The sequence below is a fragment of the Arthrobacter silviterrae genome (genome assembly GCF_011045165.1).
Lineage (GTDB): Bacteria > Actinomycetota > Actinomycetes > Actinomycetales > Micrococcaceae > Specibacter > Specibacter silviterrae.
Map to the genome: position 1 here is coordinate 1 of NZ_JAAKZI010000008.1, position 57,671 is coordinate 57,671.

Here is a 57,671-nt window from a genome sequence, read left to right on the forward strand (position 1 = left end):
CCGCCCACAGGATCCGCCGCGCACCCGCCGGGAGCACGGCGGATCCTTTGCGCACCCACCACGCCCAACACCCGCTAGAATTGAATCACTATGGCCAAAACCCCTGACTCCGCACACACCGCCGCTGACAAACCGAAGCGCTCCCTCTTCAGCCGCACGCCCAAGGACGGCGCCAAGAAGAAGGCCAAGAAGCCCGGCCGGATCAAGCAAATGGTGGACATCTACAAGATGACCCGCCGCCACGACCCCATGGTCACGTGGCTCATGCTTGGCTCCTTCCTGGGCCTCATTCTGCTCTCGCTGGTGGTCTCGCTGCTGATTCCCCCGCATTCGTGGATCAACGGCCTGCTGGTCGGACTGCCGCTGGGCCTGCTGGCTGCCCTGCTGATCATGTCCCGGCGTGCGGAACGGGCGGCCTATGCACAAATTGAAGGCAAGCCCGGCGCCGCCGGTGCCGCCTTGAGCTCGCTGAAAAAGGGCTGGATCTTTGATGAGCAGCCCGCCGCCGTCAACCCGCGCACCCAGGACGTGGTGTTCCGTGCCATCGGCAAGGCAGGGATTGTGCTGATCACCGAGGGTCCCTCCAGCCGGGTCAAGGGCCTGGTTGACGCCGAACGACGCCGCCTGGGTCGGATCCTCCCCAATGTCACGGTGACCATCATCGAAACGGGCAAGGGTGAAGGCCAGGTCCCGATCGCCAAGGTGACAAAGAAGATGAACAAGCTCAAGGGAGAGCTGACCAAGGTCGAGGTCAGCGCCGTCAACAAGCGCATTTCCTCCATGGGCAACAAGCTGCCGATCCCCAAGGGCATCGATCCCTACAAGGCGCGGCCCGACCGCAAGGCGTCACGAGGCCGCTAGTCTCCTGCGGCAGGAACGCTTCGTGCAGGCCCCGCTCCCACATCCATCCGGACGTTGGAGCGGGGCCTTCCTGCTTTTAGCGGCGGACCAGCATGGTTTTCATGGCGCGGTCGTGGAGGCCGCGGTGGTCGGCATCGGCAATCACGGCCGGGATGACCAGGCACACCAGGACGGCGCGGACCACGCCTGCGAGGAGGCCGGCAGGGCCGCCGTCGAGCCTTGTCACCTGAATGCCCATGACCCGGTGGCCGATGCTGTAGCCCAGCGTGCCCACCAGCACCATCTGTTCCACCGCGAAAACGGCCAGAATGGCGAGGGAGTCGGAGTGGAAAAAGGCGGCTGCGATGAGGTAGCTCAGGGCCCAGTCAATGCAGATGGCCAGGATCCGCCGGCCTGCGCGCGCCATGGAACCGTGGCCGGTTTCGGGCAGTCCCAGCCGTTCGCCAGGGTATTTGGATATATTGGAGGTGTCCGGCCCGCTGAGCCAGGACCCGATGTCTTTACGATCTACCACGCCCCCAGCTTACCGGCGGAGGGCGGAAGTTCAGCCATGCTGGTATTTGGCAGCGGCTGTAACGTGCCGGAAACATTTCTGACATTGTTGAGTAATGGCACCGCCATAGTCTGTATTCAGTTGCAGATGCACGAATGGCCGGAACCGAGCCGGCCGGAACCCCAATGCGCCAAGGAGCCTAGATGTTCAAGAACGCGGACGAAGTCCTCAAGTTCATCAAAGACGAAGATGTGAAATTCGTCGATATCCGATTCACCGACCTGCCAGGCGTGCAGCAGCACTTCAATGTCCCGGCCAAGACGGTTGACGCCGAGTTCTTCGTCAACGGCCAGCTCTTTGACGGCTCCTCCATCCGGGGCTTCCAGGGCATCGCTGAATCGGACATGCAGCTGATCCCGGACCCCACCACCGCCTTCATTGACACGTTCCGCCTGGAAAAGACCCTCGCGCTGAACTTTTCCATCGTGAACCCCCGCACCGGCGACCCCTACCACCGCGACCCGCGCGGCGTGGCCGAAAAGGCCGAGGCCTACCTGGCGTCGACGGGCATTGCCGACACGGCGTTCTTTGGCGCCGAAGCCGAATTCTTCGTTTTTGACAACGTGCAGTTTGAATCCTCCCCCAAGGGATCCTTCTACAAGGTGGACTCCGAAGAGGCCAACTGGAACACGGGCCGCAAGGAAGAGGGCGGCAACCTCGGCTACAAGACCCCCGTCAAGGGCGGCTACTTCCCCGTGGCCCCGGTTGACCACCAGGCCGACCTGCGCGACGCCATGTGCATCGAGCTGGACAGCGCCGGCCTCGCGGTCGAACGATCGCACCATGAGGTGGGCGCAGCCGGCCAGGCTGAAATCAACTACACCTTCAACACGCTGGTGCACGCGGCAGACGACCTGCAAAAATTCAAGTACGTCATCAAGAACACCGCCTGGGCCTGGGGCAAGTCCGTCACGTTCATGCCCAAGCCTGTCTTTGGCGACAACGGCTCGGGCATGCACTGCCACCAGTCCCTGTGGAGCAACGGCGCGCCGCTGTTCTACGACGAAAAGGGATACGCCGGCCTGTCCGACGTGGCCCGCTGGTACATTGGCGGCCTGCTCAAGCACGCCGACGCCGTGCTGGCGTTCACCAACCCGACAGTGAATTCCTACCGCCGCCTGGTCAAGGGCTTCGAGGCGCCCGTGAACATGGTGTACTCGCAGGGCAACCGTTCCGCGGGCATCCGCATCCCGATCACCGGCTCCAACCCGAAGGCCAAGCGGCTCGAGTTCCGCGCACCGGACCCCTCCTCCAACCCCTACCTGGCGTTCTCCGCCCAGCTGATGGCGGGCCTGGACGGAATCAAGAACCGGATCGAACCCCCCACCCCGATCGACAAGGACCTCTACGAGCTCCCCCCGGAAGAGGCCAAGGACATCCCCAAGGCCCCCGAGTCGCTCGAGGCCGCCCTGACCGCCCTGGAGAACGACAACGAGTTCCTGCAGGCCGGCGGCGTTTTCACCCAGGACCTCATCGACACCTGGATCGACTACAAGCGTGAAAACGAGATCAAGCCCCTGCAGCTCCGCCCGAACCCCTATGAGTTTGAGCTTTACTACGGCTGCTAAGCCGGTTTGACCAACGACGCCGGCGCCTGGGCGGGTTTTTCGACCCGCCCAGGTGCCGGCGTCGTCGTTCCTGCCAAAGGATGGCAATGGCAGCTGTCCGAGGGGTAACCTGAGCCTCATGACTCCCCTGGCGGCCGGCGGGCCCATCAACAAGGTCCGGGCGCAAGGCTGATGGCCATCAAAATCGACAACGTCGGCATCGCCGTCCGTGACATCGAAGCTGCCATCGCCTTCTTCACGGATCTCGGCCTCACGGTGCTCGGCCGCGACACCATCAGCGGCGGGTGGGCCGACACCGCCGTCGGCCTGGACGGGAACCACGCCAAAATCGCGGTGCTCCAAACACCCGACGGCCTGGGCCGCCTGGAATTCTTTGAGTACATCCACCCGGACGCGATCGAGACGGACCCAACACTGCCGAACGAAATTGGCATGCACCGGGTGGCTTTCTCCGTCGACGACATCGACGACGCCCTGGAGATCGCCGCGAAACACGGGTACCACCCGCTCCGCGGGGTGGCCACCTACCAGGACATCTACAAGCTCACCTACCTGCACGGCCCCAGTGGAATCCTGTTGATGTTCGCCCAGGAACTCAAGCCCGCCGCGCCTTGAGCCGGGGCGGCCCTGGTCGGCTAGAAGATGGACCAGCCGGTACGTGTGGTGAACGCGTCCAAGGCAGCGATGCCCGCCACGGAGTTGCCGTTGGGTCCCAGGGACGGCCCCCAGACGGCCACGGAGCAACGGCCCGGCACGATGGCCACGATGCCCCCGCCCACCCCGCTTTTGCCGGGCAGGCCCACACGGTAGGCAAACTCCCCGGCGGCGTCATAGGTTCCGCAGGTCAGCATCACGGCGTTGACCCTCTTGGCCTGGTTGGGCGTCAGGAACGGAGTGCCCCCGGCAGAGACGCCGTGGCGGGCCAAAAACCTCGAAGCCAGCGCGAGGTCCTCGCACGACATCCTCAGGGCGCACTGCTTGAAATAGTTTTCCAAGACCAGGTCCACGGGGTTCTCCAGGTTCCCATAGCTGGCCAGGAGATGGGCCATGGCTGAGTTCCTGTGCCCGTGCTCCGCTTCCGAGGCAGCAACGGCGGCGTCGAAGTCAAGTTCCTGGTTGCCGGACTCCGAGCGCAACAGCCCGCGGACCGCACCGGCGGCGTCGCCGGTCAGGGTCAGGAGCCTGTCCGTGACCACCAGGGCACCGGCGTTGATGAACGGGTTTCGCGGGATGCCGTTGTCGGCTTCCAGCTGCACCATGGAATTGAACGGCGTGCCCGAGGGTTCCCGGAACACGCGCTTCCAAATGGAGTCGTAGTCGTAGGACATGACCAGGGCGAGCGAATACACCTTGGAGATGCTCTGGATGGAAAACGGCTGCTGCCACTGGCCTGCTCCGTAGACCGGCCCGTCTGACATGGCCACGCACACGCCGAAATTCTCCGCCGGAACGTCCCCCAGGCTCGGAATGTACGACGCGACGGCGCCCAGTCCCAGCAGCGGCTGGACCTCGCTGACGATGTCCTCCACGATCCCCTGCACGTCCATGCCAAGCCCTTCAATGGTGGGTGCCGCCGTCGGTTCTTGAACCACGGCGCAACATAAAGAAACGGAACGGGTGGCCGTGGCGGCCGGCCACCCGTTCGGGGTCAAAGGACCTTGGCCAGAAAGTCCTGCAGGCGCGGCTGCTGGGCGTTGCCGAAGATGGCCTCCGGGGTGCCTTCCTCGCAGATCACGCCGGCGTCCATGAAGATGACCCTGTCGGCAACCTCGCGGGCAAAGCCCATCTCGTGCGTGACAACCACCATGGTCATGCCCTCGGCCGCGAGGTCGCGGATCACCTGGAGCACTTCACCCACCATTTCGGGGTCAAGGGCGCTGGTTGCCTCATCGAAGAGCATGATGCCGGGATTCATTGCCAGCGCCCGGGCAATGGCCACGCGCTGCTTCTGGCCGCCGGAGAGCGACGCCGGGCGGGCATCGGCCTTCTCAGACAGGCCTACACGCTTCAACAGTTCCATGCCCTTGGCACGGGCGCCGGCCCTGTCGAGCTTCTTCAGTTCGACAGGGGCCAGCATGATGTTTTGGATGACGCTCATGTGCGGGAAAAGATTGAAGTGCTGGAAGACCATGCCGATGTGCTGGCGGACGGCGTTGAGGTCCACCTTGGGGTCCGTGAGGTCGTAGCCGTCCACCGTGACCGTGCCGCCCGTGATGTCCTCAAGCTTGTTCAGGCAACGCAGGAACGTGGACTTGCCGGAGCCCGAGGGGCCAATGACACAGACCACCTCGCCCTCGGCAATGTCAACCTCAAGGCCCTTGAGGACCTCATTGGAGCCAAAGGACTTCTTCAAGTTCCGGACGCTGATCTTGGCGCCCGCTGCTGCTGGGGTGGCTGTCATTTGTTGAACTTCCTGTCCAGGGCGTTGGAAAGCTGGGTCAAGATGAAGATGACGATGAAATACAGGGCCGCCACGATCAGCAGCGTCTCACCGGTGCGGAAGTTGGATGCGTAAATCTGCTGGCCCTGGTAGGTCAGTTCCGCGAAGCCGATGACGGCGAGCAGGGACGTGTCCTTCAACGTGATCACGAACTGGTTGATGAACGACGGCGTCATGATCTTGACAGCCTGCGGCACCACCACGCGGCGCATGGAGGTGACGTAGCCCAGCCCCAGGCTGCGGCTGGCCTCCAGCTGGCCAGGGTCCACGGACTGGATGCCGCCGCGGACGATCTCGGTCATGTAGGCACCGGCGTTCAGGCTCAGTGTGATGACACCGGCCGTGAGCACGTCCAGCGGCCGGCCCGTGAGCTGGGGCAGGCCGAAGTAGAAGAAGAACGCCTGAACCAGCAGTGGGGTGCCGCGGAAGATTTCAACATAGATGCTGGCAATGATGCGAAGCACGCGGCTTTCGGAGACCTTCAGGAAGCCAAACACAATGCCAAGCACCAGGGCAATGATCAGCGAAAGTGCCGTGGCCAGCAGCGTCATGCCGAGGCCCTTCATCAACGCCGGGAAGCTGTTCGCGAGCAGTTCGAAGAAGCTTGTCTGCTTGGCGGTCTCGGGTGCAGCCAGGTACTTGTCGAGAATTTTTTGGTACTGGCCGCTGGCTTTAAGGTTCGCCAGGCCGGCGTCGAAGGCCGCGAGGAGATCGGCATTCTGGCCCTTGTTCACGGCAAAGCCGTAGGAGCTGCCCTGTTCCTTGGGCGTGACAATCTTCAGGCCGTTGTTTTGGCTGACGCCGTAGGCCAGCACGGGGTAGTCGTCAAAAACCGCCACGGAGTTCCCGGCCTTGACGTCGTCGTACATGGTCGCGGAATCAGCCAGTGCCTTGACAGTGAAGCCGTATTTGTCCTTGATGGAGTTGGCAAACGTTTCGCCTTCACTGCCGCGCTTGACGGCAACCGTTTTGCCTTTCAGGTCCGCATAGGTCTTGATGGCATCGTTGCTCTTGGCCACGGCCATCTGCACGCCGGAATCGAAGTACGGGTTGGAGAAATCAAAGATGAGCTTGCGCTTGTCCGTGATGGACATGCCGGCAATGACGCCCTGGACCTGGTTCGACTGCAGGGCCTGCAGGGCGGCGTCGAAGCCAAGGGACTTGATGTCGACCTTGAAGCCCTGATTGTCGGCGATGGCGCGCAACAGGTCCATGTCGATGCCGACCAGGTCGCCGCTGCCGTTGCGGAACTCAAAGGGGGCAAAGGTGGTGTCTGTGGCAATGGCAAAGGTCTTGCCCTTGGCATCACTGGCTGCTGCCGGCGCCACTGCCCCCACTGCCGCCGGCGCGAGGCCCTGGTGCAGGGCTGCGGGCATGACGGCGGCCGAGGCCGAACCGGCACCGAGCAAGAGCGCCATGACGGTCAGGGTTGCGCCCAGCGCCGCCCGGCCCCGTCTGGTGGCCAATCGGTATATGTTCAAGGTCTTCCAACCATCCTTAATTTTTTGTCTGCGGCTCCCGCGCCTGCGGCGACCGCACCCCTGACGGGTCCAGCTGCGCCCGGCTTTGGGCGCAGCAAAGGCCATCACCGGATGCGCCGGCCGGAAGGCAGCGCAGGTGACAAAGGTAGAGTCTATGCGTATCTCGGGTTGCGGGGTGGATTGCAGCCATTGCGGCACCCCTGAATGAGTCCCCAGGGCCGCGCACACGGCGACGGCACTGAGGCACCCGGAGTCAGTCGGTTTCAGGGCCCCAGCAGTAGGGGCACTGGTCATCGCACAAGGCATCGGCGGGGAGTTGCTCCGCCGCCGGCTGGGCCATGAAGGTTTCCGGCTGTGGCGCCGGCTCCACGATGGCAGTCCCGGACTGGTCCCTGCCCTGGCGCAGGCCAGCGGATCCGTTCACGCCAACGCGGCTGGGGCGGGAAGCTAATGTATGTGACACTGCGGGGTCTCCTTTGACTCCGGGCAGGGCGCCCAGCCCCTTCGGACCGTGGCGGACACCCTGTGGTGCGGGCAACTGCATGAACTTGTCATTGGATCGAGGCCCCCGGTGGATTACCACCAGGGCAGCCCCGTGGCCAATTTCCCGTGGAGTCGAGCGGCGATGGGACGGCTTATGAGGTCAAGTCAACTTTTCGGTGCCGTTGGTGTGCGGCGCCTGCTTCCCAGCTTAGTGTGATGTGCAGCGCAGGGGCTTAGGTCAATGGACAAGAATTAAGCTGCAAAATTGTGCTCAGTGACAATGGCCACCCAACGGGAAAGGCCCCGCCCCGGCTGACTTTGCACAGCGAAATGGCCGGCCATGGATGTGGCCGGCCATTTGTATGGCACCGCAGTGGGGGAAGGCGGCCCCTTCGCCGTTCCGGGCTGTTGTCGCTACGCTTTTCCGATCGTCGTGGCACCGGTCGAGAAAGGCCAAATCCAGAGCCCGGCAGGAGTAGCCTGCGCGGAGTGAACCGCGTTCGGCCAAATCCAGAGCCCGGCCGGAGTAGCCTGCGCGGACTGGACAGCATTCGGCCAAATCCACAGCCCGGCCGGCGAGACCTGCGCGGAGCGAACAGCGTTCGGCCAAATCCACAGCCCGGCCGGCGAGACCTGCGCGGACTGGACAGCGTTTGGCCAAATCCAGAGCCCTGCCGGCGAGACCTGCGCGGACTGGACAGCGTTTGGCCAAATCCAGAGCCCTGCCGGCGAGACCTGCGCGGCCGGCGCCTGCGAGGCTTCCTGGGCATTGGGCCAAATCCACAAGCCTTGCGGTGCCGGTGCGGCAGCGGCGGCCCCCAGGCCGAGGAACATGGCAAAAGCGGTGAAGAGGGCGCCGAGCCCGGCAATCAGGCCCGTTCTACGGCGTCTTTGCGTGTGTTGGTTCTGCATGATGAAATTCCCCCCGGGAGGTCAGGACAGCAGCAGTTTCAGGTCCCAAAAACTGCAGTGAGACAGTGCGTGGATTCCATAACAAATCCCAGGACCTAGCACCAGTTCTTCCAGTCTTGCCCCAGTGGGGTGCCAAAGTCCACTGTTTCACGCCACAAATGTTGCAAACATGCACGCGGCGGCTGCTGTTTACCCGTAGAACAGCCGTTCAAACACTGCCCGTGCCTTGCGGGTCAGCCCCAGGTAATCCTCTTCGAACGCTGCGGCCTGCCCGGGTTCGTAGCCGCACCAGCGCGCCACCGCTTCCAGATCCCGCCGGGCCGAAGGAAGCAGGTCCGAGGGCTTCCCCGTCCAGATGACATTGGCGTTGCGGACCTTGCCCGCCAGCCGCCAGGCGGCCTCAAGCAGTTCAGCGTCGCCTTCCCCGACAAGGTCAAGGCCGCGCGCGGCGTGCAATGCCGCCAAGGTTGAGGTGGTGCGAAGCCCCGCGTGGAGGTGCGCGTGTTTGAGCTGCCACAACTGGACAAGCCATTCCACGTCGCTCAGCCCGCCGCGGCCCAACTTTACGTGCCGTGCCGGGTCGGCCCCGCGGGGCAGCCTCTCCGACTCCATGCGGGCCTTGATCCGCTTGATCTCGCGCTGGTCGGCTTCGGCCAGCACAGCCGGATACCGCACGGGATCGGCCATCGCCACAAACTCCGCGGCCAGTCCGTCGAATCCGGCCATGGGCAGTGCCCTCAGCAAGGCCTGCGCCTCCCATGCAGAGGACCACCGGGAATAGTATTCGCGGTACGCGTCGAGGGACCGGACCAGGGGGCCGTTTTTCCCCTCCGGCCGGAGATCGGCGTCAATGCTGAGCACACGTTCGGCCTGGATTGCCGGCTTGAGAGGCTGGGTCAGCAGGGACATCACCTTGGACACAATGGCTTTCGCCTGCTGCTGCGCAGGCCCTTCAACGGCGGCGCCGGCCGTTCCCGGCACAAGTTGCTGGACAAACAGGACGTCGGCGTCGGAACCGTAGCCGATCTCTCGCCCGCCCTGGCGGCCCATGGCCACCACCAGCACATGGACCAGTGGCGGCTCCCCGGCATAGACGTCCGCCTCGGCCACCATCAACGCGCCCAGGACCGTGGCCCGGTCCACGTCGCTCAGGGCAGCCGACACCTGGTCCTGGGCAAGGAGCCCGGAACAGTCGGCTATGGCAATGCGCAGGATTTCCCGCTGGCGGTTGAGCCGGATCAGCCGGATCGCGCCAGCCGGCTCGGGGTGGCGGGACATCTTGGACTGGATTTCCGCCCACTGTGCCGCAAACGTCAAGGGAACCAGTTCCTTGTCGTTGCCAAACCAGGCGGTGGCCTCCGGCGAAACCTCCAGCAGGTCGGTCACCAGCCGGGAGCTGGAGAGAACGTGGCACAGCCGCTCGGCCGCGGCCTGGTGGTCGCGCAGCATGCCCAGGTACCAGTGGGAGGTGCCCAGGGCCTCACTGACTCGGCGGAAGGCGAGCAGCCCGGCGTCCGGGTCGACGCCGTCGGCCAGCCAGCCAAGGAGCACGGGCAGCAGCTGGCGCTGCAGGGCCGCCCTCCGGCTGACCCCGGCGGTCAGGGCTTCAATGTGGCGCTGGGCACCGGCCGTGTCCCGGTAGCCAAGCGCGGCCAGCCTGGCCCTGGCAGCATCCGTGGTCAGTGCCACGTCGTCGGCACTGAGATGGGCGGCAGTGACAAGTATGGGCCGGTAGAAAATTCGTTCGTGCAGGGCCCTGACCTCGCGCTTGACGCGGCCCCAGTCCTCCAGCAGCGTTTCGGCCGTGGGGCGCTTGAGGCTGAGGGGGCCCGCCGCCGCACGGGCCAGGGCCCGCAGCTGTTCCGGGGCCCGCGGCATGAGATGGGTGCGGCGCATGTGGACAAGCTGGATCCGGTGTTCCAGGACGCGAAGGTAGCGGTAGGACTGGTCCAGGTGGGCGGCATCGGTGCGGCCAATGTAGCCGGCGCGCATGAGTGCGTCGATGGCGGCAGTGGTGGCCTTGACCCTGATCGATTCGTCATTCTTGGCATGGACCAGCTGCAGGAGCTGCACCGTGAATTCCACGTCCCGCAGGCCGCCCTTGCCCAGCTTGAGCTGCCTCCCGGCCTCCGAGTCGCGGATGTTTGCCGTGACGCGCCGGCGCATGGCCTGAACGGAGGCTACAAAGCCCTCCCGTTCCGACGACGTCCAGATCAGCGGCGACACGGCCTGCTCAAAGCGGAGCCCCAGCGCACGGTCGCCTGCAATGGCCCGCGCCTTCAAGAGCGCCTGGAACTCCCAGTCATGCGCCCAGCGCTGGTAATAGCTGAGGAAGGACTCCAGCGTGCGCACCAACGGCCCGTCCTTGCCCTCGGGGCGCAGGTTGGCATCGACCTCCCACAGCCCGGGCTCGCGTTCCGGGGCGTAAATGGCCTGGGCCGCCGCTGATGCCAAGGCATTGCCCACGGCGACGGCGCGGGACTCATCCAGCCCGCCGCCGTCGGCCTCCATGACGTACATGACGTCGACGTCGGAAATGTAGTTCAGCTCCCGGGCACCGCACTTGCCCATGCCGATGACGGCCAGCTTGACGGCAGCCACCTCATCGAAGGAAAACTGGCCCGCCACCTCGGCCCGGGCCACGGCAAGCGCCGCGTCCAGTGCCGCCGCCGCGAGGTCAGCGAGCTCGGCCCCCACCAGCGGCATGACGTCCTGGGGCGAGGCCGCGCACAGGTCCCTGATGGCCAGTTCCGCCAGGTGCCGCCGGTAGCGGGTGCGCAGGGCGATCCGCGCCGGTGTGCCTGTCAACGCCGCTACGGGAATGGCCGACGCCGGTTCCGCACCCACCGCTGCCAGCAGCGAGTCCCGCAGTGCTCCGGCATCGGCTGCCACGGGCTCCGGCGACGGGAAGGTGTCCAGGACGTCCACGTGTTCGGGATGCCGGATCAGGAACTCCACCAGGGCTTCGGAGGCGCCCAACAGCCGGAAAAGTGCCTCGTTGGGGACCTGGCGGCCCGTCTCCCGCTCGGGGACGGACAGCTTTCCATACACGGCAGGGACGGCGCTGAGCAGGCGCACCAGCGACTGCACGGCCAGGTCCGGATCATTGGCCAACTTCAGGGACTGCAGCAACTCCCCCTGGTCAAGGTCCGCCAGCTCCCGGAAGCCGAGAAACCTTTCACTTTTCTCCAGGTCGGAAAAGCCCAGCGTGATCAGGGTGCGGGTCAGGGAGCTCATGGCAGGCGTTAGAGCACCCCCAGGTAGCGGTTGATTTCGTAGGGCGTGACCTGGAGCCGGTATTCCTGCCATTCGTCGCGCTTGTTGCGCAGGAAGTGCTCAAACACCTGCTCGCCCAGGATTTCTGGCATGAGTTCGGATTCCTCCATTTGGCGCACGGCGTCGTGCAGGCTCGACGGCAGCGGCTCGTGTCCCAGCGCCCGGCGCTCGGCACTGCTGAGCGCGCCAATGTCCTCCACGGCGGCCGGGGGCAGCTCGTAGCCTTCCTCGATCCCTTTCAAGCCGGCACCGAGCAGCACGGCATAGGCCAGGTAAGGGTTCGCGGCGGAATCGATGCCCCGGTATTCCAGGCGGGCCGCCTGCCCCTTGCCGGGCTTGTAGAGAGGCACCCGCATGAGAGCAGAACGGTTGTTGTGGCCCCAGGACAGGTAGCTGGGCGCCTCTCCCCCGCCCCACAGCCGCTTGTAGGAATTCACAAACTGGTTGGTGACGGCCGTGAATTCCGGTGCGTGCTTGAGGATTCCGGCCATGAATTGGCGCGCGGTCCTGGACAGCTGGTACTCGGCACCGGGCTCGTGGAAGGCATTCGTGTCGCCCTCGAACAGGGAGAAATGCGTGTGCATCCCGGAGCCCGGGTGCTCGGAAAACGGCTTGGGCATGAAGGTGGCATATGTGCCCTGCTGGATCGCCACCTCGCGGATCACCGTCCGGAACGTCATGATGTTGTCTGCAGTCTGGAGAGCGTCGGCATAGCGCAGGTCAATTTCGTTTTGGCCCGGCCCGCCCTCATGGTGGCTGAACTCCACGGAAATGCCCACGTCCTCGAGCATGGTCACGGCCGTGCGGCGGAAGTCCTGCGCCACTCCCCCGGGCACGTGGTCAAAGTAGCCCGCCTGGTCCACCGGGATGGGGATGCCGTCAGGGCCGGGCTTGTCGCTTTTGAGCAGGTAGAACTCAATCTCCGGGTGCGTGTAGCACGTAAAACCCATGTCCGCCGCCTTGGCAAGGGTGCGCTTGAGGACATTGCGCGGGTCTGCCGCGGACGGTTCGCCGTCGGGCGTCAGGACATCGCAAAACATGCGCGAGGTTTGTTCGGTCTTGCCGCGCCAGGGAAGGATCTGGAACGTGGACGGATCGGGCTGGGCCAGCATGTCGGACTCGAACACCCGCGCCAGCCCCTCGATGGCGGAGCCGTCAAACCCCAGGCCCTCCTCAAAGGCGCCTTCCACCTCGGCCGGGGCCAGCGCCACCGACTTGAGGCTGCCCACCACGTCGGTGAACCAGAGGCGGACAAAGCGCACGTCGCGCTCCTCGATGGTGCGCAACACAAACTCCTGCTGACGGTCCACTGTGGGCCCCTTTTCCGTTGACGGTACGGCTCGCTCAAACATCGTTGCGGGCGCCCCAAATTAAAGACACTGGCTGCCACCTTCGTGCCCGCAAACACCACTCTACTAAGGACTTGAATCCCGGATTGACGATTTTCCGGCCCGGGACGTAATAAGCTCTACGCATGGCAACCAACAGCATCCCTGACTCCGCCGCGCCCGGCAGCCCGGCGCCTGCACAAAGCGTTTCCGCAGAGGTAGCGGCCCCCTACGGTTCAGGCATTCCGTCCACCACGGCGCGGGTCCGCACCCACCACCTGCAGGCCGCCAAGCTCAACGGCCAAAAGTTTGCCATGCTGACGGCCTACGACCAGTACACCGCCCAGATCTTTGACGAGGCGGGAATCGAAGTGCTCCTGGTGGGTGACTCCGCCTCCAACAATGTCCTGGGCAATGAAACGTCCCTGCCCATCACACTCGATGAGATGATCATCTTCTGCCGCGCCGTCACGGCCGGCGCCAAGCGTGCCCTGGTCGTGGCCGACCTGCCGTTTGGCAGTTACGAGCAGTCCCCCGAGCAGGCCATCGCTTCCTCGGTGCGCCTCATGAAGGAAGGGCTGGTACACGCGGTCAAGATGGAAGGCGGAGCGTATTACGCCCCCACCGTCCGGGCACTGACCCAGGCCGGCATCCCAGTCATGGCGCACATCGGATTCACCCCGCAGAGCGAGCACGTGCTGGGCGGCTACCGGGTCCAGGGCCGCGGCGATGCGGCACAGGGCATGATGGACGACGCCGTCGCGCTGGCGGGTGCCGGAGCCTTCTGCGTGCTGATGGAAATGGTGCCCGCGGCCGCGGCCGCCGCCATCGACGCCGCCATCGACGTCCCCACCGTGGGCATCGGCGCCGGGAACTCCACCACGGGACAGGTGCTGGTGTGGCAGGACATGGCAGGGCTGCGGACCGGCAAAATGGCCAAGTTCGTCAAGCAGTACGCCCAGTTGCGCACGGTTCTCGCCGACGCCGCACGGGAATACGGGGCCGAAGTCCGCTCCGGCGTGTTCCCGGGCCCCGAGCACACTTTCTAGGCCTGCCCGGACTACTCAGTCCTGGTCGTCCTGGGCCTCCCAATTTTCATTGCGCTCATGGACCCTTGCAAGGGCGGCTTCGGCTTCCTCGCGGGTGTTGTAGGGCCCGATCAGCTCCTTCCAGCCGGACTGGGCGTCCATTTCCACCTGGCGGGTGTTGACGTTGTACCAATATTGGGGCATCTTTCCTCCGTGGGTCCGTGGCGGTTGTTGCCATCATAGGCCGCACCGCCACGGCCCCGCAGCAAATAACTTATAGGATGAAGGCATGTCTTCCACTGTTTCCACAGCCCCCATCGGCACCCTGGTTCCCGGCACTGTAAGCGCCATGCTGGCCGTGCCGGCCGCCATTCCCCGCCCCGAATATGTGGGCAAGGCCGGGCCGGCCCCCTTCAAGGGGTCCGAAGTGAAAAGCGCTGAAACACTCGAGAAGATCCGAATCTCCTCCAAGATCGCCGCGCAGGCCATTGTGGAGGTGGGCAAGCACATTGCTCCCGGCGTCACCACGGACCAGCTGGACCGGGTGGGGCACGAGTTCCTACTGGACCACCAGGCCTATCCCTCCACGCTGGGGTACCGCGGCTTTCCGAAGTCGCTGTGCTCCTCGCTCAATGAAGTCATCTGCCACGGCATCCCCGATTCCACCGTGGTCCGGGACGGGGACATTATCAACATTGACATCACCGCCTACAAGAACGGTGTCCACGGCGACACCAACTGGACCTTCACGGTGGGCGACGTTGACGAGGAATCGCGCCTGCTGGTGGACCGCACGCAGGAGTCGCTGAACCGGGCCATCCGGGCAGTGGCGCCGGGCCGGGAAATCAATGTCATCGGCCGCACCATCTCCGCCTACGCCAAGCGCTTCGGCTACGGGGTGGTCCGGGACTTTACGGGGCACGGGGTGGGCGAGGCGTTCCACACCGGCTTGATTATTCCGCATTATGACGCCGCACCGGCATACAACACTGTGATCCAGGAGGGCATGGTGTTTACGATCGAACCAATGCTCACGCTGGGCGGCATTGAGTGGGACATGTGGGACGACGACTGGACAGTGGTAACCCGCGACCGCAAACGCACCGCACAATTTGAGCACACCCTGGTGGTCACGGCCACCGGGGCCGAGGTACTCACCCTCCTGTAGGGCCCGCGCCCACCTTTTTGACAGCCCCTGACAGACCGAAACTACCCCTGGAGCCACGCATGTCCAAGAAGCACTCGCACTCGCAAACCGTCATCGGCCTCGACATTGGCGGCACCGGCATCAAGGGCGGGATCGTCCACCTGGAGACGGGCGAACTGCTGGGCGAGCGCTACCGGATCGACACGCCCCAGCCTTCCACCCCGCAGGCCGTGGCCAAGGTAGTCAAGGCCATCGTGGATGAACTCATGACACGCGACCACGCGCCGGCCAAGGACGCCCCCGTGGGCATCACCTTCCCGGCCATCATCAGCCACGGCGTGGCCCGCTCCGCCGCAAATGTGGACAAGTCCTGGATCGACGCGGACGTGGACAAGATCTTTTCCGAGGAGCTGGGCCGCGACGTCCAGGTCATGAACGACGCCGACGCGGCCGGCCTGGCCGAAGCCCGCTACGGCGCCGGCAAGGGCGTGAAGGGCACCGTCCTGGTCATCACCCTCGGCACGGGCATCGGCTCGGCCTTCATCCATGACGGCAAGCTGATCCCCAACGCGGAATTGGGCCATCTGGAAATTGACGGAGTCGACGCCGAATCCAAGGCCTCAGCCAGCGCCCGCGAACGCGACAATCTCAGCTGGGACGAGTACGCCGTGCGGCTGCAGCGCTACTTCTCGCACGTGGAGTTCCTCTTCTCCCCCGAGCTGTTCATCATTGGCGGCGGCATTTCCAAGCGCAGCGAGGACTACCTGCCGCAGCTGAAGTTGCGCACCAAGATCATCCCCGCCGAATTGGCCAACAACGCCGGCATTGTGGGCGGCGCCCTTCAGGCAGCCGTCCACTTCAAGATTACGAAATAGCCTTCCGGGCGCGGCGCAGTTCCTTGATCGACTTCTCAAAGTCCTCGAGCGACTCAAAAGCCTGGTAAACGCTGGCGAAGCGCAGGTACGCGACCAGGTCCAGGCGCCGGAGGGGTTCCAAAATGGCCAGGCCGACGTCATTCGCGTCAATTTCGGCGGCGCCGCTGGCCCGGATGGACTCCTCGACCTCCTGCGCGAGCTTCGCCAGGTCATCGTCGGTCACGGGGCGCCCCTGGCACGCCTTCCGCACGCCGCTGATCACCTTGCTGCGGCTGAAGGGCTCCACCACGCCTGAGCGTTTGCTGACGGAAAGGCTGGCCGTTTCCACCGTACTGAACCGGCGCCCGCATTCGGTGCACTGGCGCCGGCGGCGGATGGAGGAGCCGTCGTCGGACAGGCGCGAGTCCACCACGCGCGAGTCGGGATTACGGCAAAACGGGCAGTACATCCAGGTCCCTTCGAGCAGCGGTTTTCACCAGTCTATGGGTTCATTTTCCCAAACGACAATCATGTAGGTACCACCGGGATGCACACCCGTCAAGGGGTGGTGTCAGCGGAAACGAATGGCCACGGCGTCACCGTGGGCCGGCAGCCCTTCCGCCGCCGACAGTGTCACCACGTGGCCGGCCACCGTGGACAAGGCCGCTTTGTCGTAGTTGATCAGCTGCACGGCGCGCAGGAACGTGGTCACGTTCAGCCCGGAGGAGAATGCGGCCGTGCCGCTGGTGGGAAGCACGTGGTTGGACCCCGCACAGTAGTCACCGAGGCTCACGGGACTGTAGTCGCCCACAAAGATGGCCCCTGCGTTGGTGATTTGCGCGGCGACGGCGGCAGCGTCCTCCGTGACCACCTCCAAATGTTCGGCGGCGTAGGCGTTGCACACGGCAATTCCTTGCGCCACGTCGCTCACCAGCACCGTGCCGGACTGCGGGCCCGCCAGCGCCGCCTCGACGCGTTCGCGGTGCGCTGTCGCGGCAACCTGGACGGCCAGTTCACGTTCGACGGCGGCGGCCAGCTCCGGCGATGTCGTCACCAGCACCGACGCGGCGTTGGGATCGTGTTCGGCCTGGCTGATGAGGTCCGCCGCGACGAATACCGGGTTGGCGGTGTGGTCCGCCAGCACCGCGATCTCCGTGGCTCCGGCCTCGGCGTCAATGCCCACCACACCCTTGACCAGGCGCTTGGCGGTGGCCACGAAAATGTTCCCGGGGCCCGTGACCACGTCAACCGGCTCAAGGGACCCGGCGTTGTCCGTCGCGGAGGTTTCTGCCGGTATGCCGTAGGCAAAGGCTGCAATCGCCTGCGCGCCGCCCATCGCGTACACCTCGTCAATGCCCAGCAGGGCCGCGGCGGCCAGCACCGTCAGGTCCGGCAGTCCGCCGTTTTCCTTTTGCGGTGGCGAAGCCAGTGCCACTTGGCCCACCCCGGCGGCGAGTGCGGGCACCACGTTCATGATGACCGACGACGGGTACGCCGCCAGCCCGCCGGGAACGTACAGGCCCACCCTGCGCACGGGAATCCAGTGTTGGGACACCACGGCGCCGTCTGCAATCGGCAGGTCCACATTGGCCGGGCGCTGCGCGGCGGCAAACGCCTTGGCGCGGCGGATTGATTCCTCCAGCGCGGCACGCACGGCGGGGTCAAGCTGTGCCAGCGCCTGCTCAAGCGCCGGGGCCGGGACCCGGGGGTGGTCCTGGGCCACGCCGTCGAACTTTTGGGCCAGTTCTGAAAGTGCGGCAAAGCCACGCGCCTGGACGTCGGCAATGATGCCCCGCACCGCGTCCTCGGCCGTGGTGAGCGTTTCGGCAGCGGTGCGGGGAACTGCCCGCTTGAGTTCGGCCAGCGAAAGGTTCAGCCCGCGGAGGTCGGTGCGCCCGAAGGTGAAGTGCGCAGGCCCGGCCGGGGCCGGAGTGGGAATGGCGGAAGTGGTGGACACGGCAGAATCAGGGTTGCTCACAGCTCAAGTTTACCGGCTGTGGCGCGGGCCTCCTGCGGGCTCGGGACGATGGCGTAGTTCACCGTTGTCCACACGAACACGGTGGCCGCGCAGGCCAGTGGCCACAGCAGCAGGATGGAAGGCACCCGCAGGGAGAACACCATGCTGGGGCTGGCCATGTTGGCCGGCGGAACGTGGAACAAGTCACCGGCAAACACGCCCGTGCGCCATGCCAGCACCGAGCCAAGGAGGGCGCCGAGAATGACGGCGGCAAAGTGTGCCGTGGACACGGCACCGCGGCGCCGCCCCGCCCCGACCAGGAGGCAGGCGGAGGCCAGCCCGCCGGCAACGGCCAGCACGCCCAGCACCAGGTCCCGGCCCAGCCACGTGTTGTAGTCCCGTACGTCGCCGTAGACGGCGCCGCCCGGGGCGGCCAGCCACCACAGGGCACCCAGGCCGATACCCGCCAGCGCGGAGAGGGCGAACCAGCGCAGCCAGGCACCACCGATGAACGTCACGGCTCAGGACTCCAGGCAGGTGGGGCCGAGCAACACCTTGAGGTCGCCGAAAAGTGCCGGAGTCGGATTGACCCGGTGATGCAGCGGCAGCTTCATGACCTTCATGGTGCGGCGGCCGCTCAGGTGCATTTTCACCTCGGTGTTGCCGCGGTGGTTGCCGAGGACGTCCTTGAGGGCCAGCAGCACGGGTTCGGTGGCCTTGTGCTCGGGCATGGAGATGACCAGGGGGCCGGCCATGCCCTCGCTCAGATCCGGGACGGAAAGTTCCATGGCATTGAGTGTGATGGCGCCGTCGTCGCGCTTTTGCAGCCGGCCCTTGATGACCACGATCAGGTCCTCGGCCAGGATTGTTGCGATGGGCCCATATACCTGGCCGAAGAACATGACCTCCACGGAGCCGCCCAGGTCCTCCACCTCGCAGCGGGCATAAGGATTGCCGCTGCTCTTGGCAATGCGGCGCTGCAGGCTGGTGATCATGCCTGAAATGGTGATGATGTGGCCGTCCGCCGGGCCGTCGTCGGCCAGCACCTGGGTGATGGACATGTCCGCATTTTGGCTCAGGATTCCCTCCAGGCCCTGCAGGGGGTGGTCCGAAACGTACAGCCCCAGCATGTCCCGTTCAAAGGCGAGCTTGTCCTTTTTCTCCCACTCGGGCAGGTCCGGGATGTCCGTGACCAGGGCGGACTCGGGCTCATCGTCGCCGCCGAGCCCGGCAAAGAGGTCAAACTGGCCCACGGCCTCATTGCGCTTGAGCGTGATGACCGAGTCGATGGCCTCTTCATGGATCATGGCCAGGGCGCGGCGGGGGTGGCCCAGGGAGTCGAAGGCACCGGACTTGATGAGGGACTCAATGGTGCGCTTGTTGCAGACGACGGCGGGCACCTTCATCAGGAAGTCTGAGAAGCTTTCAAAGCTGCCCTTTTCCGCCCGGGCCTCCACCAGTGCGTTGACCACATTGGCGCCCACGTTGCGGACGGCGCCCATGCCGAATCTGATGTCCCTGCCGACAGGGGTGAAGTTCAGCGAGGATTCGTTGACGTCCGGGGCCAGCACGGTGATGCCCATGTGCCGGCATTCGTTGAGGTAGAGGGCGGACTTGTCCTTGTCGTCGCCGACACTTGTCAGCAGGGCGGCCATGTATTCGGCCGGATAGTGGGCCTTGAGGTATGCCGTCCAGTAGCTGACCACGCCGTAGGCGGCTGAATGCGCCTTGTTGAACGCATAGTCGGAGAACGGGAGCAGGATGTCCCAGAGCGTGGTGACGGCTGCATCGGAGTAGCCGTTGTCGAGCATGCCCTGGTGGAAGCCGGCATACTGCTTGTCCAGCTCGGACTTTTTCTTCTTGCCCATGGCGCGGCGCAGGATGTCGGCTCGGCCCAGCGAATAGCCCGCCAGCTTCTGGGCAATGGACATCACCTGCTCTTGGTACACGATCAGCCCGTAGGTGCCGCCCAGGATCTCGGCAAGCGGCTCCTCCAGCTCCGGGTGGATCGGCGTGATGGGTTGCAGGCCGTTTTTTCGCAATGCATAGTTCGTGTGGGAATCAGCACCCATGGGCCCGGGCCGGTACAGGGCCAGGACTGCGGAAATGTCCTCAAAGTTGTCCGGGCGCATGAGCTTGAGCAGCCCGCGCATGGGGCCGCCGTCGAGCTGGAAAACGCCCAGGGTGTCCCCGCGCGCCATCAGCTCATAGGATTCGTGGTCGTCAAGGGCCAGGTGTTCGAGGTCCAGCTCAAAGTCCTGGTTGGCCTTGATGTTCTCCAGGGCGTCGGTGATGATGGTGAGGTTTCGCAACCCCAGAAAGTCCATTTTGATCAGGCCCAGGCCCTCGGCCGTCGGGTAGTCAAACTGTGTGATGACCTGCCCGTCCTGGAAGCGCCGCATGATGGGCACCACGTCGATGATCGGGTCCGAGCTCATGATCACGCCGGCTGCGTGGACGCCCCATTGGCGCTTGAGCCCTTCCAGGCCCTTGGCGGTTTCAAAGACCTTGGCAGCTTCCGGGTCGGTTTGCAGGAGTTGGCGGAAGTCCCCGGCCTCACCGTAGCGCTTGGACTGGGGGTCCTCGATGTCGTGCAGCGGGATGTCCTTGGCCATGACGGCGGGCGGCAGGGCCTTGGTGAGCTGTTCGCCCATGCTGAACGGGTAGCCCAGGACCCTGGAGGAGTCCTTCAGGGCCTGCTTGGACTTGATGCTGCCGTAGGTGACAATCATGGCCACACGCTCGTCACCGTACTTTTCGGTCACGTACTTGATGACCTCGTGCCGGCGCCTATCATCAAAGTCCACGTCAAAGTCAGGCATGGACACGCGCTCGGGGTTGAGGAACCGCTCAAAGATCAGCCCGTGCTGCAGCGGGTCCAGGTCGGTGATGCGCATGGCATAGGCCACCATGGAGCCGGCACCGGAGCCACGGCCGGGGCCAACGCGGATGCCGTGGTCCTTGGACCAGTTGATGAAGTCGGCCACCACCAGGAAATAGCCGGGGAAGCCCATCTTGATGATGACTTCCAGCTCGTAGTCCGCCCGCGCCCGCACATCGTCTGGAATGCCCTTCGGATAGCGGTATTTCAGCCCGGCATCCACTTCCTTCACCAACCACGACGTCTCGTCGTCGCCAGGCGGGCAGGGGAACTTCGGCATGTAATTGGCGTCGGTGTTGAAGGAAACTTCGCACCGCTCGGCGATCAGCAGCGTGTTGTCGCAGGCTTCGGGAAGCTCGGAAAACAGGGCTCGCATTTCCGCTGGCGACTTCAGGTAGTAGCCGCTGCCATTGAAGGCGAAGCGGGAACCGCCCTGGTCGTAGGTGGGTTCGAGCAGGGTGGAGCCGGACTGCAGGGCAAGCAGGGCCTCATGGGCCTTGGCGTCGTGTTCATGCGTGTAATGGAGGTCGTTTGTGGCGACAAGAGGAATGTTCAGTTCATCGGCCAGTCGCAGGAGGTCCTTCGTTACCCGCCGCTCAATGTCCAGGCCGTGGTCCATGAGCTCACAGAAGTAATTTTCCGCGCCGAAGATGTCCTGGAACTCGGCAGCAGCGGCCTTGGCCTCGTTGTACTGCCCCAGGCGCAGCTTGGTCTGGACTTCGCCGGAGGGGCAGCCGGTGGTGGCAATGAGGCCATGGTGGTATTCGTTGAGCAGTTCACGGTCCAAGCGGGGATACTTGCCGAACACCGAGTCAAGGGACGCCAGCGAGGAGGCCCGGAACAAGTTGCGCATGCCCTGGTTGTTGTAGCTGAGCAGCGTCATGTGCGTGTAGGCACCGCCGCCGGAAACGTCGTCGCCCCTTTGGCTCTCATCTGTGCGCCATTTCACGCGGGTCTTGTCCGTGCGTGCGGTGCCCGGCGTGACGTACGCTTCGACGCCGATAATGGGCTTCACCCCGGCATCGGTGGCCTTTTTCCAGAAGTCAAAGGCACCGAACAAATAGCCGTGGTCTGTGGTGGCCAGCGCCGGCATGCCCAGCCGGTTGGTCTCATCGAAGAGTTCCGTCAGGCGTGCGGCGCCGTCAAGCATGGAGTACTCGGTGTGAGTGTGAAGATGGACAAAACTGTCATTTGATGAGGAAGCCACCCCACCATCCTACGTGCCAAAGGCCCGGCTTTGCCCGAGCAAACGGCAGTGGCGCCGGGCCCGCAGCACCTCCGCGAAACGCTCGCTCGTTCCGGACACCTCCACGAAAACGCCCCGTCGCAGCGAGACACACATGTCCGCATCCCTCGGCAGCTACGCCCCACTTCTGACAGCATCATCCCCGACGCCGCACCACTTCTTGCGTATATTTCCGGGACGCGGCACCACTTTCTACAATGCGGTTCTCGACGCCCGGTTCCAACCGAGGCGTCTTTTGCCTCCGGTCCTGCAGCACGGAGAGTTCGGAGTGAACACCCGGGGAGGTGCGGGCCCAACATTCGCCGGTGCCCTTGGCCCCTCATCCGGCCGCCGGGGTGTCCGGGCCTCCCACTTGCGCTCAGCGGCACTTCCCGCTGGGGCAAAACTCAAGCCGGGTTCTGCCCCCGGTGCACCCGGGGCGGAACTCGGATTGGGTTTTGCCCCACAGCAAAGTCCGCAACCGATAAACCCGATCCCCACATAAATCACTCCGGCCGGAAATCCCCGGAAAGTGATGGAGCGTCAGCCCGGAGGCCGCGAAAGGTGATGGAGCGTCAACCGGGAGGCCACGAAAGGTGATGGAGCGTCAGTGGGGTCGGGAGGGTTAGCCTCGCAGGGCCTTCAGGGCATATTCCAGGTCCTGCGGATACGGGCTGGTCACGTCCACCCGCTCCCCCGTTGAAGGGTGGGTGAAGCCAAGCTTGTGGGCATGCAGCCACTGGCGCGTCAAGCCCAGTTCAGCAGCCAGCTTTGGGTCCGCACCGTAGGTCAGGTCCCCTGCACACGGGTGCCGCAAGGCGGAAAAGTGCACGCGGATCTGGTGGGTGCGCCCTGTTTCAAGGTGGATTTCCAGCAGCGAGGCCTTCCCGAACGCCTCGAGCACCTCATAGTGCGTGACGGACGGGCGCCCGTCCTCGATGACGGCGAAACGCCAGTCGTAGCCGGGGTGGCGGCCGATGGGTGCGTCAATGGTGCCCTGCAGCGGATCGGGAAGTCCCTGAACCACGGCATGGTAAATCTTCTCCACGGTGCGGTCCCGGAATGCCTGCTTGAGGACCGTGTACGCATGTTCCGTCTTGGCAACCACCATGGCACCCGAGGTGCCGACGTCGAGCCGGTGGACAATGCCCACGCGTTCCTGCGCGCCGGAGGTGGAAATCCGGAAACCCGCCGCGGCAAGTCCGCCCACCACTGTGGGTCCCACCCAGCCCGGCGAGGGGTGCGCAGCCACGCCAACAGGCTTGTCGACGACCACAAAGTCGTCGTCGTCCAACAGGATGTTCAATCCATCCACCGGCTCCACCACTACGGCCAACGGGTCCGGCCGTTCCGGAATGGTCACCTGGACACTGGCGCCTGCACGGAACTTCTCCGACTTGCCAACGACCGCGCCGTCCTGGCGCACATTTCCTTCCGAGCACAGCAGGGCGGCCGCCGACCGGGAGATGCCCAACAGCTGTGCCAGCGCCGCGTCAATGCGCATTCCGGCAGCTTCCTCGGGCACGGTAAACGTCTCAGTCATCAGAAGACTCCCCCCGTTCCATCTCGGGGCCGGCCTCCTCGGCTTTGGCGGCATCCGCGGCATCCGCTGCGGCCTTGGCCTTGGCCGCTGCCACAGCCGCACGTCCGCCCAGCGGCACACCGATCAAGGTCAGCAGGCAAATGGTGATGACTCCCCCCACCACACCCATGTCCGCCATGTTGAAAATGGCAAAGTGCGGGAAGGAAATGAAGTCGACCACGTGGCCCATGCCAAACGACGGCGGACGGAACAGTCGGTCTGTCAGGTTGCCCAAGGCCCCGCCAAGCAACAGACCCAGGCCGATGGCCCACCACGCCGAACCGATGCGACGGGCCAGAACCACGATGAACACGGCGACTGCGGCCATGATGAGGGTGAAGAACCAGGTGAAGCCCTCGCCGATGGAAAAGGCGGCCCCTGAGTTCTTGATGAAATACCACTGCAGCACGCCGGGGATGACAGGGGTGGTTTGGCCCTCCACCATGGTCGAGGTGACCCACAGCTTGGTCAGCTGGTCGCAAACATAGGCCAGGGCGGCAAAGCCCAGCCAGGTCCACAGGAAGCCCCAGCGGAGAGGTGGCCGCCCCGCCGCGACCTGGTCGGTTGCGTCTTCAGGGCCGCTGGAAGGGTGCTGCTGGGAGTTCTCGCTCATGGTTCTTTCATTACGTCGGGCCTGCAGGACATATCAATAGTAGGGCGTTAACGGGCAAAGGGCGGCGGTGCGGGTATCCCCACACCGCCGCCCCGAATCCTGGGAGCCAGGACTGGATGCGTCCTAGGACTCGGATCCGCCGTCGGCGAAGTCCGGCGCAGCCACGGAGCCGCGGGCATCGAGGTCGCGGAGCTGGCCTTCGATGTACGTCTTCAGGCGCGAACGGTAGTCGCGCTCAAAGCCGCGCAGCTGCTCAACCTTGCGCTCGAGCACCGAACGCTGCTGCTCCAGGGCACCGAGAGTCTTGCGGCTCTTCTCCTGGGCGTCGTTGACCAAGGAGCTGGCCTCGATCTGGGCCTCGGCAATGATCTTGTCGCGCTGTTCCACACCGGCATTGACGTATTCGTCGTGCAGCTTCTGCGCCATGGCCAGGACGCCGGCAGCGGATTCCACGCCAGTCGCGGCAGCAGCAGCAGGTGCAGCAGCGGCAGCCGGGGCAGCCTCGACCACGGGAGCAACCGGGGCAGCAGGCTTGGCCGGGGCGGCCTCGACTACAGCTTCCTTGACGGGCTCAGCAGCCGTTTCCGGTACCTTCTCAAGCAGCGGTGCGGGAGCTGCGGGGGCAGCCTGGACATTGGATGTGTTGTCGGCAAGTTTCTTGCGCAGCTCGTCATTTTCCTGGTGCAACCGGCGCAGTTCAACGACGATCTCGTCAAGAAAGTCGTCCACTTCGTCCTGGTCGTAGCCTTCACGGAACTTGGTCGGCTGGAACCGCTTGTTGACAACATCTTCTGGCGTAAGCGCCATCTAGTCACCTCATTGGTCTTAGTGAGTTGGGAGCGGGCCGGAGCCATCCCAACTACGGTACCGAATACAAATCAAGCGATCTGCACTTGGGTTCTATCGCTTTTACAATATAACTTTTCAGCGGCGAAAACTAACGACGCGGCACTATATTGCCAAATTCCTTGTGACACTCATCCCAATGCCCACAACCACCAACAGCAGCAGGAAGCCAATGTCCAGGGCCACGTTGCCGATCCGCAGGGGCGGAATCATGGCGCGCAGCCTGCGCAGGGGCGGATCCGTGAGCCGGTAGATCACTGAGGCGCCCACCAGTGCGGCGCCGCGCGGACGCCAGTCCCGGGCGAATACCTGAATCCAGTCAAAGACCATTCGCAGCAATAACGCCAGAAAGTAGAGCAGAAGCAGGATGTAGAGAAGAGCGAAAACAATTGGCACGCGCGCGGACACATTCCCTAGTCGAAGGATGAAACAAAAACAACCGGCCCAATGAATATTCGGTTCCACCGAGCTTTAACTGACACCCTATATAACGGATTGCCCGGGCACAAAGTGCCCGGGCAATGACAACTCGTTCCGGCGGACCGCAGCTAGCTCTGGTTGAAGAAGCTGGCCTGGGTGTCCGAGAGCTTCTTGTCGTCGCCCAGCACTTCAATATAGGACGGCGAGAGCAGAAAAACCTTGTTGGTGACGCGTTCGATGGAACCGCGCAGGCCGAAGACAAGCCCGGCGGAGAAGTCCACCAGCCTCTTGGCGTCTGCCTCGCCCATGTCCGTGACATTCATGATGACCGGAATGCCGTCACGGAAGCTCTCGCCAATGATTTTCGCGTCATTGTAGGAGCGTGGGTGAACAGTGGTGATCTGACGCAAACTTGCAGCCTCTTCCCGATTCGATGCGGCCCGCTTGATGGGGGTTACCGGGGCCCGGTATTCTTCGTCGCCGGCCTTGGGCGCGGCAGCTTCGGCCACGGCGGCCGGCGCGGGAACGGCCTCCCGTTCAAACTCCACGGCAGCGTTGGCCGCCTTGTGGACCGGCGGTGCCTGCTCAGCGTCGTAGTGCTCGTCACCGTCGGCGAGCCCAAGGTAGATCATTGTCTTGCGCAGAGCGCCAGCCATGGTTAGCTCCTCATCAGTCTGCTTGCTGCGGGTGGGATTTACGGGCATGCACGTTGTTGCCAACACCCAAAACGCTACAGCACGCGGGGACGGGCACCGAGTATATCGGAACCGACACGCAGGTGTGTCGCCCCTGCGGCCACGGCCTGCTCCAGGTCCCCGCTCATCCCGGCGGAAATGGCGCCCGCGCCGGGATGGGCGGCCACCACCCTGGCTGAAATTTCAGCTAGCAGTCCAAAGGCCGGTGCCGGGTCGGCACCCAGGGGTGCCACCGCCATGACGCCGGCCAGCCTGAGCCCGTCCGTGGCAGCCACCAGCTCGGCCAGCCGGTCAACGTCCGACGGCGCCGCCCCACCCCGCGCGCCCGGCCCGCCTTCCGCTGTGGTCCCGGAGGTGCCGCCCGCACTTTGGGAGAGGTCCACCTGGATGAAGCATTCCAGGGCGGCCCGGCCGTTCAGGTCCTGCTGCGCATCCATGGCACGGCCCAGGGCCTTGACCAGCTGCGCCCTGTCGATGGAGTGGACGGAATGGGCGTAGCGGGCCACTGACTTGGCCTTGTTGCTTTGGAGCTGTCCAATGAAGTGCCAGCGCACGCCCGGTTCGGCCACGAGGTCCGCCTTGGCTGCGGCTTCCTGGTCCCGGTTCTCCCCCACGTCCGCCACGCCGAGCCCCACCAGCCTGCGGACGTCCGCCGCCGGGTGGAACTTCGTCACCACGATCAAGGCCGGCGGGGCTTCCGGACGCCCGGCGGCTTCGGAGGCCAGCCGGATCCGTTCACCGACCGCGGCCAACCTTTCCTGGAGTTGGCGGGTGCGGGCATCCAAGGTGGTCATGGCTGGGGTTCCTTCTGGTGGATCGGTGGTGCGGGAGCCGGACGGCAGCTTCAGGGCTGTGGTGCTGTGCCGGTTGTAGAAGCGGGTGCGGCCATGGCGGCAAAGCCGATGAAGCGGCCCTCGGCCTCCCCGTCACGGACGGCCCGTCGGTGGGAGTAGAACTGGTGGTGCTCAAGGGTGCATGCGCCCACGTTGCGGGCAGCCACTCCGGCAGCCGCCAGCTGGGCCGCTACGGCGGCGGGGAGGTCCAGTGCAGGCGTCCCCCACGACGTGGTGGCGTGCGCGGCCGGCTCAACCAGCGAGACTGCGGCACGCATGTCCTCAGGCACCTCGTAGCATCGGCCGCATACGCTGGGGCCGATCCAGGCCCGCAGGTCCAATGCCCCGGCGCCACGGAGGGCGGACACGGTAGCGGCGATGATGCCCTTTTCCACACCGGGGCGGCCGGCGTGGGCGACTCCCACCACGGGCTTCCCGCCGGAGGTGGTCCCAACAAGCACCACAGGAACACAGTCGGCGACCATGACGGCAAGGCTGGCCGACAGCGAAACCAGGCCGTCCGCCGTCGGGCCGCGGGGCGGGAACGCCGGCAGTGGCGCGGGGCCGCCTATGACGGCGACGGCGGCGCCGTGGACCTGGTCCATGTACTGCAGGTGCAGCGGCACGGGCGAGCCCACCAGCGCAGTCAGCCCGGCGTCAACGGCGGCGCGGTGCACTGCCACGCGCCGGGGATCGTCCCCGACGTGAAAGGCCAGGTTGCCCGCGGTGGTGTCGCTGAAGCCCACCCACACCCCGGGGATGGCTTCTTCGGCAAACCACGCAAGGGACTGCGGGGGCTGCACGGGCGGCATCGACTGCACGGACAATCTGGCCTTTCACGGCTGGACGGGCGGGAACTACTTCAGGAAGTCCGGCACGTCGAGCTCATCGGCGTGGTGGCCGCTCAGGTCGGGCTCGACGATGGCGGGCAGTTCCACGTCAAAGCCGCCGTCGGCGGGAACGTGGCTGGCAGGCTGCTGGCCCCACTGGTTCAGGTTCGTCACCGTGGCGCTGGAGGACGGCACGGCGGCCGGGACGGGAGGTGCGGCAGGGGCCGCCGCCTGCTCCGGTGCCGAGAGCTGGTTGTCCGGGGTGTCGAAGCCGGCGGCAATGACGGTGACGCGGGCCTCGTCGCCCAGGGCGTCGTCGATGACGGCGCCGAAGATGATGTTGGCTTCCGGGTGGGCCACTTCCTGCACCAGGCGGGCAGCTTCGTTGATCTCGAACAGGCCCAGGTCGGAGCCGCCCTGGATGGACAGCAGCACGCCATGGGCGCCGTCAATGGAAGCCTCCAGCAGCGGGGAGGCGATGGCGAGCTCGGCTGCCTTGACGGCACGGTCCTCGCCGCGGGCGGAGCCGATGCCCATGAGGGCTGAGCCCGCACCCTGCATGACGGACTTGACGTCGGCGAAGTCAAGGTTGATCAGGCCCGGGGTGGTGATGAGGTCGGTGATGCCCTGGACGCCGGAGAGCAGCACCTGGTCGGCGGAACGGAATGCGTCAAGGACCGAGACGTTGCGGTCGCTGATGGAGAGGAGGCGGTCGTTCGGGATGACGATGAGCGTGTCAACCTCGTCGCGCAGGGCCTCGATGCCGTTGTCGGCGCTCGTGGCGCGCCGGCGGCCTTCAAAGGTGAAGGGGCGCGTGACCACACCGATCGTCAGCGCGCCAAGGGTGCGCGCAATGCGGGCCACGACGGGCGCGCCGCCGGTGCCGGTGCCGCCGCCCTCGCCGGCCGTTACGAAGACCATGTCGGCCCCGCGCAGGACCTCCTCGATCTCCTCCTGGTGGTCTTCCGCAGCCTGGCGGCCGACGTCGGGGTTGGCGCCTGCCCCCAGGCCGCGGGTCAGCTCGCGGCCGACGTCGAGCTTGACGTCCGCGTCGCTCATCAGCAGCGCCTGGGCGTCCGTGTTGATGGCAATGAATTCAACGCCGCGCAGGCCCACGTCAATCATCCGGTTCACTGCATTTACGCCGCCGCCGCCGATGCCGACGACCTTGATGACGGCCAGGTAATTCTGGGGTGCTGCCACGTTACGTGTCCCTTGTTCGTTTCTTGCTGTAAGTTCCATGGGTGCTGCTGGGGCCACCGCGGTTCAAGCTGCACTTGAACCTTGGTAGCTTAACCTTCAACTTGAAGGTTATAGTTATGTCAACCAACTCTTGTCAGTGACGCTATGGTGCATCGGTGCCGCATGCAATAACCGCCCCCGCGTGTCGTGCGAATCCGGCCAAAAAACCTTGGGGTGGCACCGGTTCGCACCCCCTCTAGCGTGTCACAGGATAGCGCGGCGTGCTGACGTCGTACACCTGGACGGGTGGCGGGGCCGGCTTTCCCGGATCCACGGTGGGTGCCGGGGCGTCGATGAGGGCTTGCAGGACCTGCGCCTTCAGCTCCATGTCCGCTGCATTCCCCCACACCACGGTCTTTCCGTCCACCATCTGAAGTTCGACGGCGTCGGGAGACTTTGCGGTGGCGCTGGCCAGCCGGCCCAGCACCGATTTCGGCAGGGTTGCCAGGACTGCGGTCATGGCACTGAAGGTGTCCTTCGAGACGGCGGCCAGGCCCCCGTCAATGAGCGGAAGGCCTGCCGAGGCGGCATCCTTGGCGGTGCCAAGTTCCACGCCGTCCTGGTCCACCATGACGAAGCCGCTGCCGTTCTTCAGCAGGGCCACGGGGACCCTTTCCACCACCTGGACCAGCAGGGCCGAAGGGGGCTGTGCCTCAATGCGCGAACTCTTGACCTGCGGCACCTTCGCCAGCAGCCTGTCCACGTCCTGCTGCGTCACCTGGGGCAGGGGCGTACCAACCAGCGGGGCAAGTGCTGTTTGCAGCGTCTTCTCCGCCACCAGCTTGCGCCCGTCAATGTGGATGGTCCGAACGGCCAGGACCGGCGAAAACAACGCCACCACCATGACGATGGCCAGGACGGCCGCAACGGCAGAAAAGGCAATCCAGGCACGCCGACGGCGCTTCTTGTGGGCGGGCGTGGGAAAGGCCAGGACTGTCGCGCCGGCGCCGCGGCCAGTCGATGTGCCGGATTTCTTCTTCCCGCCTTTTCCAGGCTGGACGTCGGGGACCGGGCCGGCGTCCTTGGCGGGGCGTTTCGCGCGCGCAGTCAAATCCACCACGGGGCGTCCGGGCGCCTTCGCCGGCGCGGTTTTGGCCGTCGCGGTTTTGGCAGGTGCGGTTTTGGCCGTCGCGGATTTGGGAGATGCCGTTTTGACAGGTGCATCAGGCTCCAGCGGCGTGACAGTCACCTTGCTGCTGGTAGGCCTGGCCGCCTGCGTGTTGCCGCCCGCCGTGGCGGCGGAACGCGTAGCCGCGGCAGCGTCGCCGCCGTTGGGCCCGGGACCTGAATCCGGCCCCGGACCGGCACCCGTGGGAGCGCCGCCGTCGGGCCCTGTGGCGGGCCGGGTGCGGATGATGCGGGGGCGGCGCGGCTCAGCCATGCTGCCCGCCGTTAGCGGGTGAGGTCCCGGGAGCCGAAGCGGGGCCGGCCTGCAGGGCCGCCACCAGTGCCGGGCCATAGGCCGTGACGTCGCCCGCGCCCACCGTCAGGATCAGGTCCCCGGGGGCAGCGGCAGCAGCCAGCGCCGCCACGGCTGCCGCAGGGTCCGGCCAGTAGCTGCGGGGCGCGGCAAGGCGGCGGGTGATCAGCGTGCTGTCCACCCCGGGAATGGGGTCTTCGCGGGCGGGGTAGATGTCCAGCACGGCCACGGTGTCCGCCAGGTCCAGGGCCTGGGCAAACTCGGCGGCGAATTCCCGGGTCCGGGAAAACAGGTGCGGCTGGAACAGCACGTGGACCTTGTGTCCGGCAGCCACGGTGCGGGCGGCCTTGAGGGCCGCGGTGACCTCCGTGGGGTGGTGTGCGTAGTCGTCAAACACCCGCACCCCGCGCCCCTCCCCCTTTGATTCGAATCGGCGGGCGGCACCGCTGAACGTGGCCAGGGCGGCCAGCGCAGCATCAACGTCAACACCCAACTCCAGCGCCACGGCCACGGCGGCAGCGGCATTGCGGATGTTGTGGTCCCCCGGCACCTGCAGGTGAAGGGGCACGCTGCGGGAGGCGGTGCCGGCGGGCGGCAGGAGCAGCGTGGTGTCCGTGGCCAGCCCCTCCCCCGAGCCAGCCACTATGCGCAGCTCCGCCGCATCGCTGAAACCGTAGCTCAGGGTGCGCTTTCCGGCAGCCGCGGCCCGGGCAGCCAGAGCGGCCGAACCGGCGTCGTCGGCGCAGGCAACCAGCAGCCCGTCCGCCGGCAGCAGGGCCACAAAGGAATCAAAGGCGGCGAACACGGCCTCGGGGGTGCCGTAGTGGTCGAGGTGGTCGGCTTCCATGTTGGTGACCACGGCAATCCGCGGCCGGTAATTCAGGAAGGAGGCATCCGATTCGTCCGCTTCGGCCACGAACACCGGGGCGCTGCCGTGCGCCGCGTTGACGCCCAGGCCCTGCACCGTCCCGCCCACGGCGAAGGAGGCGTCCACCCCGGCGCCGCGGAGCATCACGGTGATCATGGAGGTGGTGGTGGTTTTGCCGTGGGTGCCGGCAACAGCCACCACGGTGTCCTGGGCCATGGCAGCCGCCAGCGCCTGGGACCGGTGGAGCACGCGCAGGCCGGCTGCCCTGGCCGCGGCCAGTTCAGGGTTGGCCTCGCGGATGGCGGTGGAGACCACCACGGTGTCCGCGCCGGCCACAGTGGCGGCATGGTGCCCCACATGGACGGAGGCGCCGAGCGCGGCCAGCGCGGCGAGCCCGGCCGAATCCTTGGCGTCCGAACCGCTGACGGGCACGCCCCTGCCCAGCATGATGCGGGCAATGGCGGACATTCCGGCCCCGCCCATGCCGATGAAGTGCACCCTGCCCAGTTCAGCCAGGGTGGGGGCCTCATAAGGTGTTGCTGCCGATGTTTGTGTCACTGTTGCTGCCACTTTCCGCTTGCCGCCAAAACCATGTCCGCCATGCGCTCCGCGGCGTCCCGGATGCCCAGCGCCGACGCCCGTGCGGACATGCCGGCCAGCCGCTGCGGGTCCAGGCACAGCGGGATCACGTTCGCCTCAATCCAGGCCGCGTTGAGCTGCGCATCGGGCACCAGCAGCGCTGCGTCCGCGGCCACCAGTCCTGCCGCGTTGCGGGCCTGCTCGCCGTTGCCCACGGGAAGGGGAACAAACACGGCCGGAAGCCCGACGGCGGCCACCTCGGACACTGTCCCCGCGCCGGAGCGGCACAACAGCAGGTCTGCCGCGGCATAGGCGTCCTCCATGGCGTCCACATACTCCAGCTGGCGGTAGCGGGGTGCGGTGAGGGGGCCGCCGTCGTCCGCCATGACAGCCTTGCCGCGGCCGGTGATGTGCAGGGTCTGGATGCCGGCGCCGGCCAGCGCCTCCAAGGCCCCGGCCAGGGCCGTGTTCAGGCGCAGGGCCCCGAGTGAGCCGCCCGTGACAATCAGCGTGGGGGCTTCGGCGTCCAGGCCCAGCCGTTCGCGGGCACCGGCGCGCGCCGCGGCGCGGTCAAGCCCGGACACGGCCGCACGCATGGGCATGCCCACCAGCTGCCCGCCGCGGATCTTGGTGGCGGCAAAGGCTGTACCCACGTGCGCGGCATAGCGGGCGCCGACCTTGTTCGCCAGCCCGGCCTTGGTATTGGCTTCGTGCACCACGATGGGCACGCCTAGGTGCCTGGCGGCCAGGTACATGGGCGTGCACACGTAGCCGCCCACCCCCACCAGCACGTCCGCCCCGGCCTCGGTCAGGATGCGCCTGCCGTCGGCAATGGCCCCGCGCATGCGCCCGGGCAGTTTCAGCAACTCCGGCGACGGCCTGCGCGGCAGCGGTATCCGGGCGATGGTGGCCAGTTCATGGCCCGCGGCCGGCACCAGGCGTGTTTCCAGGCCGTCTGCCGTTCCCACGGCCAGAATGGCGGTTTCCGGAACGGCCCGGCGGACGGCCGCGGCGATGGCCAGCAGCGGGCTGACGTGGCCGGCGGATCCGCCGCCGGCCAGCACCACGGAAAGGGGGCCGCCCGGGCGGGAGACGGCGTTTGCTGTATTCGTCATGAAGAAATCGATGCGCTTTCTGCTTCAGCGTCGCTTGCGGGGTCGGTGCGGGCAAAGGACAGCACCACGCCGATTCCCGCCAGCACCATCACCAGGGCACTGCCGCCGTAGGAAATCAATGGCAGTGGAACACCGATCACTGGCAGGAGTCCGGCAACCATGGCTATGTTCACGAAGGCCTGGCCGATGATCCAGGCCAGGATGGACCCGCACACCACCCGGGCGAACGTGTCGTTGCGCTTCATGATGACGCGGAAGAAGGCGAAGGCCAGCACGCCGTAGAGGGCAATGATGACCAGCGTGCCCAGCAGGCCCAGCTCCTCGCCGAGAATGGCAAAGATGAAGTCGTTGTGGGCTTCGGGGATCCAGCTCCATTTTTGCCGGCTCTGCCCCAGCCCCACGCCGAACCACCGGCCCGACGCCAGCGCGTACAGCCCGTTTTGCGCCTGGTCGCACAGGCCCTGGCCGTCGCTGCAATTGCCCAGCCAGCCGGAGAGCCGTGCAGTCCTGTTGCCGCTGAAGGCGGCCATGGCCGCGGCGGCAGCCACCCCGACCCCCACCGCGCCAATCAGCACGCGCTTGCTGCCGCCGCCAAAATACAGCCCGGCGCCGATGACGGCCATGACAATGACGGAGGTGCCGAGGTCGTGCCCCAGCAAGATCAGGAGCACCAGGATGCCACCAATGGGCACCACGGGCAGCAGGGTGTGCCGCCAGTCCGCCATGAGCCGGCCCTTGCGGGACAGCACCAGGCCCATCCACAGCGCCAGCGCCAGCTTGGCGGCCTCTGAGGGCTGGAACTGGATGGAGTTGCCGAAGTTGATCCAGTTCCTGTTGCCGCCGATGTTCACACCGAGCGGGGTGAAAACGACCAGCATCAGCAGGAGCGCCGACAGGCCCAGGGTGGGCCAGGCCATCCTCTTCAGGCCCGACGGCGGCACGAAGGACAGGACCATCATGAGCACCAGCCCGAAGCCGGCAAACATGGACTCCTTGATGAACAGGGAGTAGGGGTCGATGCCGGCCGAAATCGATTCGGCGGCCGATGCGGAGAGCACTGTCATGAGCCCAACCGCGGTCAGTGCCACAGTGGTGGCGATGATCCAGTAGTAGGAGGCGCTGGGCCGTCCGGACAGGGCATTGACCCTGTTGCGGACGCGCTTCCAGCGGCTGGTGGCGGTGCGGGCGGGCCCGGACGGGGGCGCCACCTTGGGGGCGGTGCCCCTGGTTGCCGGCGTAGTGGCCACTATGACTCCTTGTTGGCGCTCGCCCGTCGTTCCAACAGCTCCCGCACGGCGTTGATGAACGACTGGCCTCGGTGGGCGTAGGACGAAAACTGGTCCATCGACGCTGATGCCGGCGCCATGAGCACCGTGTCGCCGTCTTCCGCCAGCTGGGCGGCGGCGGCAACGGCCTGCGCCATGACGGCATCCCCGAAGATGGGCGTTTCGGCCACGCCTTCCCTGCCAGTGTGCCCCTTGTCCGTCTCAATGACGGGCACATCGGGTGCGTGTCGCGAAAGGGCGCCGGCCAGGGCCGAGGAGTCCTCCCCGATCAGGACCACGGCCTTGAGCCGGCCTGCATGCGCGCTGACCAGTTCGTCATATTCGACACCCTTGGACAGCCCCCCGGCAATCCAGATGACGGGCTTGAAGGCGGAGAGGGAGGCCGCGGCTGCGTGCGGGTTGGTGGCCTTGGAATCGTTAACCCACAGGACCCCTCCGGAGGTGGCCACGGGCTGGATCCGGTGGTCCCCGCTCTCGTAGGCGATGAGGCCGTCGCGCACATTTTCCGGCGTGAGCCCGTACGCCCGCACCAGCGCCGCCGCGGCGGCCGCGTTGGCCACGAGGTGCCGGGGCACCAGCTCGGAAATGTCGCTGACATGGGCCAGTTCGACGGCGGAGTCCTTGCGTTCGGCGATGAAGGCCCGGTCCACGATGAGCCCCTCCACCACGCCCACCATGCTGATGGCAGGCATGCCGGTGGTGAAGCCCACGGCACGGCAGCCTTCGCGGACGTCGGCCTCTTCCACCATGTGTTCGGTCTCGATTTGTTCGGCGTTGTAGACGCAGGCCGCCTTGGTGTTGGCGTAGACCTTGGCCTTGTCAGCTGCATAGGCGTCAAAGCTGCCGTGCCAGTCCACATGGTCCTCGGCCAGGTTCAGGCACGCGCTGGCCACCGGTTCCAGGGACTGGATCCAGTGCAGCTGGAAGGAGGAGAGTTCCACGGCCAGGGCGTCGTAGCCTTCCGGATCGCGCACTGCATCCAGGATGGGCGTGCCGATGTTCCCGGCGGCGATGGCGCGCAGCCCGGCGGCCTGGAGCATCAGTTCCACCATGGTGGTGGTGGTGGTTTTTCCGTTGGTGCCGGTGATGGTGATCCACTCCGCGGTTTTGCGGCCCTCGCGGGTGCGCACGCGCCAGGCCAGTTCCACGTCGCCCCAGATGGGGATGCCGGCGTCGGCTGCGGCAGCCAACAGCGGGTGGCTGGGCCGGTAGCCGGGGCTCGTGACCACCAGTTCGGCCGGTTCACCGCCCACCAGCGGCAGCACGGTGGAGGATTCCCGGCCCAGGATGACGTCCTCAACCCCCACGATGCGAAGGGTGTCGGCGGCGCGCCGGGACTCGTCGTCGTGCGAGGAGGCCACCACCACAACGCGGGCGCCCAGCTCGGCGAGGGTGTCGGCCACGGAGAAGCCTGTCTTCGTGATGCCGGTGACCACCACGCGGAGCCCGGCCCAGTCGGCGCCCCAGCTGGTGAGACCGGCCAGGCGGCCTGCCCCGGCAGCGGCGGTGGATGCGGGTGCAGTGTGTGTCACAGTCGGACAATCCATTCAGCGTAAAAGGCGCCCAGCCCCACGGCCACCATGAGCCCGGCCAGGATCCAGAACCTGACCACCACGGTGACCTCGGCCCAGCCCTTGAGTTCAAAGTGGTGTTGCAGGGGTGCCATCAGGAACACCCGGCGGCCCTTGGACAGCTTGAAGAAGCCCACCTGGATGATGACGGAGAGGGTGATGAGGACAAAGAGCCCGCCGATGATGAACAGCAGGATTTCCGTCCGGGAAAGGATGGCAAAGCCGGCCATGGCCCCGCCGATGGCCAGCGATCCCGTGTCCCCCATGAAAATCTTGGCCGGTGACGTGTTCCACCACAGGAACCCGATCAGCGCGGCAAACATGATGACGGCGACAAGGGAAAGGTCCAGCGGGTCGCGGACTTCGTAGCACACGGTTTCAGCGGGCACCTTCCGGCCGCCGCAGCCCTGGCTGGTCTGCCACAGGCCCATGAGGGTGTAGGCGCCGAAGACCAGGATGGCGGCTCCCGTGGCGAGCCCGTCCAGGCCGTCGGTGAGGTTCACGCCGTTGGTGGTGCCGGCAATGATCAGGTTTGACCACAGGACAAACAACACCACGCCCAGCCCGGCACCGGCAAAGGCCAGGTTGAGGGAGGGGATGTCGCGGGCAAAGGAAATGAAGGTGCTGGCGGGCGTCTTGCCGGAACTGTCGGGGAAGCCGAGTGCCATGACGGCAAAGGCAATGCCCACCACGGCCTGCCCGGCCAGCTTGCCCTTGGCGTCCAGGCCAAGGCTGCGCTGGTTGGAAATCTTCAAAAAGTCGTCCAGGAATCCCACCAGGCCCTGGCCCAGCATGAGGAAGATCATGAGCAGCCCGGATGCGGTGGGCCCCTGCGAATTGGGGTTCAGGAGCCAAATGATCAGGTGGGTGATGAAGTAGGAAAGGACCACCGCGCCGACCACCACGGTGCCGCCCATCGTGGGCGTGCCGCGCTTGATCTGGTGGGTGGTGGGGCCGTCATCGCGGATGATCTGCCCGTACCCCTTTTTGACCAGGAGCCGGATGAACAGGGGCGTGCCGACCATCGAGAGGGCCAGTGCCAGTCCGGTGCCAATAAGCAATGCAATCACGGCTGAGGGGTCCTTTCGCCGGGGTTTTTTTGAACATTACTCTGGACTGTGCCCTGAACCGTGCTTTGGTCGATTTCTGTGACTGCGCCGCCCGCAGTTTCCGCCTTCCCCGAAGGCAATGCTATCCGATCCGCTGCCAGCAGGTCCCCGAGGAACCGCAGGCCGGCACCGTTGGAGGACTTGACCAGCACGATGTCCCCTGGGGCCAGCTCGCGCAGCAAAAGCTGGTGCGCGGCGTCGGCGTCAGGGACAAACATCGACTCGTCCCCCCATGAGCCCTCCATGACGGCGCCCACGTGCATGGAACGCGCGGGAGTGCCGACCACAATGAGCCGGGAAATGTTCAGCCGCACGGCCACCCGGCCCACGGCGTCGTGCTCCAGCACGGAATCGCTGCCCAGCTCCAGCATTTCGCCCAGCACGGCCCAGGTGCGGCGGGTTCCGCCGGCACCCAGCTCCGCCAGGGTGCGCAGGGCGGCCCGCATGGATTCCGGATTGGCGTTGTAGGCATCGTTGATGATGGTGACGCCGTCCGGGCGGTCGGTGCGTTCCATCCGGTAGCGGCTGGCAGGCCCCTGGGCGCTGAGGGCTGAGGCAATGTCCGCGGGTGCGGCGCCTGCCGCGTGGGCGGCCGCGGCGGCGGCCAGCAGGTTCGCCACATGGTGCAGGCCCAGGAGCTTGCTGCTCACAGGGTGGCTTTCCCCGCTGCCGGGGAACACCAGGTCAAATTCCGGGTGGCCGCCGGTGGTGCGGACGTTGAGGGCATTAACGACGCCGGCCCCTCCGGTGTGCGCGGCACCGCCGGTTTCGGCGCTGCTGAAGAAGGTGACGGGCGCACCGGCCCGGCTTGCCATGGCGCGGACCCGTGAATCATCGAAGTTCAAGATGGCAGTGCCGCCTGCGGGCAGTGCCTCCACGAGCTCGCCCTTGGCCGTGGCGATGTTGTCAATGGAGCCGAATTCACCGGCGTGGGCGCTCCCAACGCACAGCACCACGCCGATGTCGGGCTTGACAATCCCCGCCAGGTAACTGATCTGGCCCATTTTCGTGGCCCCCATCTCAATGATGAGGTGCCGGGTGGTCTCCACGGCGCGGAACACCGTCAGCGGCACGCCCACTTCCCCGTTGTAGGAGCCGACCGGTGCCACGGTGTCGCCCAGCTGTGACAACACACCGGCGAGCAGGTCCTTGGTGGTTGTTTTTCCAGCCGAGCCGGTGATGCCGATGACTGTCAGGGGCGAATGGGCCCGGATGCGGCGCACCACCTCGGCAGCCAACAGGCCCATGGAGGCAACGGCGTCGGCCACGATGACCGCTGGAAAGGATCCTCCGGCGCGGGGCACCTCACGCTCCGACAGGGCAAGCACTGCCCCCGCAGTGAAGGCTGCGGCAATAAAGTCGTGCCCGTCGGCGTGCTCGCCGGCCTTGGCCACATACATGCTCCCGGGCGAGGCCTCGCGGGAGTCGGTGGTGATGAGGGCCACGTCAATGCGGCAGTTGGGGTCGGTTCCGGCTGACAGCCGTCCGTTGGTGTAATCGGCAATCTCGGCCGCTGAAAATTCAATCATCTCGGTTTATGACTCTATCCTGCCGGCTCCGGCGACGGGGAATCCATAGCGGGCCAGGGCCTGCTTCAGCTCCACCCTGTCGTCCAGGGCCACGTTGACGCCCTTGACTTCCTGGTGCACCTCGTGGCCGCGCCCGGCCACCAGGATGGTGTCGCCGGGCCTGGCCAGCTCCACTGCGCGGCGGATGGCCGCCGCACGCTCCCCGTGCTCCTCGATGGTCCGGCCCAGCCCGAGGCGCGTGTTGGCCTCCACGGCACCGGCCAGGACCCCGGCCCGGATGCCTGCCGGCTCCTCGTCATGGGGGTCGTCGTCGGTGATGATGACAACGTCGGCGTTTTCGGCCGCAATGGCGCCCATGATGGGCCGCTTCGTCACATCGCGCTCCCCCGTGGCGCCGAAGACCACGATGACCCTGGAGCCGGGCTCGCCGGAGCGGATGGCCGCCAGCGCCAGCCGGAGCGCGTCGGGGTTGTGGGCAAAGTCCACCACGGCCACGGGCGCGGTGCCGACCAGCTGCATGCGACCCGGCACGTCGAGGGTGAAGGGGTCGCTTGCGTCGAGGGCCGCCTGCAGCACGCGGACGACGGCGGCGCGCCGGGTGCCGCCGCTGTCCCGCGTGCCGCCGTCGTCCTTCTCGGTGAGGAGGTGCTCGGCCACCATGGCCAGGGCCAGGGCGGCGTTGGAGACATTGAAGCCGCCGGGCAGGCCGGTTTTTACGCGCAGCACCACCCCGCCGGGCCCGTGGAGCTCAAAGCGCGAGCCCACGCCGATCCGTTCAATGCCGGCCACCCGCCAGTCGGCAGTGCCTCCCGGCAGCGTGGACAGCGTGGCGGCCGGCACGGTGGCTGTCTCGGCGAGCTTGCGCCCCCACGGCCCGTCCACCGTCACCACGGCACGCCGGGCATGCTCCGGGGTAAACAGCTGCGCCTTTGCGGCAAAGTAGCCGTCCATGCCGCCGTGCAGGTCCAGGTGGTCCTGGGTCAGGTTGGTAAATCCGGCCACGTCAAAAACCACCGAATCAACCCGGCCAAAGGCCAGTGCATGGGAGGAAACCTCCATCGAGGCAGCGTCGAGTCCGCGTTCCGACATGACGGCCAGCAGGGCGTGGACGTCGGTGGACTCGGGGGTGGTGAGCTTGCTGGGGATGGGCTGGTCCCCGGCCAGGATCTCAATGGTGCCAATGAGCCCCGTGGCCTTTCCCAGGGCACGGAGCAGGGAGTTCAGGAAATAGGTGGTGGTGGTTTTGCCATTGGTGCCCGTGATGCCAAACATCGCCATGCCCGTCCCGCCGCCGGCCGGGTCCGTGCCATAGACGAGGGCAGCCACCGCACCGGTCACGGCCCGGGGGTCCGCACAGACAAGCACGGGAACACCGCAACCGTCCCCGACAAGGCGGGCGCCGGCGTCGTCCGTCAGCACGGCAACGGCACCGGCCGCGACAGCCTGGCGGGCAAAGGCTGCACCGTGCACATGGGCGCCTGGCAGGGCCAGGTAGAGGTCGCCCGGCAGGATGCTGCGCGAATCCAGGCTTGCGCCCGTCACCCACGTGGAGGAACCGCCCGCGGGCAGGCTGGCCCCGGCCGCGGAGGCAATGCGCTCCAGCGCCACGGGCACCTGGCGGGCGGGCCTCAGGGGCGGGGTGCGGTTCGGATTTTGGCCGGGGCCGGGCTGTTCCACTGGGTGAATTTCTTTCATGTTGTGTCGTGCTCTGCGCGGGTTACTTGTAGAACTGGGGAAGCTTGACGGACGGGGTGCTGGACGGCGGAACATCGTAGGTGCGCAGGACCTGGCCCATGACGTCGTTGAAGGTGTAGCCCTGGGTGACGCCGTAAATGAGTCCCTGCGGCTGCTGGACGGTCACGGCAACAACGTACTCGGGATTGTCCATGGGCGCCATGCCGATGAAGGAGGAGGTGTACCCGCTCAACCCGCCGTTGCTGGCCGGAGCCTCTGCCGTGCCGGTTTTCCCGCCCACCCGGTAGCCCGGGATCTTCACATCCGGGGCGTCACCCATGGTGGCGACGCTTTCCAGCATGTCCCGATCCTGCTGGGCCGTCTGGGGGCTGATGACCTTGATGCCCGGTGCCTGCGGAACCGTGGACACGGTGCCGTCCGCTGCGGTAAAGGAATCGATCAGCTGAGGCTTGAGCCGGACGCCGTTGTTGGCGATTGTCTGGTACACCATTGCTGTCTGCAGCGGTGTTTGGGCAACGCCCTGGCCGAACAGGATGGTGTATTGCTGGCGCACGTCCCATTTGTCCGGGGTGGCGAAAATGCCGGGGCTCTCGCCGGGCAGCGGGATGCCGGTGAGCTGGCCGATCCCGAACTTGCGCATGTTGTCATAACGTTCCTGCGGGGTCATCTTCTCCCCCGCCATGACCGTTCCCGTGTTGAGGGACTGGCCGATGATGCCGGCCAGGGTGCGCTGCTCAGTGCCGTGCGGGAATGCGTCGGTGAATGTTTCCCCGTCCACGGTGTAGGTGGGCGGCACCACGATGTGCGTCAGGGGGTTCATCAGGCCCTTGTCCATCACCCCGGACACCGTCATGATCTTGTCAGTTGAGCCGGGCTCGACGACGGCGCTTACGGAGCGTGCGCCGCGGTTGGCGGCGGCCGTCTTGCCCGGGTCGTTCGGGTCCACGGTGTCGGTGTCGGCCATCGCCACCACCTTGCCGGTCTTGACCTCAATGACCAGGATGGTGGCCCACTGGGCGCTGTATTTTTGCTTTTGTTCCTGGGCGGCCTGCTGGGCGTAATACTGGATGTCCTGGTTCATGGTCAGCTTGACCGTCTGGCCGTCCACGGCCGGGACGGTCCTGACGGGCGCGGTGGGGATGATGATCCCGTTCTTGCCGGCCTGGTAGGTGCGTGAGCCGTCCTTGCCGGTGAGCTTGTCATTCATGGTCAGCTCAATTCCGGCCAGCGGTGTGCCGTCCGAGCCCAGGAAGCCGACAATGTTGCCGCCCACTGAGCCGGCGGGGTAGACGCGCTTGGTTTGGGCCTGGGAATAGATGCCGGGCACGCCCAGGGCCGCCACCTGGCTCTCCACGGCAGGGCTGACGTCCTTGACGATGTAATTGAACGTCTTGTCGCCCGTGGCGGCCTTGGTGACCTGGTCAACGGGCAGCTTCAGCACGTCCGCCAGCTGCTGCAGCCCTTCGGCCCGGGTGTACGTCACCGTTTTTTGGCTGGCGGTGTCAACGTGCTTGTATTCCGGATACAGGGAGCTGTTGACCTGCGAAACCGTGATGTCATAGCGCAGGATGCTTTCGGCCAGCACCTTGCCGTTGGCATCCAGGATCTTTCCCCGCACGGCGGGCAGCTTTTGCACCACCGTCCGCTGGGTCTCGGCCGCTTCAGCCAGGTGGCCCACATCCAGCCCCTGGATCATGACAAGCTTGCCCGCGATGACCAGGAGAAAGGCCAGCATGACGACGAAGCCAACACGCATCCGGCCCCGGCCCACCTTGTTCAAGCGGTGTGCAAGTGCACCGTTCGTTGGGTTTGGGGAGTCTTTTGCCACTGCGTTTCCTTGCTGCCTGTATGTATTGCCTGCTGGACGGTCCCCCCGCCTGCCGGGCGGCTGGTGCGGTCCGCCCGTGTCCCTCACACCTTAGCTGTGCTTTTGCCCCGGAGCGGGGATGGTGCCGCCATTGAGATCCGGTGCCGCGGCCGCCGGGGCAGCCGGGGCAGCCCCCAAAACAGCCTTGGGGGCATCCGTGCGGGAGGCCGCGGCGTCCTTGGCTGCTGCATCCTGGAGGGACGTGCCCGGGGCGGCGGCAGCGGCCGCGGCGGGCTGGGGTGCGTTCATGTTGGCCGGTGGAATGACCACCAGGCCCTTGGTGTCCGCCGACGCGGGCTGGGGGTTGCCTGTCACCTTCTTGGTGCGCACGTCAATCTGGCCGGTTGTGGCAGCCGGCACCATGCCCATGGCCGCAGCCTTGGCCACGAGGCTCTGTGGGGCAACACGTGCGGTCAGGTCAAGTTCCAGCGCCTGGTTGGACTTCTCCAGGTTGCTTTGCTGCGTCTTCAGGGCCACCAGCTCGTACTGTCCCTGGGACACCGAAACACTCATGACCAATACGGCCGACAGCGCCGCCACCACCAGCAGAAACAAGGAAACCACCAGCGGGGTCCGGTTCCGCCGCGGCACCGAGACCACCAGGGAAAGCGGGGTCCGGGGCCTTGCTGCCTTGGGAGCCGTTCCGCGGAGCGGGTTGCCCCCCTCGCGGTGGGGGTCCCCTCCTTGCAGCACTCGGGCATTGTTGCCGCTCGTGGCTGAAACCGTGCGGAATGCAAGCTGGCTCATGTGCGGTTCCTAACTTTCACTTTTTCCACTGCGCGAAGCCGCGCGGACGCGGCCCTGGGGTTTTCTGCAATTTCTTCGTCCGTGGGAATTTCGGTTCCCTTGGTCAGGCGCTTGAGGGTGGCCTTGTGCTCTTCAAGTTCCACGGGGAAGCCCGCCGGTGCCGAAGAACGTGACCCGGCGGCAAAAACAGCCTTGACGATCTTGTCCTCCAGCGAGTGGTAGGACATGACGACGGCGCGACCGTGCAGGCCCAGCGCATCGACCGCGGCGGGGACGGCACGCTCAAGCACGCTCAGTTCCTCATTGACTTCAATCCGCAGCGCCTGGAATGTTCGTTTGGCCGGGTGGCCGCCGGTGCGTGCGGCCCCGGCGGGGACCACGTTGCGGATGATGTCGACCAGTTCGCCGGTGTGCGTGAGGGGCTTCCTGTCACGGGCAGCAACGATGTGGTTGGCAATGCGGCCGGCAAACTTTTCCTCGCCCCACTTGCGGATGATCCGCACCAGGTCTTCTTCTGAATAAGTGTTGACGACGTCGGCCGCCGTGGGTCCGCGGCTGGTGTCCATGCGCATGTCCAGGGGTGCGTCAAAGGAGTAGGCGAATCCGCGTTCGCGCTCATCCAGCTGCAGGGAGGACACGCCAAGGTCCATGAGGATTCCGTCCACCTGCTGCACGCCGAGGTTGCCCAGCACTTCGGGGATCTCGTCGTACACGGCATGCACCAGGTCGGTGCGGGCGGAGAAGGGTGCCAGGCGGGCCCCGGCCAGGCCAAGTGCCTCGGTGTCCCTGTCGATGCCTATCAGGTGCAGCTCGGGGAACCGCTGGAGCATGGCCTCGCTGTGCCCCCCCATGCCGAGCGTGGCGTCAATAACGAAGGGGGTGCGCCCCTCCTGGAGGGCGGTGTCGAAGGCGGGAGCCAGGAGGTTGATGCAGCGGTCCTTGAGAACGGGTGTGTGGCGGGCTGAGGTGGGTGGCGTGGGAACTTCCGACGTCATCACGCCTCCATTTCCGATAAGTACCTTGATGTCCGGATTGCCTGGTCTGCGGTCAGTGCTCGATCAGTGGGTGGCCGCCGTTCTTAAACCAGCTCCCCCTCCGCGCCGGGCCTGTCCCGCCTGGCTCCGGGGAAGGTGAGCCAGGATTGACACTGCCGGGCGGCTGGAGACCTCATTCAAGAAAGTCCGTGCCGCGCCATGGTTCAAACCCATGTCGTGTGGTGCTGGTGGTGCATGGAGCTGATGTTGCGTGCTGCCTATTGCGCTTTTGTGCCGGGGACGGCGTCTTCATCCATTTCCGCAAACGCCTTTTCCTGTTCCGCCAAGTACTCGGTCCAGGCCTTGGCATCCCAAATCTCCGCACGGTTGCCGGCCCCAATGACCACCAACTCCCGGTCGAGACCTGCGTAGGCGCGAAGTGTGGCCGGAATGGTCACACGCCCTTGTTTGTCGGGAACTTCATCAGATGCCCCGGAGAGAAGGATGCGGCCATAGTCGCGTGCCTGCCGATTTTGCATCGGTGCACCCACCATGTCCGCATGGACCTTTTCAAATTCCCTGGCACTGAAGACGTAAATGCAGTGTTCCTGCCCCTTGGTCAGGACAAGTCCACCGGCCAATTCCTCCCGGAATTTGGCGGGAAGGATGAGCCGGCCCTTTTCGTCGAGGCGCGGTGAGTGTGTTCCCAGAAACATCCCCCACCGCCCTCTCCCCCAAGGTCTTTCGAGCTACCCTTCACCATTTCCCTCTTACGCGCTCCACATTACTCCACAATCCTCCACCGTCAACGACATGGCGCGCCAATTGGCCCGCGTGTCGGCAGCCGGATCCTTGCCATAGCAGGGAAGCAGACGCCTTTGCCGGGGTGGAGGGAAATTTTCGCGGCCGGCCGCATTTCCCCCCGGGCTCGCCGCACTGCCGCGCCCCGCCCGGCCGCGGGGCCCGTTTGGGGCGCAATATTGGGTCCGGACGGCCGCCGGTGGTGGAAAGTGGAGGGCCGGCGCACGGAAGGCCAGGGGCGCCCCGGGCGGCAACAGGTCCTGTTAAACGCAAAAAGGCCCTCGAAGGGACCTTTTGGGGATATCGATGTCGCCTCGAGGGGCCGTCACACGGCGCCGCGCGACAAGAATCACGTCATCCGGCAGCCCACAGCCGGGGCTGCCCGGTGCTGATCAGGATGCCAGGCTCAGCTACTGCTCGCGGCGGCGTTCTTCCCAACGCTCCTCGAGGTTGCTCATGAAGCCGCTCTTCTGCTTTGACCCGGATTTTGCGGGGGCCGTCGGGTCACCGCTGAACTTGGGCCTTGACACCGCGAAGTACACACCTGCGCCCATGATCAGGAACCCGAGGATTCCCACCACGATCTGCGACAGCGCAACGCCACCAAGCAGAACCATGATGCCGACGATCAGGACGAGAACGCCGATCACAATGTGCCGGGTGGACAGCGAGTGGGCCGGGTCCGATGCCAGTGCATTGGCAAATTTCGGGTCCTCGGCATGCAGTTGCTGCTCCAGCTGGTCAAGCAGTCTTTGCTCGTGCTCAGAGAGGGGCATGACGACCTCCTTCAGGTCAGGGCCATGGGCGTCTTAACTCGTTAACGCCCTTGGTGTCCCATTTAGTTCCCCACGGTGGAAACCGGACAAAAAATGCCCCGGTCTCCGCAGGGTGCCAACGGGGTCTAGGACCGTTGCCGAGCGAACTCCCACTACTAACAATAGGCTTGATTTTGTGGAACTGAAACCCGGCGGTGTGCATGGAGTTCCGTACTGTCAAAAAGTAATTTGGCTAACACCGGATGGGCCGCATTTTCGGTGATTTTCGCGGTTTCTGCAAGCCATTATCGCGGGCCCGGCCCCTGCTTTTTTTGCCGGCTTGCCAGCAGCCGAGCCGGCACCACCTTGGCGGTGCCGAATTTCGCGGCGATGGCGTCACCGGCCACTTCGGCATTGCGTCCGTTGTCGTCCCGCCGGTCCAGGCTGAACTGCAGCGGTGCGGTCTCGATGGATTCCAGGGATTCCACCCTCACCCCGATCAGGCGCACGCTTTGGGGGCGGGTCCCCAGGGCGCGCAGGAGCGCCACGGCACCGGCGTAAATCTGGCCAGCACTGTCCAGGCCGGCCCCCATGGACTTGGAGCGGCTGATGGTGGAAAAGTCGGAGTACTTGATTTTCAGGGCCAGGGTCCGCCCGGCAAGGTGCGATTCGCGCAGCCGCGCCGCCACACGGTGTGAAAGCCGGAGCAGTTCCCGGGTGAGGACGTCGTCGTCGAACGTGTCAACGGCGAAGGTCTCCTCCGCGCCTATGCTTTTCTCCGTCCGCACCGGTGTGACCGGCCGGGGATCGATCCCCCACGACAGCTGGTGGAGGGCCCGGCCGCCGGCTCCGAGCGTCTTTTGCAACACGCCAACAGGGGTGGCCGCCACATCCGCCACCGTGAAGATGCCCAGCCGCTGCAGTGTTTCCAGCGTCCTGGCCCCCACCCCCCACAGCGCCTGGACGGGAAGGGTGTGCAGGTATTCCACCGTGCGGTCCCTTTCAATGAGCAGCATGCCGTCCGGCTTGCACCGCGTGGAGGCGATCTTGGCCACGAACTTGGAGGATGCAATGCCCACTGAGGCAGTGATGCCGAGGTCGGCGGCCACGCGGCGGCGCACCAGCGCACCAATTTCCAGTGGCGTGCCGAGCCGCCGGAGGGCGCCTGCCACGTCCAGGAAGGCCTCGTCTACGCTAAGAGGTTCCACGGTGTCGGTGATGGAGTTGAAGAGTTCCATGACCTGCGCCGACACCTCCTGGTACAGGCCGTGCCGCGGGTTGATGACGACGGCGGTGGGCGCCATCCGCATGGCCGTCGCCATGGGCATGGCGGACCTCACACCGAACTTGCGGGCTTCGTAGGACGCGGACAGGACCACTGAACGGCCCTCCGGGAAGCCGACAATCACGGGCCGGCCCTTCAGCTCCGGCCGCTGGCGCAGCTCGACTGAGACAAAAAATGCGTCCATGTCCACGTGCATGATGGTGCACCCGGACTGGTCCAGCACCCTGCCGGCCTGGTCCCGGCGCAGCGCCGATTCACCCGCCCCGGGCTCTGCCCGGGCGGGGCGCATGGCCATACGGCGAGGTTGCTGCTCCACACTTCAAGTGTAGTGAAGGGCCCTGACACAGTGGCCCCGGCAATTCCACCCACCGCCCGCAGGTAAACTGGTCTGGATCCATTGCACCGACCCCGGCAGCTAAGGAAATCGCCATGATCACCGCCAGCACCCAATGCGCGTCCGCCTTGGCCCCGCGGCTGTCGCACCTTTCGGCCGTCGCGGCCGTGGCCGCCGTCGTGCTTCTTTCCGGCTGCTCCGGGGCCCCGGTTTCGCCGTCGTCGTCCGCACCGGGTTCCACCACTGCCACCAGTGCGGCCTCCAGTCCAGCCACCACCGCGGCCGCCAGCACCGATGCCAGCGCACAGCCCACGGTGGAATCCGCCGTCAATGAACTGGTGGCCGGCTTCCCGTCCACGCTCATTCCCCTCATGAAGGGTGCACAGGTCCAGGCATCAAGCCTGCAACGGAGCACCCCTTTGTCCGTCGCGTCCCTGACCGCCACGATCACGGCCAAGCCCGCCGACGTCCTGGCGTATTACACCAAGGTCTACACGGGCCAAAAGTTTACGGCCCTCCCCGGGGATGCGGTGGATGGCACGCCCTCGAAGACATTTGTGCGCGGCGCGGGGCAGGAGAATGTGGTGGTCAGCGTTGTCCAGACCGGTTCCACGTCCACGGTTACCGTTGGCGCCAACGTATTGCCGGCGTCCCTGAAGTAACCCCGAACACTTTTCCCGATTCCACCCATGGCGAGACACAGCAAGGATTCCCACAGCATGAGCGCATTTGCCGCGACCACGGAGGACCCGACCACGGTTGAGCAGGAAGCCTTTGTCGCAGAAGTGGCGGATGAACTGACATCCTTCCTGGACGAAAAGCACACGCTGCTTGGCCGGATTTCCCCGGACACCCTGGTCCTGGTGGATGCCATCAGGTCGCTGGTGACCGGTGGCAAGCGCATGCGGGCCCTGCTGGCCTATTGGGGTTGGCGCGGGGCGGGGGGCAGAGCCGGTGCCCGCGAAATCATCCTGGCCGGGGCTGCGTTGGAACTGTTTCAGGCTGCCGCCCTGATCCATGACGACATCATTGACAGGTCCGACACCCGCAGGGGCGGCCCCAGCGTCCACCGCCAGTTCAGCACCCTGCATGCGGAACGCAACTGGGCGTTGAACGAGGAACGATTCGGCCATGCGGCGGCCATCTTGACCGGCGACCTGTGCCTGTCATTTAGCGAAGAGGTTTTTGCCTCCATCGGCGCCGGCGCCGCCAGCCCGGCCCGCTCCGTGTTCAACCTGATGCGGGCAGAGGTCATGGCCGGGCAGTACCTGGACATTCTCGAGGAGGTGTCCGGGCCGTCCAAACCCCACGGGACAGCCGTGGCCCGCGCCTCCGCCATCATCCGGTTCAAGAGTGCCAAGTACTCGTCCGAGCACCCGCTGGTGCTGGGCGGGGCGCTGGCAGGCGGCAGCACCGAACTCCTGGCAGGGTACAGTGCGTTCGCCCTACCCCTGGGCGAAGCCTTCCAATTGCGCGACGACGTCCTGGGCGTGTTTGGCGACCCTGCCCAGACCGGGAAACCGGCGGGCGACGACCTCCGGGAAGGCAAGCGCACCGTGCTGGTGGGGTTGACCATCGACGGCGCCAATGAGGCCGACAGGCGGTTTGTCGATTCGCACCTGGGCCGGCAGGACCTGGGCGAGGATCAAATTGCCAAGCTGTGCGCCATCATGGTCGATTCCCAGGCGCTGGCGCGGACGGAAGAGATGATTTCCGGGCTGAGCAGCACGGCCTTTGCAGCCCTCGCAGCCCTTCCCGTTGCAGCTGATGTCCGGAAAGCGCTCTCAGCACTGGGCCGAAGCGCCGTCTCCCGCACGTCCTAGAACGTCACCGGCGGCTGTTACCACCCGAGGGCGGCTGCGCGGCGGCGGATTTCGGTTTTGCGCCCTTCGTGCAGGGCGTCTATGGGACGGCCCGGCAGAGAATCATCGGGGGTGAAAAGCCACACAATGGCTTCCTCGTCGTCAAAGCCGGCGTCGTGAAGGACGGTAATGGTCCCCCGCAGGCTTTCAACGATGTGGCCGTCACTAAAGAATTCGGCGGGCACTGCGCGAATGTTGCGCTCCCCCACCCGGGCGGCCAACAGGGAACCGTCCTTGACAAGGGCATGGACTCTCGTGACAGAGATGTCAAGCCGCGCTGCCACGTCCGGCAGGGGCAACCATTCACTGACTACATTTTCTACATTGCTCACGCGTTAAAGGTTCCCACAGATGTTGGCGAGCCGCACACCAATTCCGGTCCGGCCCGCCCGCAATCGTGCGATATTGACAACAATTGGGGCGGGCACGCAATTGCAGGCCATTCCCTGCCGAACAAATTCCATCCATGTACTTTGCAGCAGGCGTCTTCCCATTAGGGCGCGCATTGCCTAGATTTGGTGTAAATTCACATTAGTCACATATGTAACACCAATACCACTAGCACCATCCGCACCGGAACCTAGAGGACTGCACCCATGACTTCCCCCCGCCCCTCACGGCCCGCACCTGCCGGCGGCAAGCAACTGGCGGCCGTCGCGACCGCCGCCATTCCCGTCGTTATGCTCTCCTCACTGGCCTTGGCACAGCCCGCGGCAGCGGCCCCCCTCCCTGCGGGGCCACGGACCCTGCCGACGGCCGTCACGCACGGCGGAATGGCCACCGTCGCCAAGAGTGTCCGCTCAGCCAGCATCCCCGCTGCAGTCGTTGCCGGCACCCTCCCGTCGCGCCTGGCCTCCCAGGCACCTTCGGCCCCAGCCACCCACAAGGTGGTGCCGGGGGACACGGTTTCCGCCATCGCCGCCCGCTACGGCCTCTCCACCAATTCCGTGCTGGCCCTTAACAAGCTCAGCGCCACCAGCATCATCTATCCCAACCAGGTCCTGAAGCTTCGCGCCACCGCTGCCGCGGCCCCCGCACCCGCTGCGGCCGCACCAAAGGCGGCTCCCTCCACGGGAGCCAGCTACGTCGTCGTCGCCGGTGACACGATGGGCGCCATTGCAGCCCGGCACGGCATGGGCACCGCGGCACTCCTGGCAGCGAACGGCATGACCGCCTCCACCATCATTTACCCCGGCCAGGTGATCAAGGTGGGCGCCCCGGCGCACGCCGCCCCCGCAGCCCAGGTGTCGGCAGCCCCCAAACCGGCGGCAGCCGGCACCAAATACGTCATCAAGTCCGGCGACACGCTGTCCGCAATCGCGGCCAAGCACAGGGTTGGCCTGTCGGCCCTGGCCAAGGCGAACGGGATGTCGAGCGTCAACGCCACCATCTTCGCCGGCAAGACCCTGACCATACCCGGGGTCTCCGCGGCTTCCTCCACGGTCTCCCCGATTCAGCCGGCCGCCCCCACGGTGCCCAACACCTTCCTGCACTACACCTACCCGGATGCCGTCGTCGCCGACGCCAACAAGAACCTGCGGGCCCTGCTGGCAGCCCCGGCACCCACCAAGTCCCAGATGAAGGAAATGGTGGCACGGACGGCGGCGAGCATGGGCGTGGACCCGTCGCTGGCAATGGCCTTCGCGCAGCAGGAATCCGGGTTCAACCACCAGGTGGTCTCCCCCGCCAACGCGATCGGAACCATGCAGGTCATTCCCGACGCCGGCGACTGGGCCTCCGGGCTGGTGGGACGCAAGCTCAACCTGCTGAACCCGCAGGACAATGTCACGGCCGGCGTGGCCATCATCCGCGCCCTGCTGCAGACGTCCAAGACGGAGGACCTGGCCATCGCGGGCTACTACCAGGGCCAGTATTCGGTCAGCGTGCACGGCATGTTCTCCGACACGAAGAACTACGTTGCCGCCATCAAGGCCAACCGGAAGTTGTTCCGCTAAACAGTTTGGAGGGCCGGCCAGTTCCGGTAAATGAAGGGTCCCGGCGGGTGTCGCCGGGACCCTTCCCGTTTCACCCCCTAAGATCGAAGGGTGCAAGAAGTGGCTAAGGACCCCCTGATCGGGTCAACCGTTGACGGGCGCTACCTGGTGTTGTCCAAGGTGGCGCGCGGCGGCATGTCAACCGTCTACCTGGCCAAGGACATTCGCCTCAACCGCAACATTGCGCTGAAGATCCTGCACCCCCACCTGGCCGTGGACAACGCCTTCATTGAGCGTCTGCAGCGGGAGGCCTGGAGCGCCGCCAGCCTCTCCCACCCGCACGTGGTTCAAATCCACGACCACGGCGCCGGCACCGGGCACGCCTACCTGGTCCTGGAATACATTGACGGATATACGCTCCGCGACGTCATCGACACCAATGGCGCCCTGACCCCGCGCCAGGCGCTGGACCTCATGGATCCCATCGTGGAGGGGCTTGCGGCCGCCCATTCGGCAGGGCTGGTCCACCGGGACGTCAAGCCGGAGAATGTGCTTATTTCGCATTCCGGCTGGGTCAAGATTGGCGATTTCGGCCTGTCCCGGGCCGTCACCACCAACACCAATACAGCAACGCTCCTGGGCACGGTTGCCTACATCGCCCCGGAGCTGGTCAATGGGCAGGGCGGTGACGCCCGCAGCGACATCTACTCCGCCGGCATCATGCTGTACGAACTGCTGACGGGCGCCCAGCCCTTCCGCGGCACCGTCCCCATCGCCGTGGCCATGCAGCACGTCCGCGACGACGTTCCCCCGCCTTCCGCCGCCGTCCCCGGCCTGCCGGCCGAGATGGACGAGCTGGTGCGCTACATGAGTGAAAAGGATCCCGACAACCGGCCCGCCAACGGCGCCTCGCTGCTGGAGGACCTGCGCCACATCCGCGCCACGCTGACCCCCGCCGAGCTCGACGCCGGAGGCTCCAGCACGCGCGCCGATGCCCCTGCGTGGGCGGACGGAGGTGTCACGGAAGCCATCCCCGCAGGGTCCGGAGGCGAGGCTGGGAAACTGGCTGCCGACAGTGGCGACACCACGGTCCTGGCCGCGGCCGTCCACCCCACCAGCGTCCTTCCGGCCGGCCGTCGGCTGTATGTCGATGAAGCCGTTCCCGACGGCGGCACGGAATCCCTTCCACGGCTGTCCAAGCGGGAGCAGCGTGCCGGGGCAAGGGCGCGCGCCAAGGCTGCCGCCCGGCCTGTCACGACGCTGGGGCCGCGCCACCCGCGGCGCCGCGCCCTCCTCTGGGTGCTGGTGGTGCTGATTTTGGGGGTGCTGGGCGCCCTGGCCGGCTGGTATCTGGCGCTGGGGCCCGGGGCCCTGGCCACCGTGCCGAATGTGCACAACAAGACGGTGGCCCAGGCCCAGGCCATGCTGCATGCAGAGGGTTTCGACCTGGTCTCCACCACGGACGTCTTCTCCGAACAGGTGGCCACCGGAATGGTGGTGGACACGGACCCGGTCCATGGCACCTCGCAGCGCCGGTTTCAGGGCGTGACCCTGCAGGTGTCGAAGGGGCCGGTGCTGTATCCCGTTCCGGCCCTGGGGGGCATGACCCTCGAGGACGCCAAGGCGGCCCTCACTGCCGGGCACCTGGCCGTGGGGTCGGTGGGCGGAATCTACGATGAGAAGGCACCGGCCGGCACCGTGCTGAGCCAGGATCCTGCGGCCGGAGGCGGCTTCCGCGCCAACTCAAAGGTCAATGTCGTGGTGTCCAAGGGCCCCAAGCCCATTCCCGTTCCAACAGTCGTGGGCAAAACCTCGGATGACGCCCGGGCCGCCCTGACGTCGCTGGGACTGGTGCCGGAGATTGCTCCCGGGCAGGTGAACAGTGCCACAATTCCCGCCGGTTCCGTGGCGTCCCAGAGTCCGCAGTCAGGTGAGCTGACCGCCGGCGGCAAGGTCACGCTGACGCTTTCCAAGGGGCCCAGGATGGTCATGGTGCCGGACCTGGTCGGAAAGCAGGTGGGTGCCGCCACAGCGGAACTGCAGGCCCTCGGCTTCAAGGTGCAGGTTGAAAACCTGCTGGGCGGATTCTTTGGCACGGTCCGCTTCCAGGACCCCCAAGGCGTGGAGGCCCCAGAAGGCAGCACCGTTACGCTCAAGGTCATCTAATGGGCGGCGGCGGCCGCTGCAGCGCCCCGCCGCCTGCCCCCTACTTTGTCTGGCTGAGGGCCCCGGCGACGAGGAACGCCATTTCGAGGGACTGCTTGTGGTTCAGGCGGGGGTCGCAGACGGACTCGTACCCCGTCAGGAAGGCTTCCTGGTCGATGGGGTCGGCGCCGCCAAGGCATTCGGCAACGTCGTCGCCGGTCATTTCCACATGCAGCCCGCCGGGGAATGTGCCCAGTGCCTGGTGGACCTCGAAGAAGCCCCTGACCTCATCGATGACGTCGTCGAAATTGCGCGTCTTGTAGCCGTTGGGAGAGGTGACGGTGTTCCCGTGCATGGGGTCGGTCACCCACAGCACTTGGGCGCCGGAAGCGGTGACCTTTTCCACGAGGTTGGGGAGCTTTTCGCGGATGTTCCCGGCACCCATGCGGGTGATGAATGTCAGGCGGCCCGGCTCGCGGTTGGGGTCCAGCTTCTCGATCAGGCGCAGGGCGTCGTCGGGGGACGTGGTGGGCCCGAGCTTGACGCCGATGGGGTTGCGGACGCGGGAGAGGAAGTCGACATGTGCCTGGTCCAGGTCACGGGTGCGCTCGCCAATCCACAGGAAGTGGGCGGAGGTGTCGTAGGGCAGGCCCGTGCGGGAATCGATGCGTGTCAGTGCCCGTTCGTAGTCGAGCAGGAGCGCCTCGTGGCTGGCGAAGAATTCCACCGTCTTCAGGGCCTCGAAGTCGGCGCCGCAGGACGCCATGAACTTGATGGCCCGGTCAATGTCCTTGGCCAGTTTTTCGTAGCGGCTGTGGGCCGGGTTGGAGGTGAAGCCGCGGTTCCATTCGTGCACGCTGCGCAGGTCGGCAAAGCCGCCCTGCGTGAACGCACGGATGAGGTTCAGGGTCGACGCGGAGGTGTGGTAGGCCTTGACCATCCGGGAGGCGTCGTGCTTGCGGGACTCGGGGGTGAAGTCATATCCGTTGACAATGTCGCCCCGGTAGGCGGGGAGGGTGACGCCGTCGCGCGTTTCATCATTGGAGGAGCGCGGCTTCGCGAACTGCCCGGCCATGCGGCCCATCTTGATGACGGGCAGCTGGGCGCCGTACGTGAGCACCACGGCCATCTGCAGGATGGTCTTGACGCGTGCGCTGATCCTGTCCGCAGTGGCGGCGGCAAAGGTTTCGGCGCAGTCGCCGCCCTGCAGCAGGAACGCCTTGCCCTGGGCGGCCTTGGCCAGGCGGGAGCGCAGCACATCCACTTCGCCGGCAAACACGAGGGGCGGCAGCGAGGAAAGCTCCTTCACGCTGGCATCAAAGACGTTGGTGTCGGACCAGGTGGGCTGCTGGGCGATGGTGAGGTCGCGCCAGTCGTCGAGGCCGGGGTAAACGGCAGCGCCGGGGATCGAAATGCCGGCGGCGGGTGCGCCCGGTACGGGGGAAGTTAGCTCAGTCACCCCCCAAGCCTATCCCCCCTGGGCGCGGCCCTTCCACCCGGTCCAGCCCCTGAGATGATGCGGGCCACGGACCGTTTCGACTGGCGGTCAGGCTTCCGGGGGCACGCCGCCGTCGGCCTCCACGGGGCCGGGCTCGACGCCGGCGGGCCCGTTCCCAGCGGGCTTGTCCGCAGCCGGCCCGTTCCCAACAGGCTCGACGGCGGCGGCCGGCTTGGTGCCGATGACGGTCACGGTGCCGGGGGCCACGGTGGAGGCGGGGTCGGCGCGGACCGCGTCCGCGGCCTTGGCATCCTGTCCGGCAGCCCTGGCACTGCCTGGCGCCTTGGGGCCGGCGGGCTTGCCGGACTTTTGTGCGGCAATCTTTTCCTTCACGGTGCTCGCGTAGGAATCAACGTATTCCTGGCCGGAGAGGCGCATGAGCTCATACATGATTTCATCCGTGACGGAGCGCTGGACAAACCTGTCATCCTGCATGCCCTGATATCGGCTGAAGTCCATCGGTTCACCGAATATGATGCCCAGGCGGCGGATGTTGGGGATGCGGCGGCCAATGGGTTGGACCTTGTCAGTGCCGATCATGGCCACGGGAATCACGGGCACATTGGCCGTGAGCACCAGCTTGGCCACGCCCACCTTGCCCCGGTAGAGCCGCCCGTCAGGGCTGCGCGTGCCTTCCGGATAGATGCCCAGCAGTCCGCCGCCAGTGAGAACGTCCACGCCGGTCTGCAGGGAGTTCGCGGACGCCGCTCCCCCGGACCGGTCCATCGGCAGCTGGTTGGTCAGCTTGAAAAACGCCGCCGTCAGCCGGCCCTTGATGCCGCGGCCGGTGAAGTAGTCGCTCTTGGCCAGGAAGACGACGGGCCGGGGCACCATGAGGGGCATGAAAATGGAATCGGAGAAGGAAAGGTGGTTGCTGGCCAGCACGGCCGGGCCGTCAACGGGCAGGTTGTCCAGGCCCTTGGTCCAGGGGCGGAAAAGCACCTTCAGCACAGGCCCCAGGAAGATCTTTTTGAGCACCCAATAAATCACAGTATGGTTCCTCTCCGGCGCCACCGATTGCAGCCATGCCAGCCCACCGCGTCAGCCCGCCATGAACGTATCAACAGTAGTCTAGTGAGAGAGGCATGAATGGGCGTCCAAGCAGGCTGCGACACCGGGCATTTGTACGGACGGCCCATGTACGCTTGTCTCACACGGACGGAAGGCCCCCATGAGCACGGTGCAACAGTTCCGCTCTGACGGACATGGAAGTTTGGCGCGCGTGGGTGTGGCCGTGTGCCACGGGTTCACAGGCTCACCGGTTTCCATGCGCGGCTGGTCCGAGTACCTGGCCGGGCAGGGCTACGCCGTCAGCCTGCCCCTGCTGGCCGGCCACGGCACCACCTGGCAGGACCTCTCACGCACCCCCTGGACACACTGGTACCGCGATTTTGAGGCCGCCTACCTCGAGCTGGCCGCCCGCTGCGACACCGTCTTTGTGGCCGGCCTTTCCATGGGCGGGGCCCTGGCCCTGCGGGTGGCGGCGCTGCACCCCGTGGCGGGGATCGCCGTGGTCAATCCCGGCCTGACATTCAGTGACAAGCGGGCCGGGTACTCGGGACTGTTAAAACACGTCCTGAAAAGCGTGCCGGCCATTGGCGACGACATCAAAAAGCCGGGCGTCACCGAGGGCGCCTATGACCGCACGCCCGTGGCTGCCGTGCATGAACTGTCCAAGCTTTTCACCGACACCATCTCCCTGCTGCCGCGTGTCACGGCGCCGGCCCTGGTGTTCCGCTCCACCGAGGACCATGTGGTGCCTGAATCCAGCATGGACGCCCTGCGCGCCGGCCTGGGCTCCCCGGAACTGGAAGTGGTGCCGCTGGCCAACAGCTACCATGTGGCCACCATGGACCACGACTCCCCACAAATATTTGCCCAATCCAACGAGTTCTTCCGGAGGCACTGCGGTGCAATCTGACCACGGACACGAAGTCCCCAACGCCGGCGGGAACGACGGCGACGAAGCGGCATGGCTGGACCTGGTGGCCCGGCTCCAGGAACCCGCTGATGCGTTCATGGAGAGCGCCCTGGACACCGGGGACGACGGCGGCGAAGGTGGCGGTCCCGCCGCTGCCGGGCCGGACGACGGCGGCGCGGGCGGCAGTCCCGCCGGCGGACCGGATGCCGGCCCCCAGAAGGGAGTGGTTGACTTTGATCCGCTGGGCGTCTGGCAGCGCAGCACCGATCCGGCCCCGGCCGAACCGGGCTACGGAGAAGGCTTCAGCGAGGGTGGCGGCGCCCGGAATGGCGGCCCGCGCGACTATGAGGCAGACGGGCTGCCGGATGAATTTGTCCCCGAGGAGCTCCCCAGCCTGGCCGGCGCCGACCCTGCCATCATGCTGTCCTGGATCGGTGCGGCCGGCGGGCCGATCTTCCTGGTGCTGGCTGCGATCTTCTGGCGGGGCATCCCGCTGCTGGCGGTCATCGGCGTCATTGTTGCGTTCCTGGCGGGCACAGGCTACCTGCTGTACCGCCTGCCCAACCACAGGGACCATGACGACGGCGACGGCGCCGTCGTCTGACAACGGACTCGGGAAGGGTCTAGTTGGGTACCCGGCTGCCGTGCGCGCGGCCCCGGCGGACACCGAGGCGGTCCGATTGGCGCACGCGGGACAGGTCTGCAGCGCCGATAAGCCCGGCTGCCGGGCCCAGCTCGGCGGCCACAATGCTCGCCTCCCGGCGAAACCCCCTGCCCGTCAGGTTCTTGGCGTAGGCGCGCCGGGCAGGTTCCAGGAGCAGCTCCCCGGCCGCGGAAAGTCCGCCGCCGATGACAAATAACGCCGGGTCGAGGGCGGCGGCCAGGTTGGCAATGCCCAGCCCCAGCCAGTCACCCACTTCCTCCACGAGTTCCCGCGAGGTGGCTTCCCCGGCCAGCGCCAGTTCCGTGACCACATTGCCGGTGATGTCCCGGGCACGGCCATGGACTGCGGCCAGCAGCTCGGCTGCCATGGGCGACTTGGCCCGGGCCAGTTCGCGGGCCTCGCGCCCCAGCGCGTTGCCGGATGCATATTGCTCCCAGCAGCCCCTGTTGCCGCATTCGCAACGGTGGCCGCCGGGCATGATGATCTGGTGGCCGAATTCCCCGGCCATGCCGTAGCTGCCCCGTTCCACGCGCCCGTCCATGACAATGGCCCCGCCAATGCCTGTGCCCAGGGTCAGGCAGACCAGGCGGTTGTGTCCGCGCCCGGCTCCGAAACGCCATTCCGCCCAACCGGCCGCGTCGGCGTCATTCGCCAGCG

Annotated in this window: 51 protein-coding genes (1 of these 51 running past the window's edge); 12 read left to right on the forward strand and 39 right to left on the reverse strand. The window is 66.0% G+C overall.

Going from position 1 to position 57,671, the window contains the following annotated elements:
* Positions 1–90: 90 nt before the first annotated feature.
* Positions 91–861 (forward strand): DUF4191 domain-containing protein, encoded by a 771-nt coding sequence (locus G6N77_RS06355; protein ID WP_165181193.1) that lies wholly within the window; start codon positions 91–93, stop codon positions 859–861.
* Between the two features lie 76 nt (positions 862–937).
* On the opposite strand, the gene G6N77_RS06360 is transcribed toward G6N77_RS06355, so the two are convergent.
* Entirely contained in the window at positions 938–1,375 is a 438-nt protein-coding gene (locus G6N77_RS06360) for an RDD family protein (protein WP_165181194.1), read from the reverse strand.
* A gap of 182 nt (positions 1,376–1,557) precedes the next feature.
* On the opposite strand from G6N77_RS06360, the gene glnA reads away from it, so the two are divergent.
* Both glnA and G6N77_RS06370 read left to right on the forward strand, forming a co-directional pair.
* Positions 1,558–2,982, forward strand: a complete 1,425-nt coding sequence (gene glnA / locus G6N77_RS06365; protein WP_165181195.1) for a type I glutamate--ammonia ligase — start codon at positions 1,558–1,560, stop codon at positions 2,980–2,982.
* 171 nt (positions 2,983–3,153) lie between these two features.
* The gene (locus tag G6N77_RS06370; RefSeq protein WP_165181196.1) at positions 3,154–3,597 is read left to right on the forward strand and encodes a VOC family protein; all 444 of its coding nucleotides are present in this window, start codon (positions 3,154–3,156) and stop codon (positions 3,595–3,597) included.
* 20 nt (positions 3,598–3,617) lie between these two features.
* Here G6N77_RS06370 and G6N77_RS06375 read toward each other — a convergent pair whose 3' ends face one another.
* The 7 genes from G6N77_RS06375 to G6N77_RS06405 all read right to left on the reverse strand — a co-directional run bounded on the left by G6N77_RS06375 (position 3,618) and on the right by G6N77_RS06405 (position 12,884).
* Positions 3,618–4,529: a glutaminase gene (locus tag G6N77_RS06375; RefSeq protein ID WP_165181297.1), complete on the reverse strand. Its 912-nt coding sequence runs from the start codon at positions 4,527–4,529 to the stop codon at positions 3,618–3,620.
* A gap of 101 nt (positions 4,530–4,630) precedes the next feature.
* Positions 4,631–5,383: an amino acid ABC transporter ATP-binding protein gene (locus tag G6N77_RS06380; RefSeq protein WP_165181197.1), complete on the reverse strand. Its 753-nt coding sequence runs from the start codon at positions 5,381–5,383 to the stop codon at positions 4,631–4,633.
* Complete coding sequence (locus G6N77_RS06385) at positions 5,380–6,798, reverse strand: amino acid ABC transporter substrate-binding protein/permease (RefSeq protein WP_165181298.1); 1,419 nt, start codon at positions 6,796–6,798, stop codon at positions 5,380–5,382. The genes G6N77_RS06380 and G6N77_RS06385 overlap by 4 nt, the downstream gene beginning before the upstream one ends.
* 358 nt (positions 6,799–7,156) lie before the next feature.
* Positions 7,157–7,366, reverse strand: coding sequence for a hypothetical protein (locus G6N77_RS06390; protein ID WP_165181198.1), 210 nt, complete (start codon positions 7,364–7,366; stop codon positions 7,157–7,159).
* A 434-nt stretch (positions 7,367–7,800) separates the two neighbouring features.
* Complete coding sequence (locus G6N77_RS06395; protein WP_165181199.1) at positions 7,801–8,298, reverse strand: hypothetical protein; 498 nt, start codon at positions 8,296–8,298, stop codon at positions 7,801–7,803.
* A 189-nt stretch (positions 8,299–8,487) separates the two neighbouring features.
* Positions 8,488–11,535 (reverse strand): bifunctional [glutamine synthetase] adenylyltransferase/[glutamine synthetase]-adenylyl-L-tyrosine phosphorylase, encoded by a 3,048-nt coding sequence (locus G6N77_RS06400; RefSeq protein WP_165181200.1) that lies wholly within the window; start codon positions 11,533–11,535, stop codon positions 8,488–8,490.
* Between the two features lie 8 nt (positions 11,536–11,543).
* Positions 11,544–12,884, reverse strand: coding sequence for a glutamine synthetase family protein (locus G6N77_RS06405; RefSeq protein ID WP_165181201.1), 1,341 nt, complete (start codon positions 12,882–12,884; stop codon positions 11,544–11,546).
* A gap of 164 nt (positions 12,885–13,048) precedes the next feature.
* Between G6N77_RS06405 and panB the strand changes: the two genes are divergently transcribed.
* Positions 13,049–13,951 (forward strand): 3-methyl-2-oxobutanoate hydroxymethyltransferase, encoded by a 903-nt coding sequence (gene panB, locus G6N77_RS06410; protein WP_165181202.1) that lies wholly within the window; start codon positions 13,049–13,051, stop codon positions 13,949–13,951.
* A gap of 15 nt (positions 13,952–13,966) precedes the next feature.
* On the opposite strand, the gene G6N77_RS06415 is transcribed toward panB, so the two are convergent.
* Positions 13,967–14,134 carry an SPOR domain-containing protein gene (locus G6N77_RS06415; RefSeq protein WP_165181203.1) on the reverse strand — a complete coding sequence of 56 codons (168 nt, stop codon included), beginning with the start codon at positions 14,132–14,134 and terminating at the stop codon, positions 13,967–13,969.
* A gap of 85 nt (positions 14,135–14,219) precedes the next feature.
* Here G6N77_RS06415 and map point away from each other — a divergent pair, with 85 nt between their 5' ends.
* On the forward strand, positions 14,220–15,098 hold the full coding sequence (map, locus tag G6N77_RS06420) for a type I methionyl aminopeptidase (RefSeq protein ID WP_165181204.1): 879 nt from the start codon (positions 14,220–14,222) through the stop codon (positions 15,096–15,098).
* A 59-nt stretch (positions 15,099–15,157) separates the two neighbouring features.
* Positions 15,158–15,952 carry a polyphosphate--glucose phosphotransferase gene (ppgK, locus tag G6N77_RS06425; RefSeq protein ID WP_165181205.1) on the forward strand — a complete coding sequence of 265 codons (795 nt, stop codon included), beginning with the start codon at positions 15,158–15,160 and terminating at the stop codon, positions 15,950–15,952.
* Here the strand turns inward: ppgK and nrdR are convergent.
* The 26 genes from nrdR to dinB form a co-directional block, all read right to left on the reverse strand.
* Positions 15,942–16,400: a transcriptional regulator NrdR gene (gene nrdR, locus G6N77_RS06430; RefSeq protein ID WP_165181206.1), complete on the reverse strand. Its 459-nt coding sequence runs from the start codon at positions 16,398–16,400 to the stop codon at positions 15,942–15,944. The genes ppgK and nrdR overlap by 11 nt on opposite strands.
* A gap of 102 nt (positions 16,401–16,502) precedes the next feature.
* Entirely contained in the window at positions 16,503–17,870 is a 1,368-nt protein-coding gene (gene hisD / locus G6N77_RS06435) for a histidinol dehydrogenase (RefSeq protein WP_165181299.1), read from the reverse strand.
* Between the two features lie 35 nt (positions 17,871–17,905).
* Entirely contained in the window at positions 17,906–18,406 is a 501-nt protein-coding gene (locus G6N77_RS06440; protein WP_165181207.1) for a hypothetical protein, read from the reverse strand.
* A 3-nt stretch (positions 18,407–18,409) separates the two neighbouring features.
* Entirely contained in the window at positions 18,410–21,919 is a 3,510-nt protein-coding gene (gene dnaE / locus G6N77_RS06445; protein WP_205678073.1) for a DNA polymerase III subunit alpha, read from the reverse strand.
* Between the two features lie 700 nt (positions 21,920–22,619).
* A complete protein-coding gene (locus G6N77_RS06450; protein WP_165181209.1) occupies positions 22,620–23,537 on the reverse strand; it encodes an RluA family pseudouridine synthase in 918 nt (305 codons plus the stop codon).
* The gene (gene lspA, locus G6N77_RS06455; protein WP_165181210.1) at positions 23,530–24,189 is read right to left on the reverse strand and encodes a signal peptidase II; all 660 of its coding nucleotides are present in this window, start codon (positions 24,187–24,189) and stop codon (positions 23,530–23,532) included. Before lspA ends, G6N77_RS06450 begins: the two co-directional genes overlap by 8 nt.
* Positions 24,190–24,312: 123 nt before the next feature.
* The gene (locus tag G6N77_RS06460) at positions 24,313–24,996 is read right to left on the reverse strand and encodes a DivIVA domain-containing protein (RefSeq protein ID WP_165181211.1); all 684 of its coding nucleotides are present in this window, start codon (positions 24,994–24,996) and stop codon (positions 24,313–24,315) included.
* A gap of 144 nt (positions 24,997–25,140) precedes the next feature.
* Positions 25,141–25,431, reverse strand: coding sequence for a YggT family protein (locus tag G6N77_RS06465; RefSeq protein WP_165181212.1), 291 nt, complete (start codon positions 25,429–25,431; stop codon positions 25,141–25,143).
* A 152-nt stretch (positions 25,432–25,583) separates the two neighbouring features.
* Positions 25,584–26,111 carry a cell division protein SepF gene (locus tag G6N77_RS06470; RefSeq protein WP_165181213.1) on the reverse strand — a complete coding sequence of 176 codons (528 nt, stop codon included), beginning with the start codon at positions 26,109–26,111 and terminating at the stop codon, positions 25,584–25,586.
* A gap of 74 nt (positions 26,112–26,185) precedes the next feature.
* Entirely contained in the window at positions 26,186–26,944 is a 759-nt protein-coding gene (locus G6N77_RS06475) for a YggS family pyridoxal phosphate-dependent enzyme (protein WP_165181214.1), read from the reverse strand.
* Positions 26,945–26,994: 50 nt separating this feature from the next.
* Positions 26,995–27,795 carry a purine nucleoside phosphorylase YfiH/LACC1 family protein gene (locus tag G6N77_RS06480; RefSeq protein ID WP_165181300.1) on the reverse strand — a complete coding sequence of 267 codons (801 nt, stop codon included), beginning with the start codon at positions 27,793–27,795 and terminating at the stop codon, positions 26,995–26,997.
* Positions 27,796–27,840: 45 nt separating this feature from the next.
* Entirely contained in the window at positions 27,841–29,016 is a 1,176-nt protein-coding gene (ftsZ, locus tag G6N77_RS06485) for a cell division protein FtsZ (protein ID WP_165181215.1), read from the reverse strand.
* A 235-nt stretch (positions 29,017–29,251) separates the two neighbouring features.
* Positions 29,252–30,436 carry a cell division protein FtsQ/DivIB gene (locus tag G6N77_RS06490; protein ID WP_165181216.1) on the reverse strand — a complete coding sequence of 395 codons (1,185 nt, stop codon included), beginning with the start codon at positions 30,434–30,436 and terminating at the stop codon, positions 29,252–29,254.
* Positions 30,429–31,826 carry a UDP-N-acetylmuramate--L-alanine ligase gene (gene murC / locus G6N77_RS06495; protein WP_165181301.1) on the reverse strand — a complete coding sequence of 466 codons (1,398 nt, stop codon included), beginning with the start codon at positions 31,824–31,826 and terminating at the stop codon, positions 30,429–30,431. The genes G6N77_RS06490 and murC overlap by 8 nt, the downstream gene beginning before the upstream one ends.
* 71 nt (positions 31,827–31,897) lie before the next feature.
* Positions 31,898–33,037, reverse strand: a complete 1,140-nt coding sequence (locus tag G6N77_RS06500; protein WP_165181217.1) for a UDP-N-acetylglucosamine--N-acetylmuramyl-(pentapeptide) pyrophosphoryl-undecaprenol N-acetylglucosamine transferase — start codon at positions 33,035–33,037, stop codon at positions 31,898–31,900.
* On the reverse strand, positions 33,034–34,284 hold the full coding sequence (gene ftsW, locus G6N77_RS06505) for a putative lipid II flippase FtsW (RefSeq protein WP_306986453.1): 1,251 nt from the start codon (positions 34,282–34,284) through the stop codon (positions 33,034–33,036). The genes G6N77_RS06500 and ftsW overlap by 4 nt, the downstream gene beginning before the upstream one ends.
* Positions 34,284–35,870 carry a UDP-N-acetylmuramoyl-L-alanine--D-glutamate ligase gene (gene murD, locus G6N77_RS06510; RefSeq protein ID WP_165181218.1) on the reverse strand — a complete coding sequence of 529 codons (1,587 nt, stop codon included), beginning with the start codon at positions 35,868–35,870 and terminating at the stop codon, positions 34,284–34,286. The genes ftsW and murD overlap by 1 nt, the downstream gene beginning before the upstream one ends.
* The gene (gene mraY, locus G6N77_RS06515) at positions 35,852–36,964 is read right to left on the reverse strand and encodes a phospho-N-acetylmuramoyl-pentapeptide-transferase (RefSeq protein ID WP_165181219.1); all 1,113 of its coding nucleotides are present in this window, start codon (positions 36,962–36,964) and stop codon (positions 35,852–35,854) included. Before mraY ends, murD begins: the two co-directional genes overlap by 19 nt.
* Positions 36,961–38,532: a UDP-N-acetylmuramoyl-tripeptide--D-alanyl-D-alanine ligase gene (locus tag G6N77_RS06520; RefSeq protein WP_165181220.1), complete on the reverse strand. Its 1,572-nt coding sequence runs from the start codon at positions 38,530–38,532 to the stop codon at positions 36,961–36,963. Before G6N77_RS06520 ends, mraY begins: the two co-directional genes overlap by 4 nt.
* 6 nt (positions 38,533–38,538) lie before the next feature.
* Positions 38,539–40,227, reverse strand: coding sequence for a Mur ligase family protein (locus tag G6N77_RS06525; RefSeq protein ID WP_165181221.1), 1,689 nt, complete (start codon positions 40,225–40,227; stop codon positions 38,539–38,541).
* A gap of 22 nt (positions 40,228–40,249) precedes the next feature.
* The gene (locus tag G6N77_RS06530) at positions 40,250–42,055 is read right to left on the reverse strand and encodes a peptidoglycan D,D-transpeptidase FtsI family protein (protein ID WP_306986448.1); all 1,806 of its coding nucleotides are present in this window, start codon (positions 42,053–42,055) and stop codon (positions 40,250–40,252) included.
* Positions 42,056–42,145: 90 nt separating this feature from the next.
* Entirely contained in the window at positions 42,146–42,841 is a 696-nt protein-coding gene (gene ftsL, locus G6N77_RS06535; RefSeq protein ID WP_165181222.1) for a cell division protein FtsL, read from the reverse strand.
* Positions 42,838–43,836, reverse strand: a complete 999-nt coding sequence (gene rsmH / locus G6N77_RS06540) for a 16S rRNA (cytosine(1402)-N(4))-methyltransferase RsmH (RefSeq protein WP_165181223.1) — start codon at positions 43,834–43,836, stop codon at positions 42,838–42,840. Before rsmH ends, ftsL begins: the two co-directional genes overlap by 4 nt.
* 257 nt (positions 43,837–44,093) lie before the next feature.
* Positions 44,094–44,531, reverse strand: coding sequence for a division/cell wall cluster transcriptional repressor MraZ (mraZ, locus tag G6N77_RS06545; protein ID WP_165181224.1), 438 nt, complete (start codon positions 44,529–44,531; stop codon positions 44,094–44,096).
* Positions 44,532–45,026: 495 nt separating this feature from the next.
* The gene (locus G6N77_RS06550; RefSeq protein ID WP_165181225.1) at positions 45,027–45,392 is read right to left on the reverse strand and encodes a DUF3040 domain-containing protein; all 366 of its coding nucleotides are present in this window, start codon (positions 45,390–45,392) and stop codon (positions 45,027–45,029) included.
* Between the two features lie 284 nt (positions 45,393–45,676).
* On the reverse strand, positions 45,677–46,852 hold the full coding sequence (gene dinB / locus G6N77_RS06555; RefSeq protein ID WP_205678077.1) for a DNA polymerase IV: 1,176 nt from the start codon (positions 46,850–46,852) through the stop codon (positions 45,677–45,679).
* A gap of 233 nt (positions 46,853–47,085) precedes the next feature.
* On the opposite strand from dinB, the gene G6N77_RS19780 reads away from it, so the two are divergent.
* Both G6N77_RS19780 and G6N77_RS06565 read left to right on the forward strand, forming a co-directional pair.
* On the forward strand, positions 47,086–47,652 hold the full coding sequence (locus G6N77_RS19780; protein ID WP_240901738.1) for a hypothetical protein: 567 nt from the start codon (positions 47,086–47,088) through the stop codon (positions 47,650–47,652).
* A gap of 57 nt (positions 47,653–47,709) precedes the next feature.
* Positions 47,710–48,813, forward strand: a complete 1,104-nt coding sequence (locus G6N77_RS06565) for a polyprenyl synthetase family protein (protein WP_165181226.1) — start codon at positions 47,710–47,712, stop codon at positions 48,811–48,813.
* Between the two features lie 17 nt (positions 48,814–48,830).
* Here G6N77_RS06565 and G6N77_RS06570 read toward each other — a convergent pair whose 3' ends face one another.
* The gene (locus G6N77_RS06570) at positions 48,831–49,184 is read right to left on the reverse strand and encodes an Rv2175c family DNA-binding protein (protein WP_165181227.1); all 354 of its coding nucleotides are present in this window, start codon (positions 49,182–49,184) and stop codon (positions 48,831–48,833) included.
* Positions 49,185–49,448: 264 nt separating this feature from the next.
* Between G6N77_RS06570 and G6N77_RS06575 the strand changes: the two genes are divergently transcribed.
* Positions 49,449–50,807, forward strand: coding sequence for a LysM peptidoglycan-binding domain-containing protein (locus G6N77_RS06575; protein WP_165181228.1), 1,359 nt, complete (start codon positions 49,449–49,451; stop codon positions 50,805–50,807).
* 99 nt (positions 50,808–50,906) lie between these two features.
* A complete protein-coding gene (pknB, locus tag G6N77_RS06580) occupies positions 50,907–52,952 on the forward strand; it encodes a Stk1 family PASTA domain-containing Ser/Thr kinase (protein WP_306986446.1) in 2,046 nt (681 codons plus the stop codon).
* Positions 52,953–52,992: 40 nt separating this feature from the next.
* Here the strand turns inward: pknB and G6N77_RS06585 are convergent, their stop codons facing one another.
* Positions 52,993–54,390, reverse strand: a complete 1,398-nt coding sequence (locus G6N77_RS06585) for a class II 3-deoxy-7-phosphoheptulonate synthase (RefSeq protein WP_165181230.1) — start codon at positions 54,388–54,390, stop codon at positions 52,993–52,995.
* An 87-nt stretch (positions 54,391–54,477) separates the two neighbouring features.
* Positions 54,478–55,419: a lysophospholipid acyltransferase family protein gene (locus G6N77_RS06590; protein ID WP_165181231.1), complete on the reverse strand. Its 942-nt coding sequence runs from the start codon at positions 55,417–55,419 to the stop codon at positions 54,478–54,480.
* 181 nt (positions 55,420–55,600) lie between these two features.
* Between G6N77_RS06590 and G6N77_RS06595 the strand changes: the two genes are divergently transcribed.
* Together G6N77_RS06595 and G6N77_RS06600 are read left to right on the forward strand one after the other, a co-directional pair.
* Positions 55,601–56,350 (forward strand): alpha/beta hydrolase, encoded by a 750-nt coding sequence (locus G6N77_RS06595; RefSeq protein WP_165181232.1) that lies wholly within the window; start codon positions 55,601–55,603, stop codon positions 56,348–56,350.
* Positions 56,340–56,954, forward strand: coding sequence for a hypothetical protein (locus tag G6N77_RS06600; protein ID WP_165181233.1), 615 nt, complete (start codon positions 56,340–56,342; stop codon positions 56,952–56,954). Before G6N77_RS06595 ends, G6N77_RS06600 begins: the two co-directional genes overlap by 11 nt.
* 19 nt (positions 56,955–56,973) lie before the next feature.
* On the opposite strand, the gene G6N77_RS06605 is transcribed toward G6N77_RS06600, so the two are convergent.
* Positions 56,974–57,671 carry the 3' portion of an ROK family glucokinase gene (locus G6N77_RS06605; RefSeq protein ID WP_165181234.1) on the reverse strand. Its footprint extends 367 nt past the window's final position, so 698 of the gene's 1,065 nt are visible here — the last part of the coding sequence; its start codon lies off the right edge, out of view; it ends in the stop codon at positions 56,974–56,976.

Bases quoted from the DNA above. Each gene is read 5' to 3' on its own strand.
- G6N77_RS06370 (WP_165181196.1), top strand. From the start codon at position 3,154: ATGGCCATCAAAATCGACAACGTCGGCATCGCCGTCCGTGACATCGAA.
- G6N77_RS06595 (WP_165181232.1), top strand. From the start codon at position 55,601: ATGAGCACGGTGCAACAGTTCCGCTCTGACGGACATGGAAGTTTGGCG.
- glnA (WP_165181195.1), top strand. From the start codon at position 1,558: ATGTTCAAGAACGCGGACGAAGTCCTCAAGTTCATCAAAGACGAAGAT.
- G6N77_RS06525 (WP_165181221.1), bottom strand. From the start codon at position 40,227: ATGAAAGAAATTCACCCAGTGGAACAGCCCGGCCCCGGCCAAAATCCG.
- murC (WP_165181301.1), bottom strand. From the start codon at position 31,826: ATGGGCGGGGCCGGAATGTCCGCCATTGCCCGCATCATGCTGGGCAGG.
- G6N77_RS19780 (WP_240901738.1), top strand. From the start codon at position 47,086: ATGATCACCGCCAGCACCCAATGCGCGTCCGCCTTGGCCCCGCGGCTG.
- G6N77_RS06490 (WP_165181216.1), bottom strand. From the start codon at position 30,436: ATGGCTGAGCCGCGCCGCCCCCGCATCATCCGCACCCGGCCCGCCACA.
- rsmH (WP_165181223.1), bottom strand. From the start codon at position 43,836: ATGACGTCGGAAGTTCCCACGCCACCCACCTCAGCCCGCCACACACCC.
- G6N77_RS06550 (WP_165181225.1), bottom strand. From the start codon at position 45,392: ATGCCCCTCTCTGAGCACGAGCAAAGACTGCTTGACCAGCTGGAGCAG.
- G6N77_RS06375 (WP_165181297.1), bottom strand. From the start codon at position 4,529: ATGGACGTGCAGGGGATCGTGGAGGACATCGTCAGCGAGGTCCAGCCG.
- G6N77_RS06460 (WP_165181211.1), bottom strand. From the start codon at position 24,996: ATGGCGCTTACGCCAGAAGATGTTGTCAACAAGCGGTTCCAGCCGACC.
- G6N77_RS06395 (WP_165181199.1), bottom strand. From the start codon at position 8,298: ATGCAGAACCAACACACGCAAAGACGCCGTAGAACGGGCCTGATTGCC.
- ftsL (WP_165181222.1), bottom strand. From the start codon at position 42,841: ATGAGCCAGCTTGCATTCCGCACGGTTTCAGCCACGAGCGGCAACAAT.
- G6N77_RS06565 (WP_165181226.1), top strand. From the start codon at position 47,710: ATGAGCGCATTTGCCGCGACCACGGAGGACCCGACCACGGTTGAGCAG.
- dinB (WP_205678077.1), bottom strand. From the start codon at position 46,852: ATGCACGTGGACATGGACGCATTTTTTGTCTCAGTCGAGCTGCGCCAG.
- G6N77_RS06400 (WP_165181200.1), bottom strand. From the start codon at position 11,535: ATGAGCTCCCTGACCCGCACCCTGATCACGCTGGGCTTTTCCGACCTG.
- panB (WP_165181202.1), top strand. From the start codon at position 13,049: ATGGCAACCAACAGCATCCCTGACTCCGCCGCGCCCGGCAGCCCGGCG.
- nrdR (WP_165181206.1), bottom strand. From the start codon at position 16,400: ATGTACTGCCCGTTTTGCCGTAATCCCGACTCGCGCGTGGTGGACTCG.
- ppgK (WP_165181205.1), top strand. From the start codon at position 15,158: ATGTCCAAGAAGCACTCGCACTCGCAAACCGTCATCGGCCTCGACATT.
- mraZ (WP_165181224.1), bottom strand. From the start codon at position 44,531: ATGTTTCTGGGAACACACTCACCGCGCCTCGACGAAAAGGGCCGGCTC.
- G6N77_RS06450 (WP_165181209.1), bottom strand. From the start codon at position 23,537: ATGACTGAGACGTTTACCGTGCCCGAGGAAGCTGCCGGAATGCGCATT.
- G6N77_RS06520 (WP_165181220.1), bottom strand. From the start codon at position 38,532: ATGATTGAATTTTCAGCGGCCGAGATTGCCGATTACACCAACGGACGG.
- G6N77_RS06355 (WP_165181193.1), top strand. From the start codon at position 91: ATGGCCAAAACCCCTGACTCCGCACACACCGCCGCTGACAAACCGAAG.
- G6N77_RS06380 (WP_165181197.1), bottom strand. From the start codon at position 5,383: ATGACAGCCACCCCAGCAGCAGCGGGCGCCAAGATCAGCGTCCGGAAC.
- lspA (WP_165181210.1), bottom strand. From the start codon at position 24,189: ATGAGCGAGAACTCCCAGCAGCACCCTTCCAGCGGCCCTGAAGACGCA.
- G6N77_RS06385 (WP_165181298.1), bottom strand. From the start codon at position 6,798: ATGCCCGCAGCCCTGCACCAGGGCCTCGCGCCGGCGGCAGTGGGGGCA.
- G6N77_RS06500 (WP_165181217.1), bottom strand. From the start codon at position 33,037: ATGACGAATACAGCAAACGCCGTCTCCCGCCCGGGCGGCCCCCTTTCC.
- map (WP_165181204.1), top strand. From the start codon at position 14,220: ATGTCTTCCACTGTTTCCACAGCCCCCATCGGCACCCTGGTTCCCGGC.
- G6N77_RS06415 (WP_165181203.1), bottom strand. From the start codon at position 14,134: ATGCCCCAATATTGGTACAACGTCAACACCCGCCAGGTGGAAATGGAC.
- G6N77_RS06480 (WP_165181300.1), bottom strand. From the start codon at position 27,795: ATGCCGCCCGTGCAGCCCCCGCAGTCCCTTGCGTGGTTTGCCGAAGAA.
- G6N77_RS06475 (WP_165181214.1), bottom strand. From the start codon at position 26,944: ATGACCACCTTGGATGCCCGCACCCGCCAACTCCAGGAAAGGTTGGCC.
- G6N77_RS06470 (WP_165181213.1), bottom strand. From the start codon at position 26,111: ATGGCTGGCGCTCTGCGCAAGACAATGATCTACCTTGGGCTCGCCGAC.
- G6N77_RS06575 (WP_165181228.1), top strand. From the start codon at position 49,449: ATGACTTCCCCCCGCCCCTCACGGCCCGCACCTGCCGGCGGCAAGCAA.
- dnaE (WP_205678073.1), bottom strand. From the start codon at position 21,919: ATGCTTGACGGCGCCGCACGCCTGACGGAACTCTTCGATGAGACCAAC.
- murD (WP_165181218.1), bottom strand. From the start codon at position 35,870: ATGGATTGTCCGACTGTGACACACACTGCACCCGCATCCACCGCCGCT.